The following is a 57,671-nucleotide window of genomic DNA, read 5'->3' on the forward strand; positions in this document are numbered from 1 at the left end:
CCGAACAGAGAAGTTAAGCCCCTCATGGCCGATGGTACTGCACCAAAATGCGGGAGAGTAGGTAGCTGCCATATTTATTAAAAAGAAGCCTTGTTCGCTCTGTTGCGGATGAGGCTTTTTTGTTTGGCGGATACAGCAAGGTAACAACACCCAGCTGTTAGCGGATAGCGCATAGCGGATAGCTGTCATCGAAGCACACAGCAGCGTCGCAAGGCGACGGCTTTGAGTTTTACCTATTGCCTATTCAGTATTTATCTCTCGCTCCAAAGGAGCTCCCTTCGGGGCTGAAACCGCCGAAATCACGGAAATCTTTGAGGCGGAATCTAACCGGTTGCAAAGATCTTCGCTTGGATCATTGCCTATTGCCTATTGCCTATTCACCAGTAATCCACCACACATACTTCCCTACGCTTCAATCACTCACTACTCACAACTGACCACTCACCAATCTATAATCTTAGCAGTTACACAACATTTACGCGGTACGGTTTGTACAATAACATTGTACCTTTAAAAGCAATTTTTTATATTTAGAATAGTAAAAATGTGATTATGCGTAGACTAATATTGCTTGCCAGTGCATTGCTGGTGGTTTCTTTTTCATTTGCCCAGAATCCTATATTTTACCTGCTGGTGGGTACTTATACCAAGGGTAAAAGTGAAGGGATTTATGTATATCGTTTTAACCCCAATAAAGGTGAAGTAACACCGGTTAGCAAAATTGCTACATCCAACCCTTCTTATCTCGCTATCTCTAAAGACGAGAAGTATGTATATGCAGTCAATGAAAATGCAGGCGATGCCACACCTGGTGAGGTGAGCGCTTTTTCGATTGACAAGAAAAAAGGGGAATTGCATTTCATTAATAAGCAACCCAGCGGTGGCGATAACCCTGCTTATATTTCCGTTGATTCAACCGGGAAAAATGTGGTTGTGGCGAATTACAGCGGAGGTAATCTTTCCCTGCTGAAAACCGGGGCTGACGGCGCTTTGCAGCCTGCTGCACAAACCATCGGCCATGAAGGCTATGGCGTTAACGTTACGCGCCAGGAAATGCCGCACGTACACAGCGTGGTATTTGCACCGGATGAGAAATTCCTGTATGCTGCTGACCTTGGCAACGACCGCCTGTACAAATATAATTTTGATGCAGCTGCAGCTACGCCACTCACAGATGGCGATCCGCAATATTACACCTTGCCCGACGGCTCTGGCCCAAGACACCTGGTGTTTACGCCAAACAAAAAATATGCTTACCTGATCAATGAGCTGAGCGGACAGATTACCGGTTATTCTTACAACAACGGTGCGCTTACTGAAATACTCACCATGCCTGCCGCTAAAACAGGCGACAAAAACGATATGGGCAGTGCAGATATTCATGTTACGCCCAACGGAAACTTCCTGTATGCCAGTAACAGGGGAAAAGCCAATGATATCGCTATTTTCAGGATACAGTCAGATGGTAAGCTGATTGAAGTAGGACACCAGCCTGTTGGTTTGCACCCTCGCAATTTTATGGTTGACCCAACCGGTCGCTTCCTGCTGGTGGCTAACCGCGACAGCAACAATATCCAGATTTTTGTGATCAACAAAAATTATGGCCTGCTCGAAGATACGCATACCACTATCCCTGTTGACATGCCTGTGTGTTTGAAAATGCTGGGCGTGAAATAGGGGCTGATAGTTATATGAATTGATGGCCTGATGGCTATTGGAACAATAACGAGGCGCAGTACTTTTTGAGTGCTGCGCCTTCTTTATTTAACGGCTGAGCAGCCAGTCTTTTAATGTATTGTAGTCAGCATCAAGCACCACGCTTTTTTTCTGTTGCTGTAACAAATGTTTTGCTGAATCAGGCACCGGAACAGTTTGCCCGGTTGCCTGTTCTACTGTTTGCGGGAATTTTACCGGGTGGGCAGTTTCAAGGAAGAAACCCTTTTGTTCCGGGTATTGCAGCAGGTATTGCTGTAAAGCACAAAACGCAACAGCACCATGCGGATCGAGTGTATAACCGGTTTGGTTGTATACTGCCTTGATGGTTGCAACTGTAGTATGATCATCAAGCGTTGTTGAGCTAAGCACGTTTTGCAGTTGCGGCAGTTCGTTGTTGAACAATTGCAGCACACGGATAAAGTTGCTCGGGTTGCCCACATCCATGGCATTGGAAACTGTTGCTACAGAAGGCTGCGGTGCGTAATTACCCGTTTGCATATAACGGTGCACTGCATCATTGGCATTTAATGCAGCAATAAAATGCTGTACCGGCAAGCCTGATACATGCGCCAGCAAACCTGCACAGATATTGCCGAAATTACCACTGGGCACCGCAATTACGGGCGGTTGCTGATGCTGCCACTGCTGCAGCGCAAAAAAGTAATACAGTTGTTGCGGCAGCCACCTGGCCACATTGATGGAATTGGCGGAGGTAAGCGAATATTGCTGTTGTAAAGCGGCATCTGTAAAAGCCTGTTTAACCATTGCCTGGCAATCATCGAAAGTACCGTTGATTTCAAGAGCAGTGATATTTTGTCCGCAGGTGGTGAGTTGTAATTCCTGTATAGGGCTCACCTTGCCGGAGGGATAAAGAATAATCACCTCCACACCTTCCACACCTAAAAAGCCATTGGCCACAGCCCCGCCTGTATCGCCTGAAGTAGCTACCAGCACGGTTGTATGACGGTTGCTGTTGCGGTTGAAATAACCCAGGCAACGGCTCATAAAACGGGCTCCCACATCTTTAAAAGCGAGTGTAGGCCCGTGAAACAATTCAAGCGAAGCGATATTCTCCGTAACCTTCACCAGCGGGAATTCAAAGGCAATGGTTTCAGACACGATGCGTTGCAAAGTGGCGGCAGGAATAGCATCTCCTACATATGGTTGCATTACTGAAAAGCCCAGTTCGTCTTTACTTAAAGCGCGCAGGTTTTGCAGCAAAGATGCCGGCAGTTTGGGAATAGTTACCGGGAAATACAATCCCTTATCAGGCGCCTGGCCTTTTACAGCGGCTTCGGCAAAGCTTACATTGGGGGATTGTTTATTCAGACTGAAATATAACATGACGAATGTTGTAAATAGTGAACAGATATGGTGTGTTTGCTGCAGTCATTACGCTTCTGCAACAATTTTTACACCGGTTGTATTGATTTGTGTTACATGCGTGTGATAGGCAATACCAACACGCGTAAACACTTCCTGCATGGTTTTTTCAACGTTTTGGGCTGTTGCCTTATCAGCACTGAGCATAAAGATGGATGGACCAGAGCCGGATATGCCTCCACCCAATGCACCGGCTTCCTTGCTGCGTTGTTTTACTTCATCAAAGCCGGGAATAAGAATGCTGCGTACGGGTTCAATCAATACATCTTCGAGTGAGCGGCCGATGAGTGCATTGTCCTGTTGTACAATACCGGCCACCAGGCCTGCAATATTGCCCCACTGGCGGATAGCATCTTTGAGTAATATTTTCTGTTTAAGTATGGCGCGCGCATCAGCGGTTTTTACTTCAATCTGCGGATGTACAATGGTTACATGCAGGTCAGGCGGCTGCAGTGCAATAATATCCAGCGGATGGATGGAACGTATCAGGGTAACGCCACCATAAATACAGGGTGCAATATTGTCTGCATGTTTTACGCCACTGGCCACTTTTTCGCCGAACATGGCAAACTGCACCAGTTGTTCTTTGCTGAAACGGTTGCCCAGCAAATGATTGGCGGCTACCACTGCACCGGCTGCACTTGCAGCGCTGGAACCCACACCACTACCGGGTTTTATGCGTTTATGAATGGTTACTTCAAAACCAATATTGTCTTCAAGTTCGGCCAGCATTTCGATGAGCGGGGCGCCGGCCGTATTGTCTTTCGGATCACTGGGCAGGGGATAACCATCTGCACTGTGAATCACTATTTCTTTCTCAGGCAGCAGTTTCACATCCATTATGTCATAGGGCTCGTGCAGGCATAAGCCGAGTATATCAAAACCACAAACCAGGTTGGCAACGGTGCCCGGCGCATGAACAGTAACGGAAGTTATTGGATGAGGCATGGTTAATTTGAAAATTTTAAAATTTGTTCTCAGAACTCCTTTGAAAAGAATATGTAAGTACTTACACTTTTGCGGCACGTATAATATCAGCAAATACGCCGGAAGCGGTTACATCGGCACCTGCGCCTGCACCTTTTACTACCAGTGGCTGCTCTGCATACCGTTGTGTGCGGAACAACACGATATTGTCTTTGCCATACAGGTGATAAAAATCATGTGCTGCAGGTATATGCTGCAAGCCTACCTGCGCCTTTCCATCTGCATAACTGGCTACAAATTTCAGTTTGCAACCAGCTGTAGCTGCTTCGTTGTACAGGGCTTTGAAATGCGCTTCGTGTTTGGCCATTTCGTTATAAAAATCATCTACAGAGCCATCAAAGCAGGAAGCGGGGAGGAACGATGTGTTTGTAATGTCTTCCATTTCGAGCTGCTCACCGGCTTCGCGGGCAAGGATCATGATCTTGCGCATTACATCGGTACCGCCCAGATCAAGCCGCGGATCAGGTTCTGTATAACCTTCATCCTGTGCCTGTTTTACTACTTCTGCAAAAGGCCTGGTACCATCGTAGTTATTGAACACAAAATTGAGTGTGCCTGATAATACGGCCTGAATACTGTTTACCCTGTCGCCGCTGCGCAGTAAATCGTTGAGTGTGCCTATTACCGGCAAACCCGCACCCACATTGGTTTCGAACAGGAACTGTGCATTGTATTCGGCAGAGAGTGATTTTAATTGCTGGTAATAAGCATACGGGGAAGAACAGGCAATTTTGTTACAGGCTACCACGGCAATGCTTTTAGCCAGCAGCTTGTGGTATATGCCTGCAACATCGGCATTGGCTGTAATGTCTACAAACACTGCATTGTGCAGGTTCTTTGATACAATGGTATCTACAAATGCATCGAGCTGCATGGGTTCGCCGGTTTGCATTTCTTCCTTCCAGTTATGCAGGTCTATACCCTCTTCCTTAAACAGCATGTTTTTGCTGTTGGCCATGCCGGCTACCCTGATATTTAATTTAAGGTGCTGCTGCAAATATTTCTTTTGCTGCGCCAACTGGCTGATGAGTTTACCGCCTACATTACCCAGGCCGGTGATAAACAGGTTGAGTTGTTTGTAATCAAATTCAAAGAAGCTTTCGTGTAATACGTTTACGCCTTTCTTCACATCGGCATAAGAGATCACGGCAGATATGTTTCTTTCGGATGAGCCCTGCGCGATTGCACGCACATTAATGCCATTGCTGCCGAGCGAGGCAAACATTTTACCACTGATGCCGGGGTGACTTTTCATCTGGTCGCCCACGAGTGCGATAACAGAGAGGTTGCGTTCTACTTTCAGGGGATCTACCTTGCCATTGCTGATTTCTGTTTCAAAAGCAGCGTCAACTACTTTCTTGGCTTTGTCTGCATCGGCTGTGTTGATGGCTACGCAGATAGAATGTTCGGAAGAACTTTGTGTGATCAGTATTACATTGATTTCTTCGCTTGCAAGTGCTTCAAACAGGCGTTTGGAAAAGCCCGGGATGCCAATCATGCCGCTGCCTTCGAGGCTTAACAGCGCGATATGATTGATGCTGGAGATACCGCGGATGATTTCGCCTTCACTGCTCGGGATATTTTCTATGAGTGTACCTGCAGCCTGTGGCTGGAAGGTGTTTTTCACCCATACCGGAATTTTTTTGTTCATCACCGGTTGTATGGTGGGCGGGTAAATAACCTTGGCGCCAAAATGCGACAATTCCATGGCTTCCTGGTAAGATATCTGGTCGATGGTTTTGGCATTGGGCACCCAGCGCGGGTCTGCCGTCATCATGCCGTTTACATCTGTCCATATTTCAAGCGCATTGGCCTGTAAAGCGGCCGCAAATATCGCAGCGGTATAATCAGAGCCTCCGCGGCCCAGAGTGGTTGTGTGGCCTTCTTTTGTGGCTGCCACGAAACCGGGGGCGAGGAACAGGTTGGCCGGTGATTGTTTAACGCGTTCCTGTATCTGGCGGTTGGTAAGCGCGAAGTCTACTGCGGCAAAACCAAAATGATTGTTGGTAGTGATCAGTTGTCGCGTATCGAGCCACTCATGCGGCTGCTGTATGGCTGCGTAGTAAGCGGCGAGTATCTGTGAAGACATCAGCTCGCCAAAGCTGATAATCCTGTCGCGTGTGCGCAGTGATAATTCGTTGAGGCGGTATACGCCTTCGCATATTTCATCCAGCTCGTTGAACTGTTGTTTTACCTTGCTGAGGCAGCTGCTTTGCAGTGTTACCGGCAGCAGTGTTTTGGCTGTATCAAGATGGCGTTTTTCCAGTGCTTCCAGCACTTCTTTATACGATTCATCCTTTTCTGCAGCCAGTGAGCCTGCTTTAATCAGTTCGTCTGTTACGCCGCCCAGCGCAGAGATAACCACGACAATTTTTTCGTTTTTAAATTGCTCTGCAATAGCTATTACCTTTTGTATGTTTGCGGCATTGGCAACAGAAGTGCCGCCGAACTTGAGAACGCGCATATATGAATAATCAGTTGGTGATGTAAACGGAAAATGTGAATTGCTTTACCTTGAAAGCTGGCGGCTGAAAAGCCCGGGGGATAATATGTTATATGCACAACCCTTTACGGGTTGTAATAATCGTAGTGGTAATAATAGCAATAACAGCAAAACCTGCAATAATTGTTGCAGGTGCAGAAGAAAGGATAATATCGTTGCTGTGCTTAAACACGCTTCTTACGTCAGGTAGCCAAGATAGCGATTATTTCTTACAAATTAAATGAGGTAGCCAAAAAGTGTATCATTTTTATTAATCTCAGAGAAATCAATATTGTAATGACGCATTTTGGTTAACAAGGCATCATAGTCATTTTTATACTGCAGTTCAATACCCACCAGTGCAGGACCGGCTTCCTTGTTGGTTTTCTGCATATATTCAAAACGGGTAATATCATCGTTGGGACCTAACACCATATTCAGAAACTCGCGCAATGCGCCGGGGCGTTGTGCAAAGCGGATGAGGAAGTAGTGCTTTAATCCTTCAAACTGCAGGGAACGTTCTTTAATCTCGGGCATGCGGTCGATGTCGTTGTTGCCGCCGCTTACCACACATACAATGTTTTTACCTTTTATCTGGTCTGCATAATCATCCAGCGCAGCGATCGATAAAGCGCCTGCCGGCTCTGCAACAATAGCGTCTTCGTTGTACAGCTTAAGAATGGTAGTGCATATTTTTCCTTCAGGCACCAGGCGTACTTCAGTGAGCGTTTCTTTACAGATACGGTAAGTGATATCGCCTACACGCTTTACGGCAGCGCCATCTACAAAACGGTCGATGCCGGGTAATGTAACGGGATGACCAGCTTCAAATGCAGCTGTCATGGAAGGTGCGCCTTCAGGCTCTAAACCGATAATCTTTGTTTGCGGTGAAAAAGTGTTGAAGTACAAACCAATGCCCGATGCACAACCGCCACCGCCAATGGGTACAAATACATAATCAATATCGGTCTGGTCTTCCAGTATTTCGCTGGCCACCGTACCCTGTCCTTCAATAATGCTGTAATGATCAAAAGGCGGGATGAATGTTTTTTTATGTGCTTCCGTATATTCTTTGGCAGCAGCAGCGCAATCATCGAAGGTGTCACCTACCAGCTTGATTTCGATATTGCTTTCCCCAAACATTTTGGTTTGATTTACTTTTTGTTTGGGTGTAATCACCGGCATAAAAATGGTGCCTTTGATGTTAAGCTGTTTGCAGCTGAAAGCAAAGCCCTGTGCATGGTTACCTGCGCTGGCTGTGGTTACGCCGTTTTTTAACTGCTCGGGTGTAAGGCTGCTCATCATATTGTAAGCGCCGCGCAGTTTGTAGGAACGAACCACCTGCAGGTCTTCGCGTTTTAAAAACACGTTGCACTGGTACTTGCGCGACAGGCTGTGGTTGAGCTGCAGTGGTGTTTTGGTCACCACTTTTTTCAACCGCTGGGCTGCTGCGGCAAAGTCGGGTTTAAATGAAGTTTCTGTGCTCATAAAATACTTGTTATAAACTGCCGCAAGCGGGTTGCTGCGGTTGCACGGCCTTTACAGGGGTTTGTGCATGATATAATCTTCCATTAAATAACCGCTGCCGATATCGATGTCTTCTTTCCCGATGATTTCGAAACCGGTTTTCTCGTAAAACTGTACCGCATTGTTATCGCGGTTTACATTCAGTAGCAAGCCGGTGTTGCCTGCATTTGTTGCAATGGCTGCCACCTGTTGCATCAGCACCTTGCCTACGCCCTTGCCCTGTGCAGCGGGCAGGATGTATATTTTGTGCACTTTGGTTTTGGGCTGCTGTTTGTAATTCAGTTCGTAAGAGATGTACCCGAGATCCGTATCATTTTCCGAGGCAATGATAAACCGGTGTTGTTTGTTGTTCACCTGCCCGGTCAGTGCTTCTGTGCTGTACATCATGTTAAGCATGTAAGCGATCTGATCAGGCGAAAGAATATGCCCGAAAGTAACCGGCCATGTAGTGTGTGCAATTTGCTGGATGCTGCTGAAATCTGCCGGTTGTGCTTCGCGTGTGTGTAACATTGGAGGAAAGAATGACAAGTCAAAAAGCAATGTTGGGTATGCAGTGCGTACTGCACACCCAACATATGATATATTATTTCTGGTTTTCGGGACGCAGGCTTCTTACAGTTTTGCCGGCTTGCCACAGTTCGCTTTCACGCAGTTCTTTCAGTTCCACTTCCAGTTTCTCGCGGTAGTCGGTTTTGCTGTTAGAATCGATAGAACGCTGAGATTCTTTGCCTGTTGCAACGCTTTCGTACAGTTCGTTGAACACAGGTAAAGTAGCGTCACGGAATTTTTTCCACCAGTCAAGCGCGCCGCGCTGTGCAGTGGTAGAACAGTTGGCATACATCCAGTCCATACCATTTTCAGCAACCAGCGGCATCAGTGACTGTGTCAGTTCTTCTACTGTTTCGTTGAATGCTTCAGAAGGAGTATGGCCTTTGTCGCGCAGTACCTGGTACTGTGCAGCGAAGATACCCTGGATAGCACCCATCAGTGTACCACGTTCGCCGGTGAGGTCAGAGAATACTTCTTTGCGGAAATCTGTTTCAAACAGGTAACCGCTGCCTACAGCAATACCGAGTGCTACAACACGGTCTTTTGCTTTACCGGTAGCATCCTGGTAAATGGCGTAGCTGCTGTTTAAGCCGCGACCCTGTAAAAACATTCTGCGCAGTGAAGTACCTGAGCCTTTGGGAGCAACCAGGAACACGTCAACATCTTTTGGAGGAACGATGCCGGTTTGTTCGTTGAAGGTGATACCGAAGCCATGAGAAAAATACAGTGCTTTGCCGGCAGTGAGGTGTTTTTGTACAGTAGGCCACAGTTCAATCTGTGCAGCATCGCTCAGCAGGTAGCAAATGATGGTACCGCGCTGCAGTGCTTCTTCAATTTCGAACAGTGTTTCGCCTGGTACAAAACCATCTGCAACGGCTTTATCCCAAGTTTTAGAATTTTTACGCTGACCAACGATTACTTTAATACCATTGTCGCGCTGGTTCAAAGCCTGGCCGGGGCCCTGTACGCCGTAACCGATTACTGCGACTGTTTCGTTCTTTAAAACTTCCTGTGCTTTTGAAAGTGGGAACTCTTCACGTGTTACCACGTTTTCCTGCACTCCTCCAAAATTTAATGTTGCCATGTTTGTTGATTATTAAATAGTAAGTGTTTTGTTTATGCTTGTTTTGTTCTGTCAGTTTGTGCTGCTGTGTAATTACATGGTGAATACTTCATCCTGTTTGTCGAGGAATTCGTTTTCAATTACGTCTTCGCCCGGTTCTGTTTGTTCAAACTCTTTGAGCTTTTCATGGAAGCCATTGCTGGCTTTAATGATGGCAACGCGTGCGCTGCGTACAAACTCAATCAGCTGGTAAGGTTCCAGGGCTTTAATCAGGCGCTCTGTTTCTTCACGGTGGCCGGTTGCTTCAAATACCGTGTAGTCTTTACGTATTACCACCGCCCTTGCACCAAATTCGCGCAGCAGGCGTTCTACTTTTACTTTTTCTGCAATGATGTCGGTAGGTACTTTATACAGCGCCATTTCCTGCCATACGATTTCGTCGTTGGTGTTGAAATAGGCTTTCAGTACTTCTACCTGTTTTTCAATCTGCCTGCACAGTTTGCGCACCACTTCTTCGGTTTCGTTGATCACGATGGTAAAGCGGTGTATGTTCTCTACTTCAGAAGGAGAGGTGTTGAGGCTCTCGATGTTGATTTTTCTGCGGGAGAACATGATGGCAATACGGTTTAACAGGCCGATCTGGTTTTCCGTATATACCGTTATGGTGAATTCCTGTTTTGACATATAAACGAGTTGAGAATGCCGTTATTAATATATTTTTTCAAAGTGTTCCACAACCGGGGCGGGATCGTAAAACGGGTGCAACAATGCCTGCCATTGTTTGTAGGCATCGTGTTTTCTGAAACCGTCCACATGATCTTCCAGTGTTTGCCATTGCACCAGCAGCAGGTATTTGTTTTCTTCTTCTATGCAGCGCTGCAGTTCATGGTGCAGGTATCCGTCCATTGCTGCGATAATGCTTTGCGCTTCGTTGAAAGCATTTTCAAATGATTGCCGTGTACCTCTTTTAATGCGTAATATGGCTACTTCTGTGATCATACCTGGTGTTGTGTTTTTAGATATGGTTTATTTTAACCTGATCTCTGCCACACTGCAACCCTGCGGCACCATGGGGAACACGTTGTTTTCCTTGCCTACCATTACTTCAAGCAGGTAAGCGCCTTTGTGGCTGAGCATGGTTTGCAGTGCATCCCTGAGGTTGCTTCTGCTATCGATGCGCTGGCCTTCAATACCGTAACCTTTGGCAACTACAACGTAATCGGGGCTGGCGATATCTACAAAGGAATAACGTTTGTCGTGAAACAGCTGCTGCCACTGGCGTACCATGCCGAGGAACCTGTTGTTGAGAATAAGGATTTTAACATCCACTTCGCTCTGCATAATGGTACCCAGTTCCTGTATGGTCATTTGTATACCGCCATCACCCACAATACCTACAACGGTTCTGTCGGGTGCGCCGAATTTAGCGCCGATGGCTGCAGGCAGGCAAAAGCCCATAGTGCCCAAACCGCCGGAGGTTACATTGCTCATGGTCTGGTTAAATTCAGCATAACGGCAGGCAACCATCTGGTGCTGGCCCACGTCGGTTACAATAACTGCATTGCCGCCGGTTAATTCGTTCAGCACTTTCATTACTTCACCCATGGTCATTTCTGCCGTAGTAGGGTTCAGTTCTTCTGTGATAACGGCTTCTACTTCTTTGGCTTTCAAATCATGGAACTGCTGTACCCATGCGGTATGCGTGTTCTTGTTTACCAGGCTGGTGAGCAAGGGCAGCGTGTCTTTACAATCGCCCCATACAGGAACGGTTGTCTGCACGTTTTTATCTATTTCAGCCGGGTCGATATCAAGATGAATTACCTTGGCCTGTTTGGCGTATTTATCAAGCCGGCCTGTAACACGGTCATCGAAACGCATACCCACAGCGATCAATACATCACACTCGTTGGTTAACACGTTCGGGCCATAGTTGCCGTGCATGCCCAGCATGCCTACATTCAGCGGGTGATCGCTCGGCAGTGCGCTGAGGCCCATGATTGTCCATGCAGCGGGTAAACCTGCTTTTTCAATAAAGGCTTTGAACTCTTTTTCTGCTTTACCCAGTATAACACCCTGGCCAAACAGTACGAAAGGTTTTTTCGCTTCATTGATCAGCTTAGCCGCTTCTTCCACGTATTGTTTGCGAACAATAGGCTTGGGGCGGTAGCTGCGGATATGTTCGCATTTGGTATAACCGGGATAATCAAATTTCTGCAGCTGTGCATTTTTGGTGATATCGATGAGTACAGGACCAGGGCGGCCGGTACGTGCAATGTAAAATGCTTTGGCCATTACTGCCGGTATCTCGGTAGCATCCGTTACCTGGTAGTTCCATTTGGTAACAGGTGTGGTAATGTTGATTACATCTGTTTCCTGGAAGGCGTCTGTGCCAAGCAGGTGAGCAAATACCTGGCCGGTAACACATACCAGCGGCGTGCTGTCTATCTGCGCGTCAGCCAGGCCTGTTACCAGGTTGGTAGCGCCGGGGCCGCTGGTGGCAAATACCACACCCACATCGCCGGAAGTGCGTGCATAACCCTGGGCTGCATGTATGCCACCCTGTTCATGGCGCACGAGTATATGTTTCAGTTTTTCCTGGTAGTCGTACAATGCATCATAAATCGGCATGATGGCGCCGCCGGGATAACCGAAAATGGTGTGTACCCCTTCGGCTATAAAAGCCTCCAGCACAGCTTGTGAGCCGGAAAGTGTGGTTGTTTTTGCTGCAGGTTGGGCAACTGTTGCGGGTTCCTGTATGGTGGTGGTATTGCTCATAACGCTCAATTTCTTTTTGTTGAATGATTTGCTGCCGGCAGTTATTGTTCGTCGGTTACACAGCCTTCTGCTGCATTTTTAACCGATTTCGCATATTTATATAAAACGCCTTTGGCTGCTTTAAGTGCAGGCTGTTTCCAGGCTGCTTTTCTTTTGGCGATCTCTTCTTCACTAACCTGTAAGGTGATGGTGTTCTTTACCGCATCCAGTTCAATTACATCATCGTCGTTTACCAGGCCTATTAAACCACCGTCGTAAGCTTCGGGTGTAATATGTCCTACCACAAAACCGTGCGTGCCACCGCTGAAACGGCCGTCGGTGATCAGTGCCACGCTTTTGCCCAAACCTGCACCAATGATGAGCGAGGTGGGTTTCAGCATTTCAGGCATGCCTGGGCCACCTTTAGGGCCAACATAGCGGATCACCACTACATCGCCTTTTTTAATGCGGCCAGACTGGATGCCGGCTGTAAGCTCCTGTTCGCCGTCGAATACACGGGCAGGACCTACAAAACGTTCCCCTTCTTTACCGCTGATTTTCGCAACACTGCCTTTTTCGGCGAGGTTACCGTACAGTATCTGCAGGTGACCGGTTGCTTTCAGCGGCTGTTCAAGCGGGTATATAATTTTCTGTGATTCAAAATCAAGATCAGGAATAGATTCGAGGTTTTCTGCCAGCGTTTTACCGGTAACGGTTAAGCAGTCGCCATGCAGCAAGCCTTTCTGCAGCAGGTATTTCATAACAGCAGGTACGCCGCCATGTTCGTGCAAGTCCTGCATCATGTATTTGCCGCTGGGTTTAAAATCGGCCAGTACAGGAATCCTGTTACTGATGGCCTGGAAATCATCCTGCGTTAACGGCACGTCTACGCTTTTAGCCATGGCAATCAGGTGCAGTACAGCATTGGTGCTGCCGCCGAGTACCATGATGGTTACAATGGCATTTTCAAAAGCCTTGCGCGTCATGATATCAGAAGGCTTGATGTCTTTTTCAAGCAGCAGGCGAATGGCTTTACCTGCAGCTTTACACTCATCCTGTTTTTCCTGGCTCAGTGCAGGGTTAGAGGAAGAGTAGGGAAGGCTCATACCCAGTGCTTCAATAGCAGAAGCCATGGTGTTGGCCGTATACATACCACCACAGGCGCCAGCGCCGGGGCAGGAGTGTTTTACGATACCTTTAAAATCATTGTCATCAAGGTTGCCCGCAAGTTTCTGACCCAGTGCTTCAAATGCTGAAACAATGTTCAGATCCTGGCCTTTGTAATGGCCGGGTGCAATAGTACCGCCGTACACCATGATAGAAGGGCGGTTAAGGCGGCCCATGGCGATAATAGAACCGGGCATGTTTTTATCACAGCCGGGGATGGTGATTAAACCATCATAATATTGTGCACCGCAAACAGCTTCGATAGAATCGGCAATAATATCGCGGCTCACGAGCGAGTAACGCATGCCATCGGTACCATTGCTCATACCGTCGCTTACACCAATGGTGTTGAAAATAAGACCAACCAGTTCGCTATCCCACACACTGTCTTTTATCACTTTGGCCAGTTCATTCAAATGCATGTTACAGGTGTTGCCATCATAGCCCATGCTTGCGATACCTACCTGTGCTTTCTGTAAATCTTCATCTGTTAAGCCAATACCATATAACATGGCTTGTGCAGCCGGTTGTGTAACATCCTGCGTAAGAACTTTTGAATATTTATTGATCTCTGCCATTGTTGAATATTTTGAGGAAACAAAAAACCCGCCTCTTGTGAGGCGGGTTTGTATAATCTGTTGTGTTTATTTATACGTTATCCACCTCCATACAAAGCAGGAATAATAATGACTACCACCACAATAATGACTGCGGTAATACGGGTAATGACATTATTAATACTGTTGTTGAACATAGACGTGAATGTTCAACGAATATACAGTATGCTGCTTTAAAAACAAAGAACTTTTTGAATAACAAACAAGGAATTTCGATAGATGCATAACGAATGATTGTTCGTTTGCATGTATGCTGAACGATGCCTGTGTGTTATTATATAATCGTCGATTTGCTTAATAAGATATTGCCCTTATTAATCTCGGCCGATATTTTGTTTTCTGTGTAATCGCGTACCAGGTCACCAATGGTAGTGGTGCTGTAACTGTTGATGGCATCAATGTCTTTTGTTACAAAGCCATGCTGCAATGTCCAGTTTACGGCATCGCGTACCAGCTGTGCTTCTTCAGTTAAACCAAAATGATCGAGCATCATGGCTGCAGAGAGGATAGAACCAACCGGGTTGGCAATGTCTTTGCCTGCTGCCTGCGGGTAAGAACCATGAATAGGCTCAAACAAAGCTACTGCGCTGCCTACTGAAGCAGAAGGCGCCAGGCCCAGTGAACCGCTTAACACGCTGGCTTCATCGCTGATGATATCGCCAAACATGTTCTCGGTCAGGATCACATCAAACTGTTTGGGGTTAATGATGATCTGCATAGAAGCATTGTCAACAAACATATAATCCACCGCAACATCACTGTACTGTACAGCCACTTCCTGTACAATTCTTCTCCACAGGCGTGATGTTTCGAGTACGTTGGCTTTATCTACCAGCGTTAATTTCTTTCTTCTTTTCTGTGCGTGCTGAAAGGCGAGGTGTGCAATACGCTCAATTTCGCTGGCGCTGTACACGCAATCATCAGATGCCTGCAGTTTGTCATCACTCAGTTCTTTCTTGCCAAAGTAAATACCGCCGGTTAATTCACGGTAAATCACAAAATCAACACCTTCCAGGTTTTTGGCTTTCAGCGGAGACAAATGATGTAATGAAGCGTAAGTAGTGATAGGGCGAATATTGGCAAACAGCTGTAATGATTTGCGCAGTTTCAGCAAACCCTGCTCAGGGCGAACCTTGGCGGTAGGGTCGTTGTCGTATTTAGGATGGCCGATGGCGCCAAACAAAATGGCATCGCTGTCGAGACAGATGGTTACTGTTTCGTCGGGCAGCGGGCTGCCGGTTTTGTCGATGGCATCAGCGCCCATTAAACAATAGCGGTAGTGAAATTCGTGGTTGAATTTTTTAGCTACTGCATCCAGTACTTTAATGGATTGTTGTGTTACTTCGGGACCGATACCGTCGCCTAATATGACCGCAATATTTTTTTTCATGTTCAGTTTTGTTATGAAATAGTGGAAGGATATTGTTCGGGTTGATGTGTTACAATAGTTGCTTCGCCGTTGCTGATGCGCAGGGCCTGGTTAATGCAGGCAGGCACCTGGTCTTTGCGGTGGCTTACATATATAAGCGTGCGCTCGGGGTGTTGTACCAGTGCATCTACAATATCGGTGAATTGTTGTGTTTGATGATCATCGAGGCCCTGGCAGGGTTCATCGAGAATAAGCAGGGGCGGGTTTTTAATGAGTGCCCTGGCCAGCAGCAGCAAACGTTGCTGGCTGATGGAAACAGCAGACAGCTTTTTATTAGCCACGCCATCCAGCTGTAACAGGTATAACCAGGCATCAGCCTGTTTCACCTGTTCATCGCTTACTTTGCGGTACAAACCGGTAGTATCAAAATAGCCGGAAAGCACCACATCGCGGCAGCTGGTGTTTACATCAAAATACCAATGCAGCTCAGGAGATGCATAACCGATTTTCTGTTTGATATCCCAGATACTTTCGCCTGTGCCGCGTTTTTTATCGAACAGGTGAATATCATTGGCATAAGCCTGCGGATGATCGCCGGTGATTAAGTTAAGCAGTGTGGATTTACCTGCACCATTGGCGCCCTGCAGCCACCATTTGGAACCTTTGGCAATATGCCAGTTTACCTGCTGCAGAATTTTCTTGTCGCCATACTGCACATGCACGTTGTTCAGTTGAACGGCGTGCTGAAAAGCGGTGAAGAAAGGCGGCTGCGCAGTAAGGTTGTGCAAAGCCTGCTGGTCTAAGCTAATGGCAGGTTTACGCTGTGCAATGGTACTGCATTCTCCGAATGCTTCTCTTGTTTGTACCTGCACCTGCTGGTTGCTGATAGTAGCCACATGCGTAATGCAGGCAGGTATTTCAACCGTATCGCCTATTATAATAAGCTGTGTGCCCTGTTGTACCAGTGCGCTGAAAATGGCATTAAGCTTTTTACGTGCATCTACATCCAAACCTACCAGCGGGTTATCGAGTACCAGCAGTTGCGGGGCAGTAAGGAAAGCTTTGGCCAGCTGCAGCTTTTTCTGCTCACCGTTCGACAGCAGCAGTAACGATGCATGCGTGCGGTGGGTAAGATTCAGCTGCTGTAACATGGCTGTAATGCTTGCTTCAGCAACAGTGGGATGTGCGTTGGTCAGTTCTTCCCAAACAGTATTGGCATCACCGGCATCGCTGCTGTTGTAACGTTGCTGGTAATAAAAATCGCTGATGCCGGCATGATTGGTAAAATGATACCATTGCGCTACAAACAAAGCCTGCTGCGGCAGGCTGTTTTGTTCACTGAAATGTACCATCAATTCACCCTGGTGAAACACCTTGCCGCAAATGGCTTTGGCCAGCGTGGTTTTACCGCTGCCGGCTTCACCTGTAAGCAGCCATTGCTCCCCGCGGTGCATGGTAAATGCTGCGTTATGCAGCACGCTTTGCGGCGGGTACTGAACGGTTAAGTTGCTGGCTGTGATAAATGGCTGTTGCATGTGCTTATTTTGCTGCTTCGTACGCTTCTATATCATTACGGATGCTCAACAGGTAATCAATATCATCATAACCATTGAGCAAACAGGTTTTCTTGTAAGCATTGATGTCAAAGCTTTCCTGTTCGCCGGTGGTTGTTATTTTGATGTATTGTTTTTCGAGGTTAACCTCTACCTGTGTTGCTGCGTCTTTTTCAGTGGCAGCAAATATTTTCTGTAAAAAGCCTTCGCTTACAATTACGGGCAGCAAAAAGTTGTTGAGTGCGTTGTTGCGGAAGATGTCGGCAAAAAAGCTGCTCACTACTACATCAAAGCCATAATCTTTAATGGCCCATGCTGCGTGTTCACGGCTGCTGCCGCAACCGAAGTTTTTACCGGCAACCAGTATTTTACCAGTGTAGGTAGGGTTGTTCAATACAAAGTCTTTCGGCTGTGCTTCGCTGTCGTTTTCATAACGCCAGTCGCGGAACAGGTTTTTGCCGAAGCCATCCCTGCTGGTTGCTTTTAAAAAGCGTGCAGGAATAATCTGGTCTGTATCGATGTTTTCGATCGGCAAAGGAACAATGCTTGATACAACTGTATTAATTGCGCTCATCTGATTAATTATTTTATCGCTTGTATTCGTAATCTTTTATAATCGGCGTACCAGGTACCATACCAGGTGTTGGGCTGGTAATTGGTTGGTCTCAGGCGTTCCACCGTGTTGTTGAGAATCAGTTTTCTTTGTTCCAGGGTAAGGCTGCTGCAAAAAACATCACCGAACATATTGAGCCAGTTTTCCATACCTTCTTCACCACTCAATGGCGTAGGCCTGTCGAACAGCAGGGCTGATGTTACGTTAAACCCGTTTTTCTCCAGCAGGGTAGTGTATTCACCTATGGAAGGAAAATACCAGAAATCGGGCGGCATTTTATCTTCCAGTCCTTCCTGCTGCATTACCTGGTGTAACGCGGTGGTAATGTTGTGTACGTTTCCTTTACCACCAAACTCCACTACCAGCCTGCCACCGGGCTTCAGGTTCTCGTACATGCAGCGTATCACTTTTTCTGCGTCTTTTTTCCCAATCCAGTGCAGTACTGCATTGGAAAAGATGGCATCAAAGGGCTGATCGTACGAAAAATCAGTTGCGTTTTTATGATCAAAGCGGATGCCGGGATAACTGGCTTTGGCCGCTTCAATCATTTCAGGCGAACTGTCCATCCCGGTAACCAGGGCACCAAACTGGCTTATTTCATTGGCCAGCTGTCCACTGCCACATCCCAGGTCAAGTATGGATTCTCCCTGTTGCGGTTGCAGCCAGCTCAGCAAGTCTTCTCCATATTTGGATACAAAGGAATGCTTGTCGTTGTATAAACTGGTATTCCACTTTATTGCTGGCATATCTGCTAAAACAGGTGCTGCGTTGCCGCAGCACCTGCGTCGTTTGGTTATATTAAATCAGTTCCCTGATATCGGTTACTTCACCCGTAACAGCAGCAGCTGCTGCGGTTAAAGGGCTTGCAAGGAAGGTACGCGCGTTGGGGCCCTGGCGGCCTTCAAAGTTCCTGTTCGAGGTAGAGATGCAATATTTACCTGCAGGAATTTTGTCTTCGTTCATACCCAAACAGGCGCTGCAACCTGGCTGGCGCAGCATAAAACCTGCTTCTGCAAACACTTTGTCAATTCCTTCCTGTATGGCCTGTTGCTCAACCTGCTTGCTGCCGGGCACAATCCATACTTCCACACCTGCTGCTTTCTTTTTGCCTTTTACAAAGGAAGCGACCATGCGCAAATCTTCAATGCGGCTGTTGGTACAGCTGCCGATAAACACATAGTCAATCTTTTTGCCTTTGATATTGGCGCCGGGTTCAAGACCCATGTAATGCAGCGATTTTTCGTAGGAAGGTTTTTCTTTTTCTTCTATTTCGCTGAGTGCAGGGATATGACCTGTTACACCAATGCCCATACCGGGGTTGGTGCCATAAGTGATCATGGGTTCAATAGCTGCTGCAGCAATGTTTATTTCCTTGTCAAATTTCGCGTCAGCATCGCTGTACAGTGTGCGCCAGTAAGCCACTGCTTTGTCCCATGCTTCACCCTGTGGTGCAAAGGTTCTGCCTTTCATGTAATCGAAAGTGATATCGTCGGGGGCAATCATACCGCCGCGTGCACCCATTTCGATGCTCATGTTACAGATGGTCATGCGTGCTTCCATAGACAGGCTGCGGATAGCAGAACCTGCATATTCCACGAAATAGCCGGTAGCACCGCTGGCCGAGATCTGTGCAATGATGTAGAGGATAATGTCTTTTGATACAACACCGGTTTTCAGTTCACCGTCCACATTAATGCGCATGAGCTTTGGTTTGCTCTGCATTAAACATTGTGTGGCCAGTACCATTTCTACTTCGCTGGTACCGATACCGAAGGCGATAGCGCCGAAAGCACCGTGTGTGCTGGTATGGCTGTCGCCGCAAACCATAGTCATACCGGGTTGTGTAACGCCCAGTTCGGGCCCTATTACATGCACAATGCCCTGGTAGGGGTGACCAAGGCCGTATAAATCGATGCCGAATTTTTTACAGTTCTCTGTGAGTGTTTGTACCTGTATGCGCGACAGCTCTTCCTTAATGGGCAGGTGCTGGTTAAGCGTAGGTACATTGTGGTCGGCAGTGGCTACTACCTGTTTGGGGCGAAACACCTGCAGGCCACGTTTTTCCAGTCCTTTAAACGCCTGCGGGCTGGTTACTTCGTGAATAAAATGCCTGTCGATATACAGCACAGAAGGGCCGTCGGGTATTTCCTTTACAACGTGTTTGTCCCAGATCTTTTCAAATAATGTTTTAGCCATGTTGATTGTTTCCGGTTTTATTCCTTGGGGTATCATCCGGCAGCAGTAGAAAACCGCTGCCGGGTGTAATGAGATTTCTTTGTACTTCGTTTGATCTATCCAACAGGCACATACTGTTCGGCCAGTTTGTGCAGGTCTGTTTCTTCCACTTCTTTTTTACCATCTGCCACCAGCAAAAACTGCTGGTACAGCACGTCAACGGCATCGCGGTCAAATTCATAACCAATCTGGCGTAGGCGGTGTGCCAGTGCAGAGCGGCCGCTGCGGGCGGTTAATACAATTTTAGAACCGGCTGCGCCTACTTCTTCAGGGGTCATGATTTCGTAGGTGGTCGATTCTTTCAGGAATCCATCCTGGTGAATACCTGATGAGTGAGAGAAGGCGTTGCTGCCCACAATGGCCTTGTTGGGCTGTACAGGCACGCGCATGGTTTCTGATACCAGTATGCTCAGCGGGTTCAGCAGTTCTGTACGCACATCGGTGTACAGGTTCAGGCTGCTGTGCTGTTTCAGCACCATTACCACTTCTTCCAGCGAGGTGTTACCGGCTCTTTCGCCGATACCGTTAATAGTACACTCAATCTGGCGGGCGCCATTCATAGCACCTGCAACAGAATTGGCGGTGGCCAAACCCAGGTCGTTGTGGCAATGACAGGAGATCACTGCTTTGTCGATATTGGGTACATTATTATAGAGGTAAGCGATTTTTTCGCCGTATTGATGCGGCAAACAGTAGCCTGTGGTATCAGGGATGTTTACCACGGTAGCGCCTGCTGCGATAACGGTTTCTACCAGGCGGGCCAGAAACGCATTGTCTGCACGGCCTGCATCTTCTGCAAAGAATTCTACATCATCTACAAAATTCCTGGCAAAGCGGGTGGCTTTGGCTGCGCGTTCGAGAATATCTTCGCGGGTAGTATTGAATTTGTGTTTGATGTGAATGTCAGACGAGCCGATACCGGTGTGAATGCGCGGGCGTACAGCAGGTTTAAGGGCTTCGGCAGCTACCTCAATGTCTTTCTGTACGGCACGGGTAAGACCGCAGATAGTAGCGTTCTTGATTATTTTAGATATTTCCTGAACCGAAGCAAAATCGCCGGGACTGGAAATAGGAAAACCGGCCTCGATAATGTCAACACCCAGTTGTTCAAGTGCCAACGCCAGTTCTATTTTTTCTTTTGTATTTAATTTACAGCCTGGGACCTGCTCACCGTCGCGGAGCGTTGTGTCGAAAATGAAAACTTTTTGTGCTGCCATAATAAAGGTTTAAATAAAATTGCAGACTGAATAAGTGATTTGATTGCCTGCCAAAATATGCTTAAACAGTCTGCAAATCGAAAATATCCCTCAATTTTAGCAAACACAAACTAAAATAAGGTCATATTTACGATGCATAAGTGACCAGGATTAGGTGTAACTTGCTGAAAAGTAGCAGGTTGTAAAAACAGAATTACGATGTCTAACCGTTCTACAGATGAGTTATTTCAGCTGATAAAGTCACTTGAAAAGGCCGAAAAGCGCAATTTCAAGGTGTACATGAAGCGTATTGCCGGTAGCGAGGACTTGAAAATGATGACGTTATTCGATGCGCTGGACAAAATGCACGAGTACGATGAGGCCAGTTTGCTCAGCAAACACACCGTGCTGCAGAAGCAGCAGTTGTCTAATTTAAAAGCCCATTTGTTCCGCCAGATTCTTACCAGTTTACGTCTTACCAAAGACGATAGCATAGACATGCAGCTGAACGAGCAGATGAGCTATGCCCGCATTCTTTATAATAAAGGATTGTACCTGCAGAGCCTGAAACTGCTGGAAAAGATCAAACAGATTGCCAAATCGAATAACCAGGTTACTTTCCAGATGCAGGCCCTGATTTTTGAGAAGAAGATCGAAGCCATGCACATTACCCGCAGCATGGAAAACCGGGCAGAAAGGCTCTCCCACGAAATTGATGACGCCAACCGGCACCTCACGCTGCTCAACCGCCTGTCGAACCTGGCGCTGCAATTGTACAGCTGGTACATAAAAATGGGACATGCCCGCGACGAGAAAGATGTAACGGCCGTAAAAATGTTTTTCGAGGTAAACCTGCCCGTACACCAGGTATCGCAGATGCATTTTTACGAGAAACTGTACCTGTACCAAAGCTACTGCTGGTACGGATTTATATTACAGGATCTGCTGATGTTTTACCGGTACTGCCAGAAATGGGTTGACCTGTTTGACCATGAGCCGGCCATGATTGCCACCGAAACCAGTCAATATGTGAAGGGGTTACATAACCTGCTGAGCGCACACCTGGCTACCAACAACTACGATGCCTTCCGCAAAGTGCTGCAGAACTTTGAAAACTTTACCACAACTGAAGTGGCCAACGCGAACATCAATGCACGTATACAGATATTCCAGTACCTGTACACCGCTAAAATAAACCTGCACTTCCTGGAAGGAACATTTACCGAAGGTTTGCAGCTGATACCGCATATTGAAGAACACATTGAAGAATACAAGCTGCATTTAGACAGGCACCGCATACTGGTATTTTATTATAAAATAGCCTGCCTGTATTTTGGCAGCGGCGATAATGAAAGCACCATTGACTACCTCAATAAAATCATTAACTGGAAAGTTGACCTGCGCACCGATATACAATGTTATGCGCGCCTGCTGCATTTGATTGCACATTACGAGCTGGGTAACTGGAGCCTGCTGGAGTACCTGATAAAATCGGTATACCGGTTTATGGCGAAAATGAAAAACCTGAGCGTGGTGGAAGAAGAGATCTTCCGCTTCTTGCGCAAATCGTTCACCCTGGCGCCAAGCCGCATTATCCCGTCTTTCAGGGCGCTGAAAGAAAAGCTGGAAAAATACGAAGGCAACCCGCTGGAAACGCGTTCATTCATGTACCTCGACATTATTGCCTGGCTGGAAAGCAAGATACAGGGCATACCGGTGCAGCAGGTGCGGCACAACCGTTTTCTCGAAGGCAGGAAGGGCAAGGCGCAGGAAGCGAAAACGAGGAAGGCGTAACAGGGTGAAGAAAGCCGGTGAATAGTGAATAGTCAATAGTGAATAAAAAACGGTGAGGGGTGAGTAGTCAGCGGTGAGTGATTGAAGCGAAGGGCATCAAAGAAAAGTGTCTTCGCTTAGATAAAAGCCTTCGCTTCGAATCGGATTCGCTCAGATAGTCTCGATGTGTCGATTCTCAATTCTCGATGTATTCCACTCACCTGCCTTTATTTCCTGGTTGATTCTCTTGGTATCAACGTTGCATTCAGGATAATGGTTTCATTGATAATAGGCGCATTCTTTTTATCCAGCGAACGGAATAACGTCATGGCTGCGCGTTTGCCTATTTCAAAAGCCGGCTGGGTAATGGTAGTGAGGGATGGTTTGAGCAGCGGCGCTGTTTCGAGGTTGGCGAAACTGATTATTTTCAGTTGTTTCGGAATATGAATGTCCAGCTCATGTGCTGCATGGTAGGCAGTAAGTGCGAGCTTTTCAACAGAAGCGAAAATGCCGTCAGGCCTGTTCTTTGCGCTCAGCAACTTTTTTACCTTGTTGTAATTCTCTTCATGGTTGTTACTGCCGAAAACAATATTGGTTTGTGGTGAGCGCAGTTTGTATTTCTTAATCGCATCCAGGTAACCATGCATGCGTTTGTTACCGATAGATAAATGTTTGGAAATACACAGGTAGGCAATATTGGTACAACCCTGCTGTATCAGGTGTTCTGTGGCTTTAAAACCGCTCTCGTAATCATCGGTGGTAATCTTTGCCGTTTCTACATTTTCGCAGATGCGGTCAAAGAACACAATAGGCACATTGCGCTGTTTGAGGTTGATGATGTGTTCTATATCATCGGTATTGCTTGAGACAGACATCAGCACACCATCAACACGCCCGTTTTGCAGGTAACGCATAATGCTGAGTTCCTTGTTATAATCTTCATGCGTGATATAAATAAGCACATGGTAACCCTTTTCCTGTGCAATTTCTTCGATACCGTTAATGGCGAGCGAGAAAAAATTGTTCGCAATTTCCGGAATAATTACCGCAATGGTGCGGCTCTTCTGTTTGCGTAAACTGCTGGCATAAGGATTAGGCTCGTAGTTGAGTTTTTTGGCAAGCGCCATTACCTTACGCTTGGTTTCTTCACCAATATCATAACTGTCCCTTAAGGCACGGGAAACCGTAGAAACCGCCAGGTTCAGCTCTTTCGCGAGATGTTTGAGATTTACGTTTGTCATAATACAGTGTTGTATTTACAGCCAGGATTGCCTGCATGATAGATCAGATGACAAGGCCTGGCAGCCCGGTAAATACCCGGCCTGGGGCAGTTGTTGAATGATGCTATGGCGGTGCAACCGGCCCCTAAAGTAGTTTTTTTGCGGAAATAAACCGGAAACGTTTCCGTAAAAAAAGATCTTTTAAAAAGAAACTTGCAAGTTATTTTTCTTCAACTTGGCTGTGCGGTTTGATTGTTAAATTGACTATTTGTACCAACGGCCGCTTATCACAACACTAAATTAAAGCTTGCCATGTTCATGCGAAAACTCATGCGTGCAACGTACCTGTTGCTGTGCATGTTAGCCACAACCCAACTGCTTATAGCGCAGTCCGGACGCATCTCCGGGAAAATCAACACAACAGAAACCGGCGCACTTGCAGGCGCATCTATTCATGTAAAGGGATCACCGGTTAACACCATCAGTGGTGAAGGCGGCGTCTTTACCATTACCGTGCCTGCTGCGAAAACCAGCGCAACACTGGTGATAAGTGCTGTAGGTTACGAAGACCAGGAAGTTCCGGTAACGCTGCCGTTCCAGGGCGAGTTGCAGGTTACCATGAAAGAAACCACGAAAGGATTGAACGAAGTGGTAGTGGTTGGTTACGGAACAAGCCGCAAAAAAGATCTTACCGGGTCTGTTTCATCCATTAGTGTTGCCGGCCAGGAAAAAACACCGGTAATTGGTACTGCACAGTTACTGCAGGGGCAGGCGAGTGGTGTGCAGGTAATGCAAAACCAGGCGCAGCCTGGCGGAACCGTGTTCTCTATCCGCATCAGGGGTACCAACTCCATCAATTCAAGCAGTGAGCCATTGTATGTGATAGATGGCTACCCCGGTGGCGATATCTCTGCCATCAATCCCAACGATATTGAATCGATGGACGTGTTGAAAGATGCCTCTTCCACCGCCATTTACGGAAGCCGCGGCGCCAACGGTGTTATCATGATCACCACCAAAAAAGGACGCGCCGGCAGCAAAGGCGTAAGCATTGATGCATACACCGGTATCCAGAAAGTGGGCAAACGCTACGACATGATGAATGCCACGCAGTATGCCACTTTTATGGACAGCCTGCAGGCAGAAAACAACCGTTACAACAATACCAACCTGGCATTGCCTTACACGGCAGACCAGATCAGCAAAATGGGTGCAGGTACAGACTGGCAGGATGCTATTTTCCGCACTGCGCCGATCTCGAACATCTCTGTAGGATTCAGGGGCGGTAATGCTGATACCCGCTATTACCTGAGCCTCGGTTATTTCGACCAGCAGGGTATTGTGATTGGTTCTGATTACAAAAGAGGAACCGTTCAGTTTAACCTCGATCAAACAGTAAGCAAGAAAATAAAAGTAGGCTTTACCTCACAGTCATCTTATGGTTACCAGAATGCGCCAACAGTGAATACCAGCGGCGGTGGTACCACACCCAGCGTGTTGTGGGATGCCGTAAGGTTTAATCCTGTACTGCCTGTTTACGACAGCACCGGCAAATACACATTTATGAACAACCCCGGCCCGCTGGCTTCACCCATCGGCAACCCGGTTGCGTATGCCAATGAAGCGCAGGATGGTGTATACAATTTCAGAACACTGGTAAATACCTATGGTGAGTATGAAATTGTCAAAGGCCTGAAACTGAAAAGCAGCTTCGGTGTGAATTACCGCAACTATGGCGAAAAAACATTTGTGCCAACCGATCTGTATGTGTCATCCGGACTGGGTTCTGCTTCACAAACATCAGAACAGCATTATAGCTGGCTCAGTGAAACCTATCTTACCTGGGATAAGGAATTCAATAAAAACAACGCATTGAATGTAGTGGGTGGGTATACTTTCCAGCACTGGTACGATAAAGGTTTTACAGCAAACGTAAACACCCTTTCTACCAATGCAAACGGCGGTGATAACCTGAGCGTGGGCACACCTACTTCTTCTACTTCTTTCTATAACGATAACGTGTTAACCTCCTATTTCACCAGGGTAAACTACAGGCTGTTCGACAGGTTCCTGTTTACCGGAACAATCCGTGCAGATGGTTCATCCCGTTTTGGTGAAAACAACAAATGGGGCTATTTCCCTTCAGGCGCGTTTGCATGGCGTATGGGGGAGGAAGATTTTATCCGGCACATCAAAGCCATCAGCGACATGAAGCTGCGCCTGAGCTATGGTGTTACGGGTAACCAGGAAATTGGTTCTTACAACGCCTTGTCGCACTACAGCACCAACAGTTATTCATTGGGTAGCGGCCCTTCAAGGGTGGTGGGTATTTCACCGAGCAATATTCCCAATCCTGATCTGAAATGGGAATCTACTGCTACTTACGATGCAGGTCTTGACCTGTCGCTGTGGAGCAGCCGCGTGAATATATCAATGGATTACTACTACAAAAAAACATCCAACCTGCTGCTGAACCTGAGCATACCGCAAACATCCGGTTATACCAGCATCCTGAAAAATGCGGGCAGTGTATCTAACCAGGGCTTTGAACTGGGCATCAACACGCGCAATATTGTTGGCAAAACCTTCAGCTGGAATACTTCACTGAACTTTTCTACCAATAAAAACAAAGTGGTTGACCTGGGCAGCAACAAACAGATTTATGCCGGTGATGTAAGCGGCAGCCTGTTCCCTTCAGCAACCTTTAAATCAGGCATACTGCTGGTAGGCCAGCCTATTGGTTCCTTTTACGGTTATGTGTTTGACGGCATCTGGCAAAGCCAGGAGCAGATTGCAAAAAGCGGCACCAAACAGGCAGTTAAACCGGGTGATCCTATTTACCGCGACTTGAACGGCGACAGCATTCTCAACGGTTCAGACAGGATGATACTCGGACATGCCTTACCCAAGTTTACTTATGGCATTACCAACAACTTCACACTGGGCCGCTTTAACCTCAACATCTTTTTGCAGGGTGTTTACGGCAACAAAATATGGAATGAAAACCGTTACGAAATTGAAAACGGTTCACCCAATTTCAACAAGCTCGCTTATGTTGGTACAGACAGCTGGCATGGCGAAGGTACCAGCAACACCAACGCCCGTATCAGCAGTGTATTGCGCAGAAGTACCGGTGTAACCAGCGATGTAATTGAAAGCGGCAGTTACCTGCGTGTAAAAACAGTAACCCTCTCATACGATTTGCCGCTGCCCAAAATAACCAATGGCGTGTTTAAATCAGCAACGGTATATGTAACAGGTCAAAACCTGATCACCATTACCAAGTACAGCGGTTACGACCCTGAAGTAAACTCTTTTGGTATCAGCAATGCACTGTCACTGGGAACTGATTATAACGCTTATCCCAATTACAGGAGCTACCTGGTGGGTGTGAAATTTGGTTTTTAATTAATTGACTTGCGTAAATATGAATGCAATGAAAAAGTTTAATTTTCTTATACCCGGTTTCTGCTGCCTGCTGGGACTTGCTTCCTGCAAAAAGCAGCTGGATGAAAAAGCACACAGCTTTTTAACACCAGATAACTTTTACAATTCCGCTGCAGATGCCACTTCTGCCATCAATGGCGTATTCTCTGTACTGCAGGATCAGAAGTATTACCAGCGTACCGTGTACATTATCTCTGAAGTATCCGGTGATTGTTTTTACCCAAGTCCTAATTCGGGTGATCGCGGCGATATTTATTCAGGCACTTATTCTGCTACCAATGGTGAAATAGCCAACTGGTGGAACAACAGCTATAAGATGATTAAAAATGCCAACGATGTAATTACATATGTGCCCGGTATTGCAATGGATTCGGTACAGCGCAACAACATAGTAGGCAACGCCTATTTCCTGCGTGGCATGGCTTATTTTGACCTGGTGCGCACCTTTGGTGATGTGCCACTGGTATTGAAAGCCGGCGACCAGGACCTGTATCCCAAACGTGCTGCATCTGACCAGGTATACGCACAGCTCATCAGTGATTTAAAAATGGCAGAGCAGTATTGCTATCACGTTGATAAAGTAAATGCCACAAATAACCAGGGCATGGTGTCTTCAGAAGCTGCCTCAGGCATGCTGGCGCGTGCTTACCTGCAAAGAGCCAGCACCACATTTGCACAGGCTACCGATAACCAGGATGCTGTTACGGAATGTAACAAAGTAATCGCCTATGCAACTGCTAACCCGGGCAGTCTTACGCTGGTAAAAAACTATGGCGATATATTTGACCTTACCAAAAAGAATGGCCCTGAAATTTTGTTCAACGTGCAGTTTGGTTTGTCGCCCAATGCAGTCAATCTTACCAACCGCATGTTCGATCCTGTTACTGCTGTGTACGGCGGTTACGGTTCTTTTATCGCACTGAACAGCTATTACAATTCTTTTGCAGCCAACGATACCATTCGCCGCAGGATTACGGTAAACACTGTAGACGGTGGCAACCGCTATATCTCCAAATGGCGCGACCCCGGTGTTAAAGCCGGTGCCAGCGGACGTACCAACTGGATTGTACTGCGTTATGCTGATGTATTGCTGATGCAGTCTGAAGCACTGAACAACATTAACCCGGGCGATGCCGCTAAATTTGATGGTATCAATAAAGTGCGCGCACGCGCCGGGCTCGGCAGCCAGTCGCTCAGCTTCGACAATACTGCCTCCTCAGATGATTTTGTAAATGCAATAGTAAACGAACGTGCATGGGAACTGGGTGTAGAAGGTCAGCGCCGCTGGGACCTGATCCGCCTGAAAAAATACAAAGCCGTTAAAGCTGCACAGGGTTATACCATTGACGACAATCACCTGCTGATGCCTATTCCGCAGTCTGATATAGACCTGAACGTGAACCTCAAACAGAATACCGGCTGGTAGTAACAACATCATTTTTACACGAACGCTGCTCCCCGGAGCAGCGTTTTTTTATGGATGGTACCCCCGCATGCCTTGCGGCCCGCAGCTGTGGACACAATGTTTTACATTTGCTCCCTTACAACAGTGTTTATGCAAACGGACATGCGCTCAGAGGCTTTTAAAACCATTAAACTGGCTATTCCCATTATTATCGGGGAACTGGCGCAAATGCTGCTGCATATTATCGATACGGCCATGGTGGGTTCCATCAGCTACAAACACCTGGCAGCCGCTTCCCTTGTGCTGAATACACTCAATATTCCTTTTGTAGTAGGCATTGGCATGACGATGTCTGTATCGCAGATGGTATCTATGGCCAATGGCCGCAAAAACAATGCGCAGGTATCGCATTACTTCTTTAACGGTTTTGTGCTGTGTGCGGTATTCGCTATCATCATTGCGCTGGGTATGGCTTTCAGCCGGGGTATCCTGTACCACCTTGGCCAGGACCCTGATGTAGCCACACTCGCCACACCGTTTATGTTTCTCGTGAGTTTATCCATTATTCCCATGCTGCTGTTTATGACACTGAAGCAATTTGCAGACGGACTGGAATTCACCAAAACCGCCATGCTGCTGTCGTTATCAGCCATGCCTGTAAACATCTTTCTCAACTGGCTGCTTATTTACGGCAACTGGGGCTTTCCGCGCCTGGAGCTTGCAGGTGCAGGATGGGCCACCTTAATTACGCGCTCACTTATTTTTATCGTACTGGCACTGGTAATACTGAAGCACCGCACGTTTCACCCCTATATCTCTATCCGTAAAGTGCAGTGGCGTTTGCGCATGCACACCATTCGTGAACTGCTGCACATTGGCATACCCAGCAGCATGCAGCTGGGTGTTGAAGTGGCGGCTTTTGCTGTATCCGGCATACTGGTAGGTACACTGGGTGCCATAGCGCAGGCCTCGCACCAGATCGCGCTGAGCTGTGCATCGTTTACGTTTATGGTGTCAATGGGTTTATCACAGGCAGGTTCTATACGTACCAGCAATGCTTACGGCCGCAGCAACTGGCCGCATATTACTACCATTGGTAAAAGCACGCTTGTAACGGCTTTGCTGTACGGTATTTTCTGCGCAGCCATGTTTTCGCTTTTCAGGCAGCGGTTGCCGGCTTTGTTTAACAACAACGTTTCGGTGATGCAGCTGTCTTCCATGTTGCTATTGTATGCAGCCGTGTTCCAGATATCAGACAGCACACAGGCCATTGGTGCCGGCTTGCTGCGTGGCATTAAAGATGTGAAAGTACCTACCATACTGGTCACGCTTGCTTACTGGGTAATTGGCTTGCCCACGGGTTACACCCTTGCTTTTAAAGCAGGGTTAGGTGTATCGGGTATGTGGATAGGACTGATTGCAGGGTTAACGTTTGCCTCCGTATTTTTGCTGATGAGGTTCCTGCGGATTGCTAAAAAACAGGGAGCGAAGTCAGGCAAACCGCTGTTGATATAATTGTTTACAGGAACTGATCACCAAACACATCGATCATCATCTGCGCCGGTTCAACAGCTAAAAGTCGCACAACGGCTGCCACAGCAGGCAGCCGCTGTACGGCTGAATATTATGGGTTGGTTGACCACAGGCTGCTTATTTTCAGCAATGCCCTGCGGTTTAATTTCAACTGCGCTACAATCAGCTCCGCAAAGTCTTCAGGTTGTAACACCTTATCGGGATTGCCGTCGGTTAATTTCAAATCAACCGCCATATCGGTTGCAATGGTGCTGGGCGCCAGTGCGCTTACACGGATATTGTGTTTGCGTACTTCAAGCATCAGTGATTCTGTAAGCCCTAACAAACCAAATTTGGAAGCACTGTAAGCGCTGGTGGCAGGCGCGCCGCGCTGGCCGGCTGTAGAGGCAACATTGAGAATATCTCCTGTTTTGCGTTCAATCATACCAGGCAATATAGCACGGGTAACATAGTAAGTACCCAGCAGGTTTACTTTAATCATGTTTTCCCACACAGCCGGTTCCAGTTCAAGAAAACCGCCGAATGCTGCTGCGCCTGCATTGTTGAGCAGGATGTCTATATGGCCATGATCGGCCAGTATTTTTTCTACGGCGGTATTTACCGCATGCATATCTGCTACATCTGCCACTGCCCAGGTTGCTTTTACACCAAGTGCAGTGAGTTCTTTGCATACTTCCTCCAGCGGTTGTGCGCTGCGGCCCATCAGGGCTATGTCAACGCCTTCTTTGGCCAGTGCCAGTGCTGCTGCCTTACCCAATCCCTTGCCGCCACCGGTGATGAGGGCTTTTTTACCTTGTAACGATTCCATAGTTTACTGTTTTGTATGCAAAGGTAGTACTATCAGGCAAGTAACCCGGTCACCGCCACCGGTTGGTAATGCTTCAAAAAACAAAAAGAGCGCGAGCGCTCTTTCTGTTCCATCAATCATTACTTAGTAACTCAAACCCGAACCAAACTTGTATAAAGGATCTTTTGAATCATAGGGTACATCTTCTTTCTGGTTGCGCACCGCCTCCATAGATGATGGCAATTCAATAGGCAGTTTGCCGCCTGGTTTTGCCTTGCCGAAAACAATATCGAGCAGGGCTGCATCACTGGCGCCAAAATCGGCCAGCAGTGCGCGGGCCAGCGTGTTAATCTCCGGTATCACGGCTGGTCTGTCAAGGTAAATGTCAACAATGGTGGGCACTTTGCTCATCAGCTGCAGAATACTGTCTTTCACGCTGCCTTTAAAGTCAAGATCACCGTGGTGAAAAGATTGTGCCATTGGGATAGGGGAATTTACCGGGTACCAGGGTGTGTTAAGCCGGATGATGGCGAGGTCTGCATCTTCCGGTTTATCTACTACGGTAGCATATTGCGAAGCCAGCTGTTTATCGATATTGCCTACGTAAATTTTCAGCTTGCCTGTTTGCAGGGGCAAGGTGTGTTTGCTGTTTTTCAGCAGCGTGAATGCCCTGCGCTGCGCGGCCTCACCAGCTGCTTTAAATGCAGGCTGACCAACAGTTTGCACTGCTTTGTCCACGTCAACAAATGGGTTGTCAAACAAACCCAGTTCAAATTTCTGGCGCAGCAAACGTTTTACAGATGCATCAATGCGCTGCTCACTAATCCTGCCTTCTTTCACCAGTTGTATCACCAGTTCAGGGCAACTTTCGCCGCCAAACTGGTCAACACCTGCATTGAGTATTTTTTCCACACGCTGTTCGGGTGTTAATTTTTCAACGCCCCATGCACGTGCAGGCCATACCACATTGCCTATCTTTGTATCTGTTACCAGGCCCCAGTCTGTACACACCACACCATCGTAATGATACTTGTTGCGCAGCAAACCGGTAATGATGTCTTTGTTATAAGAGAACGCAACATTTTCGCTTGTCTGGTCTGTTGGAATACCATAGTACGGCATAATGGCCGCGGTATGTGCAGCAAACGCAGCTTCAAACGGAATGAGGTGATAGTTGAAGTTTTTGCCGGGATACACCTGGCCCTTCTGGATAGGGAAGTGCGGATCAAGCCCTTCTTTCTGCGGACCACCCCCGCTGAAATGTTTTGTCATACAGGCCACACCTGTTGAGAGATCCGTTCCCTGGAAACCTTCAATGTACGCCTTAATGAGTTTGGCAGACAAATAGGCGTCTTCACCAAACGTACCGCTGATACGCGGCCAGCGTGGCTCTGTTGCAAGATCAGCCATGGGGTGCAATGCTTCGCGGATGCCTACGGCAAGGTATTCCTGGCGGGCAATATCGCCGAACTGTTTTACCAGTGTGCTGTCGCCAATGGCTGCCAGGCCAAGCTGTTCGGGCCATTGCGAGAAATCATTTGCCGACATCGCAAAAATATTGCTGCTGAAATAATGGCGCGGATCAGAAGCCAGGGTAACCGGTATGCCCAGTCTTGTTTGTTCGGCAAGATGCTGCACATTGTTATACCAGGTAGCCAGTTCCCTGGTAGAGGGGGCTGCCCAGATATTGAGGTGCGTCATTTTTTTGCCGTTGATCAGGTCAGGCGCGGTGGGGGCAAAAGCAAACAGCCCCTTGCCGGGTTGTGGTGTTAAAGAGCCGTCTTCGTTAATGCGTACACCATTGATAAAAAGCATACCTGCCTTTTCATCAAGTGTCATTTGGGATAATAAATCATTCACCCGGTCGTTCACAGAAGCCTGGCTGTTTTCGTACACATCCATTTTCCCGTTTTTGTTGAGATCACGGTACGTGCCGTCTGTTATTTTACGGGGTTTTGAAGGAGCTGAGATCCAGGCTATTGTTGCGCCGGCAAGCAATAGCAGCAGCCCTTTGGCGAGGGGGAGGGATTTGACAAGCGGTTTCATTTCATTGTGTCTTAATGACACAATATACATTTTCTTTTTTAGTTATTCCGAATTATTTTAGCTTTAATGCATGTCCGTATTGACCGATCCTAAAAAAATAGCGTTACACGGCGGCAAGTACTTTTTGCCGCAGCTCTCGGTAGATTGTGTGATACTCGGCTTCCACGACGGGGAGTTAAAAGTGCTGTTGCTGAAGATGCACCATTCTGCGCACTGGGCTTTGCCCGGCGGCTTTATTTACAAGGAAGAAACAGTAGATGATGCTGCACACCGTGTACTGGAAGAGCGCACCGGTTTAAAGAACCTCTTCCTGCAGCAGTTTCATGTGTTTGGCAATCCTGCCCGCTCATCCAGCAAAGCCACTGTTGAATATTTTAAAAAGGAAGGTATTCATCTCGATAAAAACAGCTGGCTGGCGCAACGTTTTGTTACAGTGGGTTACTATGCGCTGGTTGATTTTGCCAAAGCTCAGCCACACCCCGATTTGTTCTCCGATGCCTGCGAATGGGTTAGTCTGCGTGAAGCAGAAGACCTGTTTATGGATCACTCGGATATCCTGCAAAAAGCCCTGGAAACGGTGCGGCTGCAGTTAAACTATCAGCCCATCGGCTTTAATTTATTGCCGCGCAAGTTCACCATGCCCGAATTGCAGCGTTTATACGAAACCATTCTCGGCAAACCGCTCGACCGCCGTAATTTCCAGCGCCGCATGCTGGCCTACGGCATACTCAAAAAGCTGGCAGAACAAAAGAAAGGCGTGGCTCACAAGGCTCCATTCCTCTACAGCTTCGACACCCAACGTTACCGCAAAGCCCTGGCCGCAGGATTAGATGGAGGTTGGTAGGAATTGGGAGTTTCACATTTTCAAATTGCATCCTATGTTCATTCGTGTACCATCTTGTTTTAAAGGAGTTACCAGCTACCAGACCTTGCAGCTGAAAGATATTACCCTGGTTGAGTATAAGGCATTGCAGGAGAGCAAACAGGTAGATGTACTGTTTGCAGAACACACACTTGCCTTTGTACTGGAAGGGGAAAAGCGCATGCACACACCCTCGGGCGAATGGATCATTAAACCAGGCGAAGCTGTACTGATACGGCGCGGTTGCTACGGTATGTCTGAAATATTTACCGGCAACGAAGGGTACAAAAGCCTGGTGTTTTTTCTCAATGATGCAATCATCAAAAGCTTTGCAGAAGAATACAAATCTTTGCTGCCTGCACCGGGTATAGAACAAACGCCTGATTTTACCATATTTCCTGCCTCAGTAAAACTGCAGGATGTAGCCCATGGGGTAATACATTATTTCTCAGAAAACAGGCAATTGCTGGAACACTTGCTGCCACTGAAGTTTAAAGAACTGCTGCTGCATATTTTGCAGGAAGATACCAGCGGTGCTTTCAAAAAACTGCTGTGCTCCCTGCATGCCGAACGCAAAGTGGCACTGGAACAACTGATGGAACAGCACTGGCAAAAGAACCTTACACTCGATGAGTGGGCCATGCTCTCAGGCCGCAGCCTGAGTACATTTAAACGCGATTTTGCGCTGTGTTTCGATACTACACCCAACCAGTGGCTGCAGCAAAAAAAACTGCAGCATGCCTATTTCCTGTTGCAGCACAGCGATAAAACCATTGCAGAAATTGCGTATGAAATAGGCTTTGAGAGCGTATCACACTTCATCAAGATATTCCGCAAAAAATACAACGATACGCCCAACAGCCTGCGGACAGAAACCGTTATACATTGAACTTTTAACGGCATTGTATGGCAGCCACGCTGTATAGTTTTGGTGAAAATTATACAGCATGAAAAAACAACTCATCCTGCTGCTGTTTTGCAGCAGCTTGTTACTGCAGGCAAGTGCACAATTGCAGCCTTTTACTACACTAAACGACTTTCAATATCCTGAAAGCATTACTACAGACGGGCATTTTTTATATGTAGCCAATATAGGCGCACAGTTTGCCCCACTGGCAAAAGATGGGGATGGGTTTATTGCGCAGCTGGATATGCAGGGGAAACCGGTGAAACGGCTGGTAGCCGCCGGTTTGCATGCACCCAAAGGCATGGCTATTGTACAAGGCGTATTGTATGTAACCGATATTGATACACTGAAAGGGTTTAAACTTAGTGACGGCAAACTGGTATTTCAGCTGGGCTTTGCCGGTGCGGATGTCCATTTTCTGAATGATATTACCGCGAAGGATAATCACACACTCTTTGTGTCTGAAACAGCCGCAGGTAAAGTATTTGAAGTGCAATTGGGCAGTAAACCGTCTTTTATTCAAATAAACAGCACGGTAATTAATGGTGCCAATGGGTTAACCTACGATGCAGCGCATAAAAAGCTCTACATAGTATCATTGGGCGCTGGTAATACACCCGGCGAAATAGGTGTAATGGACATGAACACCAGGCCATACGCCTACACTACCATTGGCAGCTACAAAGGTTATCTCGATGGAGTGGCCTTATTGCCCGGCAACCGTTTGTTGTTTACAGATTGGGTAAGTCTTGAAAAGCCGGTAAACAGTACGCTGAATATACTTAGCCTCAACAACGGCACCGTTACTACTATTGCCAATGGCATGCAGGGCGCGGCTGATCTGCTGTACATTCCTGTTTCGCAAACGGCATGGGTACCGGTAATGGCCGCCAGTCAACTTGCAGCATTTAAACTGCCTTAGCTGTTAATGTCTAACTTAGCGGGAGGTATCCTTACTTACTTTTAAAATTCAGGTATGTCTGCAGAGATAAGCAAACAGTTTAACGAAGTAGCGCAGCAGTACGATCAGCAGCGCCGTTTCCTGATTCCCTGTTTTAATGATTTTTATCACGCAGCGTTGCCCCTGCTGCAACACCGTGGTGCAGATACTTCCGTACTGGATATTGGTGCAGGCACGGGTTTGTTCTCAGCCATTCTTTACCAGCAACACCCGGCATGGCAATACACCTTACTGGATGTATCGGTGGATATGTTACAGGTGGCAAAAAAGCGCTTTCATGGCCTGGATAATTTCAGTTTTACAGAAGCCGATTTTTCAGGTGAATCACTAAGTGGCAGTTATGATGTAGTGATCTCTGCCCTGGCCATTCATCACCTGGAAGATGCAGCCAAGATAACCCTGTACAACAACATTTACCAGATACTTAAACCAGGTGGCATCTTTATTAATGCAGACCAGGTACAGGGCCGTTCGCCTTTGTTTGATGCGCATTACAAAACCCGGTGGCGCGAAACCGTGATTAACTCCGGTCTGGATAAAGCAGCAATTGACAAAGCCTTCGAACGCATAAAGCTCGACAAGTTTGCCCCGCTCGAATGGCAACTGCAAACACTGGAGCAGGCCGGCTTTACCGAAGTTGATTGCATTTACAAGAACGGGAATTTCGTGGTGTTTGCGGGATGCAAGGGGAAGTAAGTGCGCTTTTGAGTGAATAGTGAATAGTCAATAGGGAATGGATTGGAGCGAATGCCATTACCGGTGTTCTCACCGCACAAGAAATGGCAGCCGCCCGCTTTGCAGGCGCTGCGTTTTTTATGCCGTTGCCGGTGTCCCCACCGGCAACTAATCTTCGCTCCAATCAACGAATTCGCTAAGTTCATCTCGACTGTCGACTGTCGATTCTCGAATTTGGTACTCGCTAAGTTCACTCACGACTGACGACTGACGACTGACGATTCACGCTAATAGCTCATCTCATCCAGCTTCACCTTGCCCTTGAACGTCCAGAATACAAAGGTGGTATAAATCGCTACCAGCGGTACACCGATAGCCGCTACAGTTAGCATAATGCCCAGGCTTTTGGGTGAGGAAGCGGCATTCTGCACCGTTAAATTGTATCGCGGGTCAAGACTGGATAACATAAGATTAGGATACAATTCAACCGCCACAATAATCAGCAGCAGGCTGATGATAATAGCCGATGAAATAAAGGCAAAGCGATACTTGCGTTTGGATATGCTGCGTGTAATATTCGCCATTACCAGCACCATGGCCACAGGCACAAAAAACAACCAGGGGTTTAGTTTAATGCGGTGGGAGAGGTGTGGTATGTACAACAGCGTATAAAAGCTTAGCAGCAGTATGCACAGCACAAAAAAGATAGTAGTGTTTTTTACAATGATGGTGAGTTTGGCGTATAGCCTGTTCTCGGTTTTCATTACCAGGTAAATGGCGCCGTGCATCATAAACAGCGATAGGGTGGTAATACTAACCATCAGTGAAAAAGGATTGAGAAAATCAAGCGTGGTGCCCTGGTAATTGCCCTGTTCATCAATGGGCAGTCCTTTGAGAATATTACCCAGCGTAAGGCCCAGCGTAAGCGTAACAACAATGCTCGATACGCAGTAACTCACATCCCACCAGTTGCGCCACCAGGTCCACGGTTCCTTGCTGCGGAATTCGATGGAAATGGCGCGGAAAATAAGTGCCGTTAAAAACAGCATGAAAGGAATGTAAAATGCAGAGAAAGCAGCAGCATATACTTTCGGGAAACCGGCAAACAAAGCGCCGCCGCCAATTACCAGCCATACTTCATTGCCATCCCATACAGGGCCAATGGCGTTAAGTGCCAGCCGCCTGCTTTCTTCCTTGTTTAAAAATAAATGAATGGCGCCTGCACCCAAATCAAAACCGTCTAATATGGCGTAACCGGTAAAGGTTGCGCCAATCACCAGGAACCACCAGCTTGCGTAATCGATGCCCAGGAATGTATACATGAATACAATTTGAAAATTTGAAGATGTGCCAATGTGCTAATGAACAATACAGGCATATTACCCGAAGTTTTCGGCCATTTCCTCGAGGTGCGGACTGTGCCCTTCCGATTCATCGTTGTCGTGATGAAAGCCTGGCCCGTGCTGTATTTTCCTGTTCAGTAAAAACACGAACAGCGTAAACAGGAACAGGTATACAAACATAAACAGCAGCAGGGAAAACAATACCTGGTTGGCTTTTACCGCCTGCGACAAGGCATCGCTGGTGCGCAGTAAGCCATATACCACCCAGGGCTGGCGACCTGTTTCGGCCGTGTACCAGCCCACCTGGTTGGCAATTTGGGGTAAAAACACACTCCATGCAAACACCATCATCAGCCAGCGTTTTTCAAAAAGCTTTTTCCTGCGCAGCAGTATTACCCCTACAGTAGTAAGGGCAATCATCAGCATACCGCAGGTGATCATGATGTGGTACGATTGAAAAACGATGTTCAGCGCCTGCGGACGGTCTTCCGGTTTAAACGATTTCAATCCCGTTACCGGCGCCTTAAAATCAAAATGCGTTAAAAAGCTAAGGCCGCCCGGTATGGCAAGGCCATGTGTTTGTTCATTCTTTTTATCGATATACCCGAACAGGTACATATCAGCTTTGGCACTGCTGTCAAAATGCCCTTCCATGGCAGCGAGTTTGGCGGGCTGGTATTCAGATACCACCGTCGCCGCTTCGTGCCCGCTGAAGAGTTGTGCATAGGAGGCAATCAGCGCAACAACCAGCCCGATGGTAAACGACTTCTTTGCAAACTCCACATGCCGTTTCTTTAACAGGTAGTAGGCCGAGATGCTGATGACAAGGAAAGCGCCTGATAAAAACGCGCCCAGCCACACATGCAGCATGCGTTCAACAGAAGAGGGGTTGAACACCATTTCCCAGAAATCGGTGATCTCTGCGCGTGCGTTTAACCCTGTGCCCACTACATGGTAACCGGCAGGCGTTTGCTGCCAGCTGTTGGCCACCACAATCCAAATGGCAGAGAACATAGAACCCAGTGTAACCATAACGGTAGAGAAAAAATGCACTTTGGGGCTTACCCTGTTCCACCCGAACAGCAATACCCCGAGAAAGCCGCTTTCCAGGGCAAAAGCGAAAATACCTTCGGCAGCCAATGCGCTGCCAAACACATCGCCCACGTACTTTGAATACGTGGCCCAGTTGGTGCCAAATTCAAATTCCATCACAATACCGGTGGCCACACCGATACCAAATATTAATGCGAAAATGCGGGTGAAAAAACGGGCCATCTGCTCGTAAATGGGCTTGCCTGTTTTCAGGTACAAACCTTCCATAATAACCATGTTTACACCCAAACCAATGCTCAGGGGTGGGTATATGTAGTGAAAAGCGATGGTAAAAGCGAACTGTATCCTGGCTAAGATTTCTACATCCATGGGACGACTGGGGTTAAATAAAAAAGGCAGCACTGCTGCTGCCTTTCTTTATGAACAATATCGTGTAGTAAAATTCATGGCGCGAAGTTAAGCCGGAACAGGTGAAACTTTTATTCTTTTCAGATAAAAAATTACCATGTATTACCCGCTTCGCTACAGTGCACTGCTGATGAACCTTTGAACCTGCTTACGATAACTGTTCTGCAATCTCGTCCATCGAAATTGCGGAGTGACTTTCATCATATACGCATTTGCCGTTTTTAATAACCAGCACCTGCGGTGATTCATGATGAACCCTGAAGTCTTCGGCCACTTTGTGCGAAATATCGCGGTGGGCTATTAAATCAAGGTAGTAATAATCTGTACCGGTTGGTGGTTCAGCATATCTTTCCAGCCTGTTTTTGGCCATGCTGCTGATGTTACAACGTGTGCTGTGTTTAAAGATCAGCTGCGGCCGCTCAAAAGATTTTTCTGTAATTCCGGTTAGCTGTTCTGCAGATGTTAAACTAATCCAATTCATACGCTTCAAAAACTTTTCCTTTTAGTTTGGGACACTAACGCCTGACGTTAGTTCCTGAAATAACGAGGGTTGTGGCTGGGGCATCCAAGCTGGCGGTTGCTGGCGCATGAGCTGAATGCTGCGGCCAAAAGACTAACGAATGCGATTGCAATAAGCGTTTTTTTCATGTTCAGTCAATTGAAATAAACAATTTACTTTGCAGTTTTTTAAGGTGCTCAAATATACACCTTTCCGGTAATCTCACAGGTGAATGCACCTGCCTGAATGCCCGGAACAGACATTTACTATTTAATTATCCCTGATTATCATACGTTTGGGGTGCCATTAATATTGTACAAAAAATGAAAGTACACTTTATCTCCGTGGGCGGCAGCGTTATGCACCAGCTCGCTATCGCCTTGAAAAGAAAGGGTTATCAGGTTACAGGAACAGACGACGAAATATTTGAGCCGGCCAAATCCAACCTCGAAAAAGAAGGTCTGCTGCCTGCAGCGATCGGGTGGAATCCTGATATGATTCAGCCCGGTCTCGACGCCGTTATCCTGGGTATGCACGCCAAAGGCGATAATCCCGAGCTCATCAAAGCCCAGCAGCTCGGCTTAAAAATCTACTCCTTCCCGGAATATATTTACCAGGAAAGTATCCATAAAACCAGGGTAGTGGTGGGCGGAAGCCACGGTAAAACCACCACTACCAGTATGATCATGCACGTGCTGCATTCGCTGCACCAGCGCTTCGATTATCTCGTTGGCGCCAGGCTCGAAGGGTTCGACCAGAGTGTAAACATTACCGATGCCCCGGTGATTGTATGCGAAGGCGACGAATACCCTGCCAGCGCACTGGAAAAACGCCCCAAATTCCATTTCCTGTTCCCGCATGTGGCCATCCTTACAGGTATTGCCTGGGATCACATTAATGTGTTCCCCACATTCGACAATTACCTCGAACAGTTCCGCATTTTCATCAATAAAATAGAAAAAGGCGGCGTATTGATCTATAATGAAACCGATGCCACCCTGCAGCAGCTGGTACAGGCAGGTTTGCGCGATGATATCCGCTACATTCCCTATGGCGTACCCCCGCACAGCATCAGCAACGGCGCCACTACCGTTACACTCAACGGTGTAAGTGCCACGCTGAAGGTATTTGGCAACCACAACCTGCTGAACCTGCATGCTGCCTTCCATGCCTGCGAGGCACTGGGCATTACGGCAGCACAGTTTATCCCGGCCATTGCCAGCTTTACCGGCGCCGCCAAACGCCTGGAACTGATGAGCACCAGCCCCACCACCAATGTGTACCGCGATTTTGCCCATGCACCCAGCAAGGTAAAAGCCACCATTGAAGCCGTAAAACAACAATACCCCAACCGTAAACTGTACGCCATACTCGAACTGCACACTTTCAGCAGCCTGAACGAAAAATTTATGGAAGAATACAACGGCGCGATGGACAAAGCCGATGCCGCCGTGGTATTTTATGCCAAACATGCGCTCGAATTGAAGCGCATGCCCGATTTGCCGAAAGAAAAGGTACAGGCCGGTTTCAACAAGCCCGGTTTGCTGGTAATGAACGATAAAAATGAACTCTGGAACTGGCTGCAGCAACAACCATACGCCAACAGCAACGTAGTGCTTATGAGCAGCGGCAATTACGATGGCCTGGATATGACAGCCTTTGCAGCAAAGGCCGTGGGTAACGCCTAAAACCTGAAATGACCGAACGATTCCCGGACGATCCTCCGACGGTCCCCGGGCGATGGTATTTTTCTAAACTTCAAACATCAAACGTTAAACCTTCAACGCTAAAACATAAAATCCCATTAATATTTCCGGCTTTCGGGGTTTTTACAGCGGAGGGAACGTTGTAAGCCGTATTTTGCGCCACTAAAAATTTCTGAGTACATGAACCTGCAATTAACGCGTCCTTTGGCTTTCATTGACCTGGAAACTACAGGGGTAAATATTGGTACTGACCGTATTGTGGAAATCGCCATTATTAAAATCAACCCCGATGGCAGTCAGCAGGTAAAGCGTAAGCTGGTCAACCCTCAAATGCCCATCCCTGCCGGCTCGTCAGACGTGCATGGCATTACCGACGATATGGTAAAGGATGCGCCTACTTTTAAACAGATAGCCAACGAGGTGAAACAGTTTCTCGAAAACTGCGACCTGGGCGGCTACAACAGCAACCGTTTCGACGTGCCGATGCTGGTAGAGGAATTTTTACGTTCAGGAATGGAATTCAGTGTAGATAACCGTAAAATGGTAGATGCGCAGAAGGTATTTCATATGATGGAACAGCGTAACCTGAGCGCAGCCTATAAATTTTACTGCGGCAAAACCCTCGAATCTGCCCACAGCGCCGAGGCCGATGCCACTGCCACCTGGGAGGTGCTGGATGCACAGGTGCAGCGTTATCCCAATATTGGCAATACCGTTGAATCTATCGTGAAATTTACCGGTGAAGACGATATTGTAGACTTTGCCCGCCGTTTTATCCGCGTAAACGGGGTAGAAATATTCAATTTCGGTAAACACAAAGGCCGTGCAGTAACAGAAGTGCTGAAGGCAGAACCCCAGTATTACGACTGGATGATGAAGGGCGATTTTTCCCTGCACACCAAGCAAAAGCTCACAGAAATATTGAACAGGAATTTGTTAAAGAAATCCTAAATACCCCTTTGGCAAAACCTTTACATTAATACTGAAGCATTCTGACAGATAAACTTTATTTTTGACTTTTCGATTATTGCATGCAACACCCCTTGGAAAAGTTAGTTATAATACCTACATATAACGAGAAAGAGAATATCACTCCGATTCTTCAGGCCGTATTTGGTTTGAACAAGGGGTACCATGTGCTTGTGATCGACGACGGTTCACCGGATGGTACGGCCGACATAGTGAAACAGCTTTTCTCCGTTTATCCCGGCCAGCTCTTCCTGGAACAACGCCAGGGCAAGCAAGGCCTGGGTACCGCCTATATTCACGGGTTCAGGTGGGCTACAGACAGGGGTTACCAGTTTATTTTTGAAATGGATGCGGATTTTTCGCATAACCCCAACGACCTGGAACGCCTGTATCATGCCTGCAAATATGAAGGTGGTGATGTTGCCGTAGGCAGCCGTTATGTGCCCGGTGGCAAAATTGAAAACTGGCCTTTCGACCGTCACCTGTACTCACGCGGTGGCGCTATTTATACCAAACTGGTTACCTGGATGCCGGTGAACGACCCTACTGCCGGCTTTGTATGTTATAAAAAAGAAGTACTCGATACCATCAACTTCGACGAGATCCGTTTCGTTGGATATGCCTTCCAGATAGAAATGAAATTTGCCGCCTGGAAGCTCGGTTTCACCATTAAAGAAGTACCCATTGTATTTATCGACCGCCAGATAGGCGTGAGCAAAATGAGCAAGGGCATTATCAAGGAAGGTGTGCTGGGTGTATTGAAGATACAATGGCAAAGCCTCTTCAAAAATTACCGCCGCAGGGTAAAAAGTGATACCACGCAGGTAAAGGTAAACCGCGTTAAAGCGGAAGAACCTGTTGTAACACGATAATCATCACCGGCTTACCTCAACGCTCGCTAAAATGCAATAACTTCGTGCCATGAAATTTGCGTTGTTAAGGTTGCATCTCACTGTTTTTTTATGGGGTTTTACCGGCGTATTGGGACGGCTGATTAATTTAAATGAAGGTTTACTGGTTTGGTGGCGCCTGGCCATTACTGTTGTATCGTTATGGGTACTGTTCGCGGCTACCGGTAAAGTACGCAAAATTGCCCTGCGCGATTTTATCAAGATAGCCTCTATCGGCACACTGCTTTCCCTGCACTGGCTGTGTTTTTACGGCAGCATCAAGTATTCCAACGTATCTATTGCCTTAACCTGCCTGGCCACATCCGGACTTTTTTCCGCGCTGATGGAACCGCTTTTTTTCAGGAAAAGAATTAACCTGCTTGAACTGGTGCTGGGCATGTTTGCACTGGCGGGCATTGCGATTATCTACTTCTCCAACCTTGTTTTTTCTGCAGGCATTTACATTGGCCTGCTGGCATCCCTGCTTACGGTACTGGTGTCGGTGCTCAATAAAAAAATTGTGGATGGCTACGAGCCGCAGTCCATTACCCTGTACCAGTTAACAGGCGGTTTTATTGGTTTGTCCCTACTGATGCCCCTGTACAATCACCTGTTTCCTGCGCCCAGCCTGATGCCCCAGCATTGGGACTGGTTATGGCTGGTTATTCTGAGTTGGGCATGTACCATACTTACTTTTATTTTATACATCAGCACGCTGAAAAAACTAAGCGCCTTCACCATGAACCTCACGCTTACGCTGGAGCCGGTGTACGGCATTATTCTCGCGTTTGTGGTATACCAGGAAAACAAAAGCCTGAGCCCTAATTTTTACATCGGCTTCGCCCTGATACTTGTAGCAGTAGCGTTACAAATGTTCCGCCTCATGGGCCTGGGCAAAAAGTTGAAGCAGCGGGTTGTGGTGAGCAGGCAGTGATGCCGGTGAATAGTCAATAGTGAATAGTCAGACGTCAGTCGTGAGTGGATGCCGTTTAGTCAAGCAGCTTCTCTGTGTCCTCTGCGTGTTTTTCCTTTGCGATCTTTGCGGTTAAAAATACATAATGCTTCACTAAACGACATTGAATAGTGGGTGATCTCAATTATTCGGCTATTGGTCTTCGGTTTTGAATTTGCACACTTTCAAATTCTCAAATTTTCAAATTGGATCTCAGTTCACCCGGTACCCATCCACGCTTTTACCGTTAAAAGTCGGCACGTACAACACACGGCTTGCAGCATTGTATTCAATATCTGCAGTATTCTTTTTAATAGAGCGGGTATCGATGAGCACCTGGGGTTGCTGGCCAGCCTGCAGGGAATAAATAACACCTATCCAGGCAGAAGCAATGAAATTACCCGGAGTGGTGGCTACAAGTCCGTCGGTGCTTTTCTCCATACCGGTGAACAGCACAGTGGGCTTTTTATCAGCATCAAATTCAACCAGGCTGCCGGCTGAGAGTACATAGAGTTTATTGTTCAGCGCAAGCAATCCATTGGGACTGGTTATATTGTCGATATAAATTTCGGGAACGCCGTTTTTAATACAGAAAACCTTGTTGGTGCGGGTGTCTGATACATACACAATGCCCTTGTCGTCTACGGTAATATCATTCAGGAAAATGGCATGCGGTACCGGTATTTTGCGGATCACTTTCGATTTGGCGATATCAATTTCCACTACCTCATCCAGGTCGGCTGCATAAAGTGTGTTGCCATGTTTGCCAAGTCCCTTGGGTGCATTAAGACCGGTGATCCAAAGCGTATCGATGATCTTGCCTTCAGGGCTCAGTTTGGCCACACCACCCTTGCCATCTTTGGTATTACCTTGCCCGTCGATGAGTGACACATACAGCAGGTTGTGCTGTGCATCGTATAAAACTGATTCGGGGATAGCGAGTACACTGTCGGTTTTCCAGAGCGGTTGCAGGGAGTGCTGGGCAACAACGGCGTTCATTACAATAAAAAAGGCGAGTATAGCAATTAATCCGGGTTTCATAAGCAGGTTTTTTACACACTAAACTTACAAATAAAACCGCACCTGTAACGCACGCAGTTTTATGCAGGTTATTAAGCAATATTGGCGTGGAAACGCGGTTCGTGTAAAATTTGCTGCCGACGGCTGTGGAAGAAATATTTTTAATGATCAGCCAGTGCTAACGGCTGATGCAAGTAGTTGGTTTTCTCAGTAAAGGGATTGTTTCAACTTTCCCTTTTTTAATGCACCGCCATTACCGGTTCTGCTGTTGATTGCTGGGTTAAAATATGCAGCAGGGATAAATGGTGCCAGTTGTGCAGATCATCTACCCACAAACAGCCGTCGCCCTGCATCTGCGCAATCACCTGCCAGGCAAACTGCATGCAATGCTGCACGGTTTCAGCGGATACAACGATGTTTTCATCCTTTACCAGCTTACCCAGTAAATGCCCCGAAACAGAACGGATATGACCTTTAAAAATACGGCCGCATGGCTGCGCGTATAAACCGTACACACTGTTACCGAGAATAATGCCCAATGGCTGGTAAGTATCCAGTTCAAGAATGGCATTGTTGTATAAAACCGCTTGCGGCTGGCCGGATTGACTGACGATGTGGTACATGCCGCAAATGTGGCCAATTTTATGCCGCGGAATAACGGCCGGAGCTTTGTTAGTAATAAGTTAATACGGCCATAGCGTGCATTAACCGATAAACAGCCGGTTTTAACGTGATTTTCAGCAGGGTATATGTAAGGTGTATTATTTTACGGTTACTTTCATCGTATTGAGCTTTATTGCTATGTATCAGAAGGGATAAAAGATCCCCTAAATAAACCCTGCTTATGCAACTGTTGAAACAAGTTTTGTTTGTTGCAGCATTACTCTGCTGCTTCCTGTTTTCTTCCGCACAAAAAAAAGTGCTCGACCATGCTGTGTATGATCAATGGGAATCATTCGGCGAACGCATTATCAGTAACAATGGCAAGTATGCAGTGTACACCGTAAATGTACAGGAAGGCGATAGCAGGCTGGTGATTGCACAGGTGGGTGCTTCCGGCGGGTTTGTTATTCCGCGTGGCTACAATGCGGCGTTTGCGGGCAATGACGGTTACGTGGTATGCAAAATAAAACCGCCGTATAAAGATATCCGTGATGCACGCATTAAAAAGAAGAAGCCGGAAGATATGCCGAAAGATTCACTGGCATTGTACAACCTTACTACGCGTACGCTGGTGAAAATTGCCAGGGTAAAACAATACAAACAACCCGAAGAGCAAGGCAGCTGGCTGGGTATATTGCTTGAAAAAGCACTACCCGAAACACCTGCCCAGCCCGATTCTGCCACCCGTGTGGCGCAGCTTGCACGCACGGCAGACAGTCTTGCCCATGTGGCAGACAGCCTGCGCAAACAACTTGCCGGCATACAGCAGCACGGCTTTACCGCGAATGCTGCCAAAAAAGAAACAAACGCCAAAAGCAAAACAGAAGATGCCGCAGAAGAAGGCACCACGCTGTTGTTAAAAAACTTACTCACCGGTGAAGAAAAAACCTTTACCCTGGTGAGTGATTTTGCATTTGATAAAAACGGTACAGCCCTGGCCTTGTACAGTACGCGTAAAAACAGCGACAGTACTTCGCAGGCGCATGTGCTGTGGTACCACCTGCAACAAGCCACTACCGATACCGTGATGGTAAAACTGCACGACGCACACAGCCTGGCATTTGATGAGGCCGGTACGCAACTGGCCTTTACTGCAGAACGCGACAGCAGCACAAAAGCCGTTCAGAAACTGTTTAAACTATGGTACTATAAACCCGGCATGGACAGTGCTACCTTACTGGCAGACCGCAATACCAGCGGCGTGCCTGCGGGCTGGGGTATTAGTGAAAATGCCACACTGCGTTTCAGCAAATCAGGTGCAAGGTTGTTCCTGGGTACCGCGCCCATACTGCCGCCGAAAGATACCACGCTGCCTGAATTTGAACGTGCAGGCGTAGATATCTGGAACTATAAAGATGATGCGCTGCAAACCGTGCAGCTGTACAACCTGAACCGCGATCTTAAAAAATCTTATACCGCGGTATACAACTGGCAAAACCATTCAGTGATACAGCTGGCCGATGAGCAGTTTAAAAATATAGAACTCACCGATGAGTTAAACGGCAATGTATTTTACGCAGCTACCGATACAGGTCGCAGGGTAGCCGCACAATGGCAGGGATATACCTTCAGCGATGTGTATGCCATAGATGCTGCAACAGGCAAACGCAGCCTGGTGGAAAAGAATTTCAAGGGCAATATGTATCCCTCTGCCACGGGTAAATACTTGTTGTTGTACCACGACAGAAAACGCAGCTATACCTTATACAACAGCGAAACACACAGCAGTACACCGGTAGTGCTCAATACCAGAACGCCATTGTATGATGTAGAGAACGATGTGCCGGATGACCCCAATCCCTATGGCATTATGGGTTGGGCAAAGAATGATTCGCTGGTGTACATATATGATCAATACAATGTGTACGCTGTACAACCCGATGGTAAAAAGGCTGCTGTGCCCGTGTTTGTACAGGAAGGTAAAAAGCGCGTGCGTTATGTTAAAACCGATGAAGAAGAACACGGCATTGACATAAGCAAACCCGCCTGTTTCTGGGTGTATGATGAAACCACCAAGCTGAGCGGTTTTTCAAAAGCCGTGCTGCAGCAGTTGCCTGCCAGACTGGAGCGCATATCGGCCGATACCGTCAACAGCAGCAGCCTGGTAAAAGCAAAAGAGGCGGGTGTTTACCTGTGGGTGAAAGAAAGCTTTTCACAATCTCCGGCACTGCTGATAAGTGGTAACAGGGCCGATTCGGTACAATCAATGCCGGGCTGGCATACAACACTGGCTGCACAGCTGTATCAAACCAATCCGCAGCAGTCACAATACTATTGGGGTACGGCTTCGTTGTATAAATGGAAAGCCTATACCGGCAAACTAACCGAAGGCGTGTTATATAAACCTGAAAACTTTGATCCCAAAAAGAAATACCCGATGATTGTGTATTTCTACGAGCGCAACAACAATACACTGTACAACTACCAGGCGCCTGCACCCACGCCTTCCCGTTTGAACATACCGTTTTTTGTAAGCCGCGGTTATATAGTGTTTGTGCCGGATATCTGGTATACAACCGGTCACCCGGGCAAAAGCGCGTACGATTACATTGTAAGCGGCACACGCGCATTAATGAAGGAAGGCTTTGTCGACAGTACCAAAATAGGTTTGCAGGGACAAAGCTGGGGCGGTTATCAAACCGCTTACCTGATTACACAAACCAACCTGTATGCGGCGGCATGGGCCGGTGCGCCGGTGGTAAACATGTTCAGCGCATATGGTGGCATACGATGGGAGAGTGGTTTAAACCGCCAGTTCCAGTACGAGAAAACGCAGAGCCGTATCGGTGCTACCATCTGGGAAAAACCGGAACTGTATGTAGAGAACTCGCCGTTGTTTCATTTGCAGAAAGTAAAAACACCACTCGTCATCATGTCGAACGATGCAGATGGTGCAGTGCCGTGGTACCAGGGTATTGAATTTTTTACAGCCATGCGCCGTTTAAACAAACCGGTATGGCTGCTGAACTACAATGGTGAAGCGCACAACCTGGTAGAACGCCGTAACCGCAAAGACATACAGATTCGCGAACAGGAATATTTTGACTGGCTGCTGCAGGGCGCTGTAGCTCCCAAATGGATTACCGATGGTGTGCCTGCTGTAATGAAAGGCCGCACCTGGGCACTGGAAAGCAGTAAATAAACAGGCTTCAATGGAAGATGTGTACAAAAAGAGCCCTGGCAAAGCCGGGGCTTTTTTATGCCTGCTTTCCGGCTTTTTTTTCGTAAATTCCTAAAGAGAAAATCAGGATGCGTATGAAATCATTATCGGACACATGGTTCGCGGATGGCTATATTGATTTTGAGCTGAAAAAGTATATTTTACTGGCCTATCTCAAAGAAATTGACAGCTATTTCAACGCCAATAAACTCTATCCCCATTTGGGTGACCTTATCTTTCACTACAACAACCTCGTTGCTTTCCGGGAGAACAAGAAGTTTTTGCAGGAGCAGTTTCCCAAACGGCTTACCGGCATACAAATGGAAAAACTGCAGTTGCTGTACGAGCAGATTGTAGAAGATGATGAACTGATGCAGGAGCTGGAAGCCATTATTCACTATGCTGCCGGCAAAATGAAAAATACCATTACCAGCGGTACGGAAATTTATGAGTTTGTAGAAAACCAGATCAATATTATTCCTATCGGTTTAATACCGCTCGATTTGAATGAGGGGTATTTCTTTTTAACCAAAACGGCTACAAGGGATACACTGGTTTATCATTACCGCCTCAGCATTTTTGAGAAACATGATGAGAAATTCCGGAGTATCAGAACAGAATATATCGACAGCTGGCAGCGCAGCATAGCCAACAGTTACAGCTGCATAAAACGGGAACTGATTAAAAAAAGAAAGGAACTGCCCAACCCGGCGGTATATGCGGTGGAAACAGAATTAACCTATCCCATTGAAGAAACATTATTGCCTATTGCCAAACGCAGCCTGGTAAGATATATTACCACCAATGCCGCTTAAATAAAAGTGCCGGCCCAAAGCGTGTTCGTCATAGGTAAACAAGCTTTCGCCGGCACAATGGTTGTTGTTATTTTAATTTTACAGATACCACTTCGCCTTCACTGTTCACGTCCACAAATTTTTCCAGCAGGTCAGAGTGATCGGTGGTGTAATACTCACGTGTGTAATAGTTGGTGTAGTAATCGCTGCCTGTATAGCGGTTGTACGAGCCGGTGGTGTACCAGTTCAGCACACCTTGTATGTAATACTTGCCGGGCTTCATTTTAGGGAAAGTGAATTCACCTGTGCTGTTGGTAATGGCCTCCAGCCTGAAGCGGAATGCTTCGGGAGAGAGGTACACGTATTTCAGCTTGCGGTGGTTTTCCTTTTTGCGCAACTCCAGGTATTCCATCAGGTAAGGCGTTACAGGGAACAGCAGTATTTTAATTTTATTCGCCAGTATGCGGTTGCCCATTTTAATGGCCATGTTATTTTTCTGACGGGTAAAAGCAACACCGGTAATAGTGCCTGTTCCTTCGGCCAGTGCGGCCCTTGCCGCCAGCGTATCAAAAGGCGCCTTGGGCATCATGCGGATGGTATCATCTCTTTCTTTCTGTACATACTGGGCCCGCGCCTGCGCAGTAAACAGCAACAGCAATACCAGCAATGCAGGCAGGTGTTTCAGGGTATTATTCATTGTCGGATGTTTCATCTTGCAATTTTTCCGGGACGTTATTTGCAATATACCTGTTCCAGTTTCCACGACTGGTAGCTATTGCCTGCGCCATAATCTGCCATCAGCGTAGCAGATGCTGTAGCACCTGCCGCTACAGCGCTTACGGGTAAAATGCTTTCTGTGGAATAGCTTTTATTGTTGGTGGTAGTTACCGTAACTTTTGCATAAACGGGGCGTGAGCCTTTGGCTACATCATAATCAGCAGTGCCGCTGTTTTTCACATCGAAGGTGAGCAGCACAGTATGCTGGCTGGTGGCGTCTTGCACAGCGGTGCTGTTTAATTTCAATTGATCTGCAAAACAGGCGCCGGCAGGCTGTGTGCCGCCTGCAACGCAGTAAAGCTGGTCTACCTTATACGATTTGTATTGGTTGCCTGCGCCATAGTCGGCCATTACAGCGGCAGATGCGATTTTCCCTGCTTCAACACTGGATACCGGTAAGATGGTTTGCGTGGCATAGGTTTTACCATTGGTAGTGGTTACGGTTAATTTAACGTACACCGCGTTTGAGCCGCCGGCCACATCATAGTTGGTGGTACCTGTATTTTTTACGTCGAACGTAATCAGCGCAGTATGCTGGCTGGTGGCATCGGTAACATTTGTTTCCGTTAATGAAAGCTGATCGGACATACAACCGGCGTTTGCAGGCGGGGCAACAGGGCTGTCATTTTTTTTGGAACAGTTCGTAAGTAAAAGTACGGCCAGCAAGGTAAGCGTTGCCAGGGCGCTGATTGGTTTCATCATGCTATCTGTGTTTAATATTTAGCGGGTGTTTTGCGGACACCGGCAAGCCGGTGCAATTTTGTGCGGCAAAACTATGGGCACTATACCGGCCAGGCAATACCAGCAGTGTTGTGTTTTTTTCTACCGGATTATTGGTAGTTTCTGCGCCATAACTGTGCATAAATCATATCCATGTTGATCTGCATTCGTCAATAATTGCTATTTTAGTTCTTATGACCCGCATCTTATTCCTCTTGTTGCTAACCGTGGGCCCGGGCCTGTATAGCGTTGCCCAGTCGCCCCTTCCGCTGAATGAACAGGCGTATACCGACAGTTTGAATCACCAGCTGCAGATAGCAGGTACAGACAGTGCGAAAGCAAGAATCAGTTTTTTACTGGGTGATTACTGGCGCGGGAAAGACACACTGAAGGGACGTGCATTTCTTAACCAGGCCGCTGTATTCGCTGCAAAATATCCGCGCCTGCAGGCAAGCTATCCTTTTTACGAAGGCCAGTTTTATTTTAATACAGACAAGGCCAAGGCAGGCGCTGCTTTTCTGAAAGCCACACAAACATTGCAGCCGTTTGCCGATAAGGATGCGCTGCTGCTGCGGTCCATGGCATGGTTTAATTATGCCATTATGCTGCGTGCTGAAAAAGGGGATGCGTTTGTTACCGATACCTGGCTGAATAAAGCCATCCCGCTTGCGGAACAGGCAGGAGCCGATGAAAAGATCGGCTTGTATTACACGCAGCTCGCCACCTTGTTCATGTACAACGGCCGTTTTGATAAGGCAGAAGAATACAACAACAAGGCCATTGCCCTGCTGGAAAGCAAATACCCCACATCAACCACGCTGATGCTGGCCTACCTCTCTGCTGCCGGCAATGATATTTACAATAAGAAAAAGGCAGAGGCCAAACGTTGCCTGGACAAGGCAAAACAGTTGCTGGCGCCTTTTCCTGAATCGGTGAACTATCCCAACTATTATTACAACGAAGGCCTCTACTATACCATGGCCAATGAATTTGACAGCGCCATGGCCAGTCTCAACAAAGGCATACCGCTGGCAAAGAAACTGCACCAGCAACAGCTGCTGCAGATGCTGGTGTTCAGGAAATACAATATCCTGCAGGAATCGAAGCAGTATGAGGCTGCCAAACAGCTGCTGCTGGAACTGCTGAACGAAGGCACCTTGTCAGCCGATGTCAACAACCGCAGAACCATTTACCAGCAAATGGCCATGGTAAATGCCTCGCTGAAACTGATGGGCGAAGCCTACAGGTGGTCACAGCAATATGCCGTATTGAGCGATAGTTTGCAATCCAGCAACCTGCAGAAAAACATGCACGAGCTGGAAGCTAAATTCAATAAGTCGGAAAATGAAAAGCAGATCGCCGTACTGGCTGCAGAAAAAGAAAAAGCCCTGCTCACTGCCCGCAATGGCAGGTTATTGAGCTGGTTACTTGGCGTGCTGGCGTTGTTATTGCTGGCGATTGCCGGGTTTGCGATGGTACTTAACCGGAAAAATAAAAAGCTGGCTGCACAACAGCAGCGCAATCACCAGCAGCAGTTAAAAGAAGCCGAGCAGCAAAAACAACTGCAGGTGAGTGAAGCTTTATTACAGGGAGAAGAAAATGAAAGAGAACGTGTAGCACGCGATTTGCATGATGGGCTGGGCGGTATGCTGGCAGGGATCAAAATTAACCTTTCCACGCTGCTGCCTGCTGCACAGCCGGTGAACAATGAGCTGAGCCGCATTATGTCGCAAATTGACCAGTCATCTACCGAACTGCGCCGTATTGCGCGCAATATGATGCCCGAATCGCTGCTGCAGTATGGGCTGGAACCGGCCCTGCGTGAGCTTTGCGAATCGGTGAACAGGGAAGCAGTGCACATCTCGTTTCAGCCCTTTGGTATCAGCAACGATATGCCAAGGCAAACACAGATCACGATTTACCGTATGGTGCAGGAAATGCTTTCCAACGCCCTGCGGCATGCACATGCATCGAGCATTGTGTTGCAATGCACACAAACAAAACATACTTTTTATATCACGGTAGAAGACAATGGCAGGGGGTTCGATATGGCACTGATGGCACGTGCAAAAGGTATCGGGTTGCGTAATATTAAAAAACGTGTGGATTACCTGAGAGGCAAAATGGAAATAGAGGCTGCTGCGAATGAAGGAACCACCATAAACATTGAACTGGATGTTGCAGGATAAATGGATTCAATTGGCTGTTGTAGACGATCACCCGATTGTGCTGCATGGCCTGGAGCGGCTGTTTGCGCAGGAACCGCATATCAGTATCGCAGGCTTTTTTACCACCGGTGCTGCGTTTATCGATTTTATGGCAGACAATGAGGTGCAGGTGGTGTTGCTGGATATTGCCTTGCCCGATATTAACGGCGCAGAACTGTGCAGGAAAATAAAACAGCTGTCGCCCGCCACCTGTGTGCTGGCATTCAGCAGTCACAGCGAGCGCGCGGTGATAATGCAGCTGTTGCAAAACGGTGCCAGCGGTTACCTGTTAAAAAATATTGCAGCACCCGAGCTGATGCAATGCCTGGAAGAGGCGCTGAACGGGCAGATTACCTTTAGCACAGAGGTAAAGAAAATCATGGCCAGGCCATCTGCCGGGGAACTGGAGCCCGTGCTACCGCTCACCAAAAGAGAAAAACAAATACTGCATTTGATTGCAGATGGTAAAACCAATGCAGCGATTGCCGCGGTGCTGTTGTTAAGTGTGCTCACCGTAGAAACACACCGCAAAAACCTGATGCAGAAATTCGGGGTAAAAAATGCCGCCGCATTAATTAAAGCCGCGACACAACACCAGTTGTTGTAAATAAAAACGCGGGCAATAATTGTTGCCCGCGTTTTTGTTATGTGTGCTGCTGTTAAGGCAGTGTTTTGTTTTGATCCCAGTTTTCGAACTCTTTGGCCACTTCGGTAAGGAAGGTAGAGCCGAGTGCGCCATCTACAATACGGTGATCGTAGCTGAGTGAGAGGAACATCATATGGCGGATGCCGATGGTATCGCCCTGCTCTGTTTCAATTACCACGGGGCGTTTTTTAATGGCGCCTACTGCCAGTATAGCCACCTGCGGCTGGTTGATGATGGGGGTGCCCATAAGGCTGCCGAAGCTGCCTACATTGGTAAGGGTGAAGGTGCCTCCCTGTGTATCATCCGGGCGCAGTTTGTTGGTGCGGGCACTGGCAGCAAGTGAGTTTACTGCTTTGCTTAAGCCAACCAGGTTCAGGTAATCGGCATTGCGTATAACCGGCACAATCAGGTTGCCGGTAGGCAATGCAGTGGCCATGCCTATATTGATGTCTTTTTTTATAATGATCTTGTCCCCGTCAAGCGAGCTGTTAAGCATGGGGAAGCGTTTCAGCACGCGAACGATACAATCGATAAACAGCGGGGTAAACGTGATTTTGGTGCTTTCCCTTTTTTCAAACTCCTGTTTCACCTTGTCGCGCCACAGTACCATATGCGTTACGTCGGCTTCGGCAAAGCTGGTCACATGCGGACTGGTATGCTTGCTATCTACCATGTGCTTGGCAATAAGCTTGCGCATACGGTCCATTTCAATGATTTCCACATTGTCACCGTAACCATTGCCGGCAGACTGTACGTGCACAATTTCTGCGGAAGGGGTTGGTGTGGCTGCGGGCTGGGGTACGGCAGGCTGGGTAGCAGTTTGCGCAACAGGTTGCTGAGGCTGCTGCGGTGGTGCCTGCTGTTGCTGTACAGGTGCTGCATTTTGCCGGCCCCTGGTTTCAACGTACTGCAGAATATCTTTTTTGGTAACCCTTCCTTCTGCACCGGTGCCGGGAATCTGTTCCAGTTCGCTGAGGCTGATGCCTTCGTTCTGGGCAATATTCAAAACCAGGGGTGAGTAGAAACGGGCGCCTGAAGGTAACTGTGTTGGTTTGGGCTGGGGTACATAGGGTACCTCGTGCTCCACAGAAAAATCAGCTGCCGGCTGCGGTTGCTGTACAGGTGCAGCGGGAGCCTGCGGCTGTGGTGCTGCAGTAGCTGCGGCATTGGTTTCAATGCGTGCAATTACAGCGCCGATGGGCACTACATCATTTTCTTTAAACAAGACCTCGGTGAGTATACCGCCATTGGCAGCAGGCACTTCACTGTCCACCTTGTCAGTCGCTATTTCCAATAACGTTTCGTCCTGCTGAACACTGTCACCGGGTTTCTTGTGCCACTTTAAAATGGTGGCTTCCATAATGCTTTCACCCAGTTTGGGCATAACCAAATCTACAACTGCCATGCTATTCAGTTTTTTCTATCAATATGGTGTGTATATGCAAAGCAAATGCCGTGCACCGCAATCGTTTCCGGCGTCAAAAGTAAAGGTTCTGACCGAATAAACGGCTACGTGTTTTGTAATATCGCCATACGCAACATATTGAGTGCCTGTATGGCCGTTAATTCAATGTTCCTGCGCCGGTCAAACCGCAGCTGAATCAGTTTAGCTTCTGTTTTCAGCGGTGTGGATACAGCCATCCAAACGGTGCCCACGGGCTTGTCGGCGGTGCCGCCGTCGGGCCCCATAATGCCCGATACGGCTACTGCATAATCGGTATGCATTAATTCCCTGGCATGTGTTGCCATTTGTAATACAGTGGCTTCGCTCACCGCGCCGGCAGTTTGCAGGGTGGTTTCGCTTACGCCCAGCACCTGTTGTTTAATGCTGTTGGAGTAGCTTACCACGCTGCCGCTGAAAAAAGCCGAAGAACCGGGGTGAACAGTTAATAAATGGGCAATATACCCGCCGGTGCAGCTTTCGGCCGTACATACGGTTTTGCCCTGCTGTTTCAGCAGGCGGCCCACCACCTGTTCCATGGTAAAGTCTTCATTTACCACCATCACATCGGCTACCAGCAGCTGCAATTCGCGGTGCAGGTGGTCTATTTCATTTTTCAGGGATACAGGATCGTTGCCGCGGGCGGTTAAACGCAAACGAACCATGCCATAACCGGGCAGGTAGGCCAGTTTTACATGTGCAGGCAGTGCTTCTTCAAAATCTTTGATGCGTTCGGCCAGGAATGATTCGCCGATACCCTGTGTTAATATGGTGCGGTGCTCAATAGCGCCTGGAAAAAAACGTTGTTGTATAATGGGAATTACCTGATGTTCCATCAGCCATTTCATCTCATGCGGTACACCCGGCATCGAGAAAAACAGTTTGCCGTTTTTTTCAAACAGCATACCGGGCGCTGTACCCACTTCATTTTTCAATACAGTACATACATCGGGCACTTCGGCCTGTTTGCGGTTGCGTTCGAGCATGGGGCCGGGACGGCGGAACACTTTTTCAAAAAGGTAAGTCACATGATCCAGCGTAGCCTGGTCAAGCACCAGCTTGCCGCCGAAATATTCAGATAACAAAGGCTTGGTAATATCGTCGGCCGTAGGGCCCAGTCCGCCGGTAATAAGAACAATATCCGCACCCACACTTTCTTCATCCAGTGCACGCCATATTTCGTTCCATACATCGCCCACTGCAACACGGCGCTGCACATGAAAACCATGCATATTCAACTGTTGCGCTATCCATGCACTGTTGGTGTCTATTACCTGTCCTATCAGCAATTCATCGCCTATGGTGATAATGGCGGCATTGGTTAACTGGCTCATGCTATAAAGGTAAAAGAAGTGCAGAAAACACAGCGTATAAAATAATGTGGTACATTGGCGGTTACCAAAAATAACCGGCATTTATGAAGCGGATTGTAACAGCGCTTTTTGTTTTGAATTTCTGCAGTACTATTCTTTACGCCCAGCCCATAAAACAACGTTTGCAGCAGGCAGTGCAGCGCATAACAGCCGATGCAAAGCTGAAACACGCGATCATGGGCTTTTATGTAGTGAATGCACAAACAGGTGCAGTGATATACGA

General features: G+C 47.5%; 46 protein-coding genes (1 of these 46 running past the window's edge). 18 read left to right on the plus strand and 28 right to left on the minus strand.

Going from position 1 to position 57,671, the window contains the following annotated elements; all coding sequences use genetic code 11:
- Positions 1 to 552 precede the first annotated feature (552 nt).
- The gene (locus DXN05_RS12445; protein WP_116847604.1) at positions 553 to 1,677 is read left to right on the plus strand and encodes a lactonase family protein; all 1,125 of its coding nucleotides are present in this window, start codon (positions 553 to 555) and stop codon (positions 1,675 to 1,677) included.
- Between the two features lie 87 nt (positions 1,678 to 1,764).
- Here DXN05_RS12445 and thrC read toward each other — a convergent pair whose 3' ends face one another.
- The 16 genes from thrC to DXN05_RS12525 form a co-directional block, all read right to left on the minus strand.
- On the minus strand, positions 1,765 to 3,060 hold the full coding sequence (gene thrC / locus DXN05_RS12450; protein ID WP_116847605.1) for a threonine synthase: 1,296 nt from the start codon (positions 3,058 to 3,060) through the stop codon (positions 1,765 to 1,767).
- A gap of 48 nt (positions 3,061 to 3,108) precedes the next feature.
- A complete protein-coding gene (locus DXN05_RS12455; protein ID WP_116847606.1) occupies positions 3,109 to 4,047 on the minus strand; it encodes a homoserine kinase in 939 nt (312 codons plus the stop codon).
- Between the two features lie 61 nt (positions 4,048 to 4,108).
- Positions 4,109 to 6,550 carry a bifunctional aspartate kinase/homoserine dehydrogenase I gene (gene thrA / locus DXN05_RS12460; RefSeq protein ID WP_116847607.1) on the minus strand — a complete coding sequence of 814 codons (2,442 nt, stop codon included), beginning with the start codon at positions 6,548 to 6,550 and terminating at the stop codon, positions 4,109 to 4,111.
- 255 nt (positions 6,551 to 6,805) lie between these two features.
- Complete coding sequence (gene ilvA / locus DXN05_RS12465) at positions 6,806 to 8,056, minus strand: threonine ammonia-lyase (protein ID WP_116847608.1); 1,251 nt, start codon at positions 8,054 to 8,056, stop codon at positions 6,806 to 6,808.
- Positions 8,057 to 8,107: 51 nt separating this feature from the next.
- Positions 8,108 to 8,605, minus strand: coding sequence for a GNAT family N-acetyltransferase (locus tag DXN05_RS12470; RefSeq protein WP_116847609.1), 498 nt, complete (start codon positions 8,603 to 8,605; stop codon positions 8,108 to 8,110).
- A 73-nt stretch (positions 8,606 to 8,678) separates the two neighbouring features.
- Positions 8,679 to 9,728: a ketol-acid reductoisomerase gene (ilvC, locus tag DXN05_RS12475; protein ID WP_116847610.1), complete on the minus strand. Its 1,050-nt coding sequence runs from the start codon at positions 9,726 to 9,728 to the stop codon at positions 8,679 to 8,681.
- A 72-nt stretch (positions 9,729 to 9,800) separates the two neighbouring features.
- On the minus strand, positions 9,801 to 10,391 hold the full coding sequence (gene ilvN, locus DXN05_RS12480; protein ID WP_116847611.1) for an acetolactate synthase small subunit: 591 nt from the start codon (positions 10,389 to 10,391) through the stop codon (positions 9,801 to 9,803).
- A gap of 24 nt (positions 10,392 to 10,415) precedes the next feature.
- On the minus strand, positions 10,416 to 10,706 hold the full coding sequence (locus tag DXN05_RS12485) for an antibiotic biosynthesis monooxygenase family protein (protein WP_116847612.1): 291 nt from the start codon (positions 10,704 to 10,706) through the stop codon (positions 10,416 to 10,418).
- 27 nt (positions 10,707 to 10,733) lie between these two features.
- Positions 10,734 to 12,482 carry a biosynthetic-type acetolactate synthase large subunit gene (gene ilvB / locus DXN05_RS12490; protein WP_116847613.1) on the minus strand — a complete coding sequence of 583 codons (1,749 nt, stop codon included), beginning with the start codon at positions 12,480 to 12,482 and terminating at the stop codon, positions 10,734 to 10,736.
- Positions 12,483 to 12,523: 41 nt separating this feature from the next.
- The gene (gene ilvD / locus DXN05_RS12495) at positions 12,524 to 14,206 is read right to left on the minus strand and encodes a dihydroxy-acid dehydratase (RefSeq protein WP_116847614.1); all 1,683 of its coding nucleotides are present in this window, start codon (positions 14,204 to 14,206) and stop codon (positions 12,524 to 12,526) included.
- A gap of 313 nt (positions 14,207 to 14,519) precedes the next feature.
- Positions 14,520 to 15,635 (minus strand): 3-isopropylmalate dehydrogenase, encoded by a 1,116-nt coding sequence (leuB, locus tag DXN05_RS12500; RefSeq protein WP_116847615.1) that lies wholly within the window; start codon positions 15,633 to 15,635, stop codon positions 14,520 to 14,522.
- Positions 15,636 to 15,646: 11 nt separating this feature from the next.
- The gene (locus DXN05_RS12505) at positions 15,647 to 17,149 is read right to left on the minus strand and encodes an ATP-binding cassette domain-containing protein (RefSeq protein WP_116847616.1); all 1,503 of its coding nucleotides are present in this window, start codon (positions 17,147 to 17,149) and stop codon (positions 15,647 to 15,649) included.
- Positions 17,150 to 17,153: 4 nt separating this feature from the next.
- The gene (gene leuD, locus DXN05_RS12510; RefSeq protein WP_116847617.1) at positions 17,154 to 17,741 is read right to left on the minus strand and encodes a 3-isopropylmalate dehydratase small subunit; all 588 of its coding nucleotides are present in this window, start codon (positions 17,739 to 17,741) and stop codon (positions 17,154 to 17,156) included.
- 8 nt (positions 17,742 to 17,749) lie between these two features.
- Positions 17,750 to 18,526: a class I SAM-dependent methyltransferase gene (locus DXN05_RS12515; protein ID WP_116847618.1), complete on the minus strand. Its 777-nt coding sequence runs from the start codon at positions 18,524 to 18,526 to the stop codon at positions 17,750 to 17,752.
- A gap of 52 nt (positions 18,527 to 18,578) precedes the next feature.
- Complete coding sequence (gene leuC / locus DXN05_RS12520; RefSeq protein ID WP_116847619.1) at positions 18,579 to 19,976, minus strand: 3-isopropylmalate dehydratase large subunit; 1,398 nt, start codon at positions 19,974 to 19,976, stop codon at positions 18,579 to 18,581.
- A gap of 95 nt (positions 19,977 to 20,071) precedes the next feature.
- A complete protein-coding gene (locus DXN05_RS12525; RefSeq protein ID WP_116847620.1) occupies positions 20,072 to 21,232 on the minus strand; it encodes a 2-isopropylmalate synthase in 1,161 nt (386 codons plus the stop codon).
- A gap of 198 nt (positions 21,233 to 21,430) precedes the next feature.
- On the opposite strand from DXN05_RS12525, the gene DXN05_RS12530 reads away from it, so the two are divergent.
- The gene (locus DXN05_RS12530) at positions 21,431 to 23,005 is read left to right on the plus strand and encodes a hypothetical protein (protein WP_116847621.1); all 1,575 of its coding nucleotides are present in this window, start codon (positions 21,431 to 21,433) and stop codon (positions 23,003 to 23,005) included.
- Between the two features lie 206 nt (positions 23,006 to 23,211).
- Here the strand turns inward: DXN05_RS12530 and DXN05_RS12535 are convergent, their stop codons facing one another.
- A complete protein-coding gene (locus tag DXN05_RS12535; protein WP_116847622.1) occupies positions 23,212 to 24,225 on the minus strand; it encodes a LacI family DNA-binding transcriptional regulator in 1,014 nt (337 codons plus the stop codon).
- 291 nt (positions 24,226 to 24,516) lie between these two features.
- Here DXN05_RS12535 and DXN05_RS12540 point away from each other — a divergent pair, with 291 nt between their 5' ends.
- The 3 genes from DXN05_RS12540 to DXN05_RS12550 all read left to right on the plus strand — a co-directional run bounded on the left by DXN05_RS12540 (position 24,517) and on the right by DXN05_RS12550 (position 30,571).
- A complete protein-coding gene (locus tag DXN05_RS12540; protein ID WP_116847623.1) occupies positions 24,517 to 27,612 on the plus strand; it encodes a SusC/RagA family TonB-linked outer membrane protein in 3,096 nt (1,031 codons plus the stop codon).
- 28 nt (positions 27,613 to 27,640) lie between these two features.
- The gene (locus DXN05_RS12545; RefSeq protein WP_158559232.1) at positions 27,641 to 29,077 is read left to right on the plus strand and encodes a RagB/SusD family nutrient uptake outer membrane protein; all 1,437 of its coding nucleotides are present in this window, start codon (positions 27,641 to 27,643) and stop codon (positions 29,075 to 29,077) included.
- Positions 29,078 to 29,206: 129 nt separating this feature from the next.
- Positions 29,207 to 30,571, plus strand: a complete 1,365-nt coding sequence (locus tag DXN05_RS12550) for an MATE family efflux transporter (RefSeq protein ID WP_211330038.1) — start codon at positions 29,207 to 29,209, stop codon at positions 30,569 to 30,571.
- Positions 30,572 to 30,680: 109 nt separating this feature from the next.
- Here the strand turns inward: DXN05_RS12550 and DXN05_RS12555 are convergent, their stop codons facing one another.
- Positions 30,681 to 31,397, minus strand: a complete 717-nt coding sequence (locus DXN05_RS12555; protein ID WP_116847625.1) for a 3-ketoacyl-ACP reductase — start codon at positions 31,395 to 31,397, stop codon at positions 30,681 to 30,683.
- 123 nt (positions 31,398 to 31,520) lie between these two features.
- A complete protein-coding gene (locus DXN05_RS12560) occupies positions 31,521 to 33,422 on the minus strand; it encodes a glycoside hydrolase family 3 protein (RefSeq protein ID WP_116847626.1) in 1,902 nt (633 codons plus the stop codon).
- Between the two features lie 70 nt (positions 33,423 to 33,492).
- Here DXN05_RS12560 and DXN05_RS12565 point away from each other — a divergent pair, with 70 nt between their 5' ends.
- From DXN05_RS12565 to DXN05_RS12580, 4 genes are read left to right on the plus strand one after another with little or no spacing between them, the layout of a single operon-like run.
- The gene (locus DXN05_RS12565) at positions 33,493 to 34,266 is read left to right on the plus strand and encodes an NUDIX hydrolase (RefSeq protein WP_116847627.1); all 774 of its coding nucleotides are present in this window, start codon (positions 33,493 to 33,495) and stop codon (positions 34,264 to 34,266) included.
- Positions 34,267 to 34,300: 34 nt separating this feature from the next.
- Positions 34,301 to 35,173: a helix-turn-helix domain-containing protein gene (locus tag DXN05_RS12570; RefSeq protein ID WP_158559233.1), complete on the plus strand. Its 873-nt coding sequence runs from the start codon at positions 34,301 to 34,303 to the stop codon at positions 35,171 to 35,173.
- A gap of 58 nt (positions 35,174 to 35,231) precedes the next feature.
- Positions 35,232 to 36,113 (plus strand): SMP-30/gluconolactonase/LRE family protein, encoded by an 882-nt coding sequence (locus DXN05_RS12575; RefSeq protein ID WP_116847629.1) that lies wholly within the window; start codon positions 35,232 to 35,234, stop codon positions 36,111 to 36,113.
- Between the two features lie 54 nt (positions 36,114 to 36,167).
- Positions 36,168 to 36,848 (plus strand): class I SAM-dependent methyltransferase, encoded by a 681-nt coding sequence (locus DXN05_RS12580; protein ID WP_116847630.1) that lies wholly within the window; start codon positions 36,168 to 36,170, stop codon positions 36,846 to 36,848.
- Between the two features lie 266 nt (positions 36,849 to 37,114).
- Here the strand turns inward: DXN05_RS12580 and cydB are convergent, their stop codons facing one another.
- From cydB to ytxJ, 3 genes are all read right to left on the minus strand, one after another.
- On the minus strand, positions 37,115 to 38,149 hold the full coding sequence (gene cydB, locus DXN05_RS12585; RefSeq protein ID WP_116847631.1) for a cytochrome d ubiquinol oxidase subunit II: 1,035 nt from the start codon (positions 38,147 to 38,149) through the stop codon (positions 37,115 to 37,117).
- A gap of 57 nt (positions 38,150 to 38,206) precedes the next feature.
- The gene (locus tag DXN05_RS12590; RefSeq protein ID WP_116847632.1) at positions 38,207 to 39,592 is read right to left on the minus strand and encodes a cytochrome ubiquinol oxidase subunit I; all 1,386 of its coding nucleotides are present in this window, start codon (positions 39,590 to 39,592) and stop codon (positions 38,207 to 38,209) included.
- A 187-nt stretch (positions 39,593 to 39,779) separates the two neighbouring features.
- Entirely contained in the window at positions 39,780 to 40,112 is a 333-nt protein-coding gene (gene ytxJ / locus DXN05_RS12595; RefSeq protein ID WP_116847633.1) for a bacillithiol system redox-active protein YtxJ, read from the minus strand.
- A 341-nt stretch (positions 40,113 to 40,453) separates the two neighbouring features.
- Here ytxJ and DXN05_RS12600 point away from each other — a divergent pair, with 341 nt between their 5' ends.
- The 4 genes from DXN05_RS12600 (at position 40,454) to DXN05_RS12615 (ending at position 44,629) form a co-directional block, all read left to right on the plus strand.
- Entirely contained in the window at positions 40,454 to 41,818 is a 1,365-nt protein-coding gene (locus DXN05_RS12600; protein ID WP_116847634.1) for a UDP-N-acetylmuramate--L-alanine ligase, read from the plus strand.
- Positions 41,819 to 42,016: 198 nt separating this feature from the next.
- Positions 42,017 to 42,787 carry a 3'-5' exonuclease gene (locus DXN05_RS12605; protein WP_116847635.1) on the plus strand — a complete coding sequence of 257 codons (771 nt, stop codon included), beginning with the start codon at positions 42,017 to 42,019 and terminating at the stop codon, positions 42,785 to 42,787.
- Between the two features lie 92 nt (positions 42,788 to 42,879).
- Positions 42,880 to 43,677 carry a polyprenol monophosphomannose synthase gene (locus tag DXN05_RS12610; RefSeq protein WP_211330039.1) on the plus strand — a complete coding sequence of 266 codons (798 nt, stop codon included), beginning with the start codon at positions 42,880 to 42,882 and terminating at the stop codon, positions 43,675 to 43,677.
- 49 nt (positions 43,678 to 43,726) lie between these two features.
- Positions 43,727 to 44,629 (plus strand): DMT family transporter, encoded by a 903-nt coding sequence (locus tag DXN05_RS12615; RefSeq protein ID WP_116847637.1) that lies wholly within the window; start codon positions 43,727 to 43,729, stop codon positions 44,627 to 44,629.
- A 231-nt stretch (positions 44,630 to 44,860) separates the two neighbouring features.
- Here DXN05_RS12615 and DXN05_RS12620 read toward each other — a convergent pair whose 3' ends face one another.
- Positions 44,861 to 45,688, minus strand: a complete 828-nt coding sequence (locus DXN05_RS12620) for an SMP-30/gluconolactonase/LRE family protein (protein WP_116847638.1) — start codon at positions 45,686 to 45,688, stop codon at positions 44,861 to 44,863.
- Positions 45,689 to 45,906: 218 nt separating this feature from the next.
- On the minus strand, positions 45,907 to 46,290 hold the full coding sequence (locus tag DXN05_RS12625) for a hypothetical protein (RefSeq protein WP_116847639.1): 384 nt from the start codon (positions 46,288 to 46,290) through the stop codon (positions 45,907 to 45,909).
- Between the two features lie 221 nt (positions 46,291 to 46,511).
- Between DXN05_RS12625 and DXN05_RS12630 the strand changes: the two genes are divergently transcribed.
- Complete coding sequence (locus DXN05_RS12630; protein WP_116847640.1) at positions 46,512 to 49,472, plus strand: alpha/beta hydrolase family protein; 2,961 nt, start codon at positions 46,512 to 46,514, stop codon at positions 49,470 to 49,472.
- Positions 49,473 to 49,585: 113 nt separating this feature from the next.
- Positions 49,586 to 50,305 (plus strand): hypothetical protein, encoded by a 720-nt coding sequence (locus DXN05_RS12635; RefSeq protein WP_116847641.1) that lies wholly within the window; start codon positions 49,586 to 49,588, stop codon positions 50,303 to 50,305.
- A gap of 67 nt (positions 50,306 to 50,372) precedes the next feature.
- On the opposite strand, the gene DXN05_RS12640 is transcribed toward DXN05_RS12635, so the two are convergent.
- Positions 50,373 to 50,996: a carboxypeptidase regulatory-like domain-containing protein gene (locus DXN05_RS12640; protein ID WP_147313908.1), complete on the minus strand. Its 624-nt coding sequence runs from the start codon at positions 50,994 to 50,996 to the stop codon at positions 50,373 to 50,375.
- A gap of 20 nt (positions 50,997 to 51,016) precedes the next feature.
- Complete coding sequence (locus DXN05_RS12645) at positions 51,017 to 51,763, minus strand: hypothetical protein (RefSeq protein ID WP_116847643.1); 747 nt, start codon at positions 51,761 to 51,763, stop codon at positions 51,017 to 51,019.
- A 212-nt stretch (positions 51,764 to 51,975) separates the two neighbouring features.
- Between DXN05_RS12645 and DXN05_RS12650 the strand changes: the two genes are divergently transcribed.
- Together DXN05_RS12650 and DXN05_RS12655 are read left to right on the plus strand one after the other, a co-directional pair.
- Positions 51,976 to 53,970 (plus strand): tetratricopeptide repeat-containing sensor histidine kinase, encoded by a 1,995-nt coding sequence (locus DXN05_RS12650; protein ID WP_116847644.1) that lies wholly within the window; start codon positions 51,976 to 51,978, stop codon positions 53,968 to 53,970.
- Positions 53,957 to 54,595, plus strand: a complete 639-nt coding sequence (locus DXN05_RS12655) for a response regulator (RefSeq protein WP_211330040.1) — start codon at positions 53,957 to 53,959, stop codon at positions 54,593 to 54,595. The genes DXN05_RS12650 and DXN05_RS12655 overlap by 14 nt, the downstream gene beginning before the upstream one ends.
- A 52-nt stretch (positions 54,596 to 54,647) precedes the next feature.
- Here the strand turns inward: DXN05_RS12655 and DXN05_RS12660 are convergent, their stop codons facing one another.
- Positions 54,648 to 56,039, minus strand: a complete 1,392-nt coding sequence (locus tag DXN05_RS12660) for a dihydrolipoamide acetyltransferase family protein (protein ID WP_116847645.1) — start codon at positions 56,037 to 56,039, stop codon at positions 54,648 to 54,650.
- 104 nt (positions 56,040 to 56,143) lie between these two features.
- Entirely contained in the window at positions 56,144 to 57,409 is a 1,266-nt protein-coding gene (locus tag DXN05_RS12665; protein ID WP_116847959.1) for a CinA family nicotinamide mononucleotide deamidase-related protein, read from the minus strand.
- An 83-nt stretch (positions 57,410 to 57,492) separates the two neighbouring features.
- Between DXN05_RS12665 and dacB the strand changes: the two genes are divergently transcribed.
- A protein-coding gene (gene dacB / locus DXN05_RS12670; protein ID WP_116847646.1) for a D-alanyl-D-alanine carboxypeptidase/D-alanyl-D-alanine endopeptidase crosses the window boundary here: on the plus strand, positions 57,493 to 57,671 show its 5' end (the start). The gene runs 1,237 nt beyond the window's last position; only the first 179 of its 1,416 coding nucleotides appear in the window; the start codon lies at positions 57,493 to 57,495; its stop codon lies off the right edge, out of view.

Source organism: Deminuibacter soli (genome assembly GCF_003412455.1).
Taxonomy (GTDB): Bacteria; Bacteroidota; Bacteroidia; order Chitinophagales; family Chitinophagaceae; genus Deminuibacter; species Deminuibacter soli.

What these genes read in the sequence shown, in the direction of transcription:
- DXN05_RS12550 (WP_211330038.1), top strand. Translation starts at nt 29,207, where the DNA reads ATGCAAACGGACATGCGCTCAGAGGCTTTTAAAACCATTAAACTGGCT.
- DXN05_RS12455 (WP_116847606.1), bottom strand. Translation starts at nt 4,047, where the DNA reads ATGCCTCATCCAATAACTTCCGTTACTGTTCATGCGCCGGGCACCGTT.
- DXN05_RS12515 (WP_116847618.1), bottom strand. Translation starts at nt 18,526, where the DNA reads ATGCCAGCAATAAAGTGGAATACCAGTTTATACAACGACAAGCATTCC.
- DXN05_RS12600 (WP_116847634.1), top strand. Translation starts at nt 40,454, where the DNA reads ATGAAAGTACACTTTATCTCCGTGGGCGGCAGCGTTATGCACCAGCTC.
- DXN05_RS12620 (WP_116847638.1), bottom strand. Translation starts at nt 45,688, where the DNA reads ATGAAACCCGGATTAATTGCTATACTCGCCTTTTTTATTGTAATGAAC.
- DXN05_RS12645 (WP_116847643.1), bottom strand. Translation starts at nt 51,763, where the DNA reads ATGATGAAACCAATCAGCGCCCTGGCAACGCTTACCTTGCTGGCCGTA.
- DXN05_RS12590 (WP_116847632.1), bottom strand. Translation starts at nt 39,592, where the DNA reads ATGGATGTAGAAATCTTAGCCAGGATACAGTTCGCTTTTACCATCGCT.
- ilvD (WP_116847614.1), bottom strand. Translation starts at nt 14,206, where the DNA reads ATGGCAGAGATCAATAAATATTCAAAAGTTCTTACGCAGGATGTTACA.
- DXN05_RS12660 (WP_116847645.1), bottom strand. Translation starts at nt 56,039, where the DNA reads ATGGCAGTTGTAGATTTGGTTATGCCCAAACTGGGTGAAAGCATTATG.
- DXN05_RS12605 (WP_116847635.1), top strand. Translation starts at nt 42,017, where the DNA reads ATGAACCTGCAATTAACGCGTCCTTTGGCTTTCATTGACCTGGAAACT.
- ilvN (WP_116847611.1), bottom strand. Translation starts at nt 10,391, where the DNA reads ATGTCAAAACAGGAATTCACCATAACGGTATATACGGAAAACCAGATC.
- DXN05_RS12575 (WP_116847629.1), top strand. Translation starts at nt 35,232, where the DNA reads ATGAAAAAACAACTCATCCTGCTGCTGTTTTGCAGCAGCTTGTTACTG.
- DXN05_RS12505 (WP_116847616.1), bottom strand. Translation starts at nt 17,149, where the DNA reads ATGCAACAGCCATTTATCACAGCCAGCAACTTAACCGTTCAGTACCCG.
- DXN05_RS12630 (WP_116847640.1), top strand. Translation starts at nt 46,512, where the DNA reads ATGCAACTGTTGAAACAAGTTTTGTTTGTTGCAGCATTACTCTGCTGC.
- DXN05_RS12545 (WP_158559232.1), top strand. Translation starts at nt 27,641, where the DNA reads ATGAAAAAGTTTAATTTTCTTATACCCGGTTTCTGCTGCCTGCTGGGA.
- DXN05_RS12485 (WP_116847612.1), bottom strand. Translation starts at nt 10,706, where the DNA reads ATGATCACAGAAGTAGCCATATTACGCATTAAAAGAGGTACACGGCAA.
- DXN05_RS12635 (WP_116847641.1), top strand. Translation starts at nt 49,586, where the DNA reads ATGAAATCATTATCGGACACATGGTTCGCGGATGGCTATATTGATTTT.
- cydB (WP_116847631.1), bottom strand. Translation starts at nt 38,149, where the DNA reads ATGTATACATTCCTGGGCATCGATTACGCAAGCTGGTGGTTCCTGGTG.
- leuD (WP_116847617.1), bottom strand. Translation starts at nt 17,741, where the DNA reads ATGAGCGCAATTAATACAGTTGTATCAAGCATTGTTCCTTTGCCGATC.
- DXN05_RS12525 (WP_116847620.1), bottom strand. Translation starts at nt 21,232, where the DNA reads ATGGCAGCACAAAAAGTTTTCATTTTCGACACAACGCTCCGCGACGGT.
- ytxJ (WP_116847633.1), bottom strand. Translation starts at nt 40,112, where the DNA reads ATGAATTGGATTAGTTTAACATCTGCAGAACAGCTAACCGGAATTACA.
- DXN05_RS12640 (WP_147313908.1), bottom strand. Translation starts at nt 50,996, where the DNA reads ATGAAACATCCGACAATGAATAATACCCTGAAACACCTGCCTGCATTG.
- DXN05_RS12655 (WP_211330040.1), top strand. Translation starts at nt 53,957, where the DNA reads ATGTTGCAGGATAAATGGATTCAATTGGCTGTTGTAGACGATCACCCG.
- ilvA (WP_116847608.1), bottom strand. Translation starts at nt 8,056, where the DNA reads ATGAGCACAGAAACTTCATTTAAACCCGACTTTGCCGCAGCAGCCCAG.
- DXN05_RS12555 (WP_116847625.1), bottom strand. Translation starts at nt 31,397, where the DNA reads ATGGAATCGTTACAAGGTAAAAAAGCCCTCATCACCGGTGGCGGCAAG.
- thrA (WP_116847607.1), bottom strand. Translation starts at nt 6,550, where the DNA reads ATGCGCGTTCTCAAGTTCGGCGGCACTTCTGTTGCCAATGCCGCAAAC.
- DXN05_RS12560 (WP_116847626.1), bottom strand. Translation starts at nt 33,422, where the DNA reads ATGAAACCGCTTGTCAAATCCCTCCCCCTCGCCAAAGGGCTGCTGCTA.
- thrC (WP_116847605.1), bottom strand. Translation starts at nt 3,060, where the DNA reads ATGTTATATTTCAGTCTGAATAAACAATCCCCCAATGTAAGCTTTGCC.
- DXN05_RS12615 (WP_116847637.1), top strand. Translation starts at nt 43,727, where the DNA reads ATGAAATTTGCGTTGTTAAGGTTGCATCTCACTGTTTTTTTATGGGGT.
- DXN05_RS12570 (WP_158559233.1), top strand. Translation starts at nt 34,301, where the DNA reads ATGTTCATTCGTGTACCATCTTGTTTTAAAGGAGTTACCAGCTACCAG.
- ilvC (WP_116847610.1), bottom strand. Translation starts at nt 9,728, where the DNA reads ATGGCAACATTAAATTTTGGAGGAGTGCAGGAAAACGTGGTAACACGT.
- DXN05_RS12470 (WP_116847609.1), bottom strand. Translation starts at nt 8,605, where the DNA reads ATGTTACACACACGCGAAGCACAACCGGCAGATTTCAGCAGCATCCAG.
- DXN05_RS12535 (WP_116847622.1), bottom strand. Translation starts at nt 24,225, where the DNA reads ATGACAAACGTAAATCTCAAACATCTCGCGAAAGAGCTGAACCTGGCG.
- DXN05_RS12625 (WP_116847639.1), bottom strand. Translation starts at nt 46,290, where the DNA reads ATGTACCACATCGTCAGTCAATCCGGCCAGCCGCAAGCGGTTTTATAC.
- DXN05_RS12650 (WP_116847644.1), top strand. Translation starts at nt 51,976, where the DNA reads ATGACCCGCATCTTATTCCTCTTGTTGCTAACCGTGGGCCCGGGCCTG.
- DXN05_RS12580 (WP_116847630.1), top strand. Translation starts at nt 36,168, where the DNA reads ATGTCTGCAGAGATAAGCAAACAGTTTAACGAAGTAGCGCAGCAGTAC.
- DXN05_RS12540 (WP_116847623.1), top strand. Translation starts at nt 24,517, where the DNA reads ATGTTCATGCGAAAACTCATGCGTGCAACGTACCTGTTGCTGTGCATG.
- leuC (WP_116847619.1), bottom strand. Translation starts at nt 19,976, where the DNA reads ATGGCTAAAACATTATTTGAAAAGATCTGGGACAAACACGTTGTAAAG.
- DXN05_RS12530 (WP_116847621.1), top strand. Translation starts at nt 21,431, where the DNA reads ATGTCTAACCGTTCTACAGATGAGTTATTTCAGCTGATAAAGTCACTT.
- DXN05_RS12445 (WP_116847604.1), top strand. Translation starts at nt 553, where the DNA reads ATGCGTAGACTAATATTGCTTGCCAGTGCATTGCTGGTGGTTTCTTTT.
- ilvB (WP_116847613.1), bottom strand. Translation starts at nt 12,482, where the DNA reads ATGAGCAATACCACCACCATACAGGAACCCGCAACAGTTGCCCAACCT.
- leuB (WP_116847615.1), bottom strand. Translation starts at nt 15,635, where the DNA reads ATGAAAAAAAATATTGCGGTCATATTAGGCGACGGTATCGGTCCCGAA.
- DXN05_RS12665 (WP_116847959.1), bottom strand. Translation starts at nt 57,409, where the DNA reads ATGAGCCAGTTAACCAATGCCGCCATTATCACCATAGGCGATGAATTG.
- DXN05_RS12565 (WP_116847627.1), top strand. Translation starts at nt 33,493, where the DNA reads ATGTCCGTATTGACCGATCCTAAAAAAATAGCGTTACACGGCGGCAAG.